Annotated in this window: 45 protein-coding genes and 2 tRNA genes (1 of these 47 cut by a window edge); 36 read left to right on the plus strand and 11 right to left on the minus strand. The window is 45.3% G+C overall.

Going from position 1 to position 57,671, the window contains the following annotated elements; genetic code table 11:
* Positions 1-83 precede the first annotated feature (83 nt).
* Complete coding sequence (locus NQ542_RS03205) at positions 84-1,418, plus strand: TolC family protein (RefSeq protein WP_005639014.1); 1,335 nt, start codon at positions 84-86, stop codon at positions 1,416-1,418.
* A gap of 35 nt (positions 1,419-1,453) precedes the next feature.
* Complete coding sequence (locus NQ542_RS03210; protein WP_005639016.1) at positions 1,454-2,704, plus strand: efflux RND transporter periplasmic adaptor subunit; 1,251 nt, start codon at positions 1,454-1,456, stop codon at positions 2,702-2,704.
* A 118-nt stretch (positions 2,705-2,822) separates the two neighbouring features.
* Here the strand turns inward: NQ542_RS03210 and NQ542_RS03215 are convergent, their stop codons facing one another.
* The gene (locus tag NQ542_RS03215) at positions 2,823-3,764 is read right to left on the minus strand and encodes an NAD(P)H-dependent flavin oxidoreductase (protein WP_005639018.1); all 942 of its coding nucleotides are present in this window, start codon (positions 3,762-3,764) and stop codon (positions 2,823-2,825) included.
* Between the two features lie 581 nt (positions 3,765-4,345).
* Between NQ542_RS03215 and NQ542_RS03220 the strand changes: the two genes are divergently transcribed.
* Positions 4,346-6,466 (plus strand): M3 family metallopeptidase, encoded by a 2,121-nt coding sequence (locus NQ542_RS03220; protein WP_005639023.1) that lies wholly within the window; start codon positions 4,346-4,348, stop codon positions 6,464-6,466.
* Positions 6,467-6,488: 22 nt separating this feature from the next.
* Positions 6,489-6,869, plus strand: a complete 381-nt coding sequence (locus NQ542_RS03225; RefSeq protein ID WP_005639024.1) for an L-rhamnose mutarotase — start codon at positions 6,489-6,491, stop codon at positions 6,867-6,869.
* Between the two features lie 103 nt (positions 6,870-6,972).
* Here NQ542_RS03225 and NQ542_RS03230 read toward each other — a convergent pair whose 3' ends face one another.
* Positions 6,973-8,181, minus strand: coding sequence for a DUF4861 domain-containing protein (locus NQ542_RS03230; RefSeq protein ID WP_005639025.1), 1,209 nt, complete (start codon positions 8,179-8,181; stop codon positions 6,973-6,975).
* Between the two features lie 47 nt (positions 8,182-8,228).
* A complete protein-coding gene (locus tag NQ542_RS03235; protein ID WP_005639026.1) occupies positions 8,229-8,843 on the minus strand; it encodes a glycoside hydrolase family 20 zincin-like fold domain-containing protein in 615 nt (204 codons plus the stop codon).
* Positions 8,844-9,016: 173 nt separating this feature from the next.
* Between NQ542_RS03235 and NQ542_RS03240 the strand changes: the two genes are divergently transcribed.
* The 8 genes from NQ542_RS03240 (at position 9,017) to NQ542_RS03275 (ending at position 16,568) form a co-directional block, all read left to right on the plus strand.
* Positions 9,017-10,348, plus strand: a complete 1,332-nt coding sequence (locus NQ542_RS03240) for a PhoH family protein (protein ID WP_005639028.1) — start codon at positions 9,017-9,019, stop codon at positions 10,346-10,348.
* 101 nt (positions 10,349-10,449) lie between these two features.
* Positions 10,450-10,788: a DUF3795 domain-containing protein gene (locus tag NQ542_RS03245; protein ID WP_005639029.1), complete on the plus strand. Its 339-nt coding sequence runs from the start codon at positions 10,450-10,452 to the stop codon at positions 10,786-10,788.
* Between the two features lie 170 nt (positions 10,789-10,958).
* On the plus strand, positions 10,959-11,435 hold the full coding sequence (locus tag NQ542_RS03250; RefSeq protein WP_005639030.1) for a DUF456 domain-containing protein: 477 nt from the start codon (positions 10,959-10,961) through the stop codon (positions 11,433-11,435).
* A 67-nt stretch (positions 11,436-11,502) separates the two neighbouring features.
* The gene (locus tag NQ542_RS03255; protein WP_005639031.1) at positions 11,503-11,976 is read left to right on the plus strand and encodes a PaaI family thioesterase; all 474 of its coding nucleotides are present in this window, start codon (positions 11,503-11,505) and stop codon (positions 11,974-11,976) included.
* Positions 11,977-11,998: 22 nt separating this feature from the next.
* Complete coding sequence (gene nfo, locus NQ542_RS03260; protein WP_005639032.1) at positions 11,999-12,835, plus strand: deoxyribonuclease IV; 837 nt, start codon at positions 11,999-12,001, stop codon at positions 12,833-12,835.
* A 135-nt stretch (positions 12,836-12,970) separates the two neighbouring features.
* Positions 12,971-14,380 carry a sodium:proton antiporter NhaD gene (gene nhaD / locus NQ542_RS03265; protein ID WP_005639034.1) on the plus strand — a complete coding sequence of 470 codons (1,410 nt, stop codon included), beginning with the start codon at positions 12,971-12,973 and terminating at the stop codon, positions 14,378-14,380.
* An 11-nt stretch (positions 14,381-14,391) separates the two neighbouring features.
* Positions 14,392-16,032: a dipeptidase gene (locus NQ542_RS03270; protein WP_005639036.1), complete on the plus strand. Its 1,641-nt coding sequence runs from the start codon at positions 14,392-14,394 to the stop codon at positions 16,030-16,032.
* 65 nt (positions 16,033-16,097) lie between these two features.
* Positions 16,098-16,568: an outer membrane beta-barrel protein gene (locus NQ542_RS03275; RefSeq protein ID WP_039850098.1), complete on the plus strand. Its 471-nt coding sequence runs from the start codon at positions 16,098-16,100 to the stop codon at positions 16,566-16,568.
* Between the two features lie 67 nt (positions 16,569-16,635).
* On the opposite strand, the gene NQ542_RS03280 is transcribed toward NQ542_RS03275, so the two are convergent.
* Complete coding sequence (locus tag NQ542_RS03280; protein ID WP_039850114.1) at positions 16,636-17,280, minus strand: HAD family hydrolase; 645 nt, start codon at positions 17,278-17,280, stop codon at positions 16,636-16,638.
* A 383-nt stretch (positions 17,281-17,663) separates the two neighbouring features.
* Here NQ542_RS03280 and NQ542_RS03285 point away from each other — a divergent pair, with 383 nt between their 5' ends.
* Positions 17,664-19,043, plus strand: coding sequence for a 3-keto-disaccharide hydrolase (locus NQ542_RS03285; protein WP_005639043.1), 1,380 nt, complete (start codon positions 17,664-17,666; stop codon positions 19,041-19,043).
* A gap of 20 nt (positions 19,044-19,063) precedes the next feature.
* Positions 19,064-20,404, plus strand: a complete 1,341-nt coding sequence (locus NQ542_RS03290; protein WP_005639045.1) for a Gfo/Idh/MocA family oxidoreductase — start codon at positions 19,064-19,066, stop codon at positions 20,402-20,404.
* Here NQ542_RS03290 and NQ542_RS03295 read toward each other — a convergent pair whose 3' ends face one another.
* The 4 genes from NQ542_RS03295 to NQ542_RS03310 form a co-directional block, all read right to left on the minus strand.
* A complete protein-coding gene (locus tag NQ542_RS03295) occupies positions 20,405-22,171 on the minus strand; it encodes an ArnT family glycosyltransferase (protein WP_005639047.1) in 1,767 nt (588 codons plus the stop codon).
* A gap of 100 nt (positions 22,172-22,271) precedes the next feature.
* On the minus strand, positions 22,272-23,831 hold the full coding sequence (locus NQ542_RS03300; RefSeq protein ID WP_005639049.1) for a DUF4435 domain-containing protein: 1,560 nt from the start codon (positions 23,829-23,831) through the stop codon (positions 22,272-22,274).
* A 128-nt stretch (positions 23,832-23,959) separates the two neighbouring features.
* On the minus strand, positions 23,960-25,441 hold the full coding sequence (gene proS / locus NQ542_RS03305; RefSeq protein ID WP_005639051.1) for a proline--tRNA ligase: 1,482 nt from the start codon (positions 25,439-25,441) through the stop codon (positions 23,960-23,962).
* A 185-nt stretch (positions 25,442-25,626) separates the two neighbouring features.
* The gene (locus NQ542_RS03310; RefSeq protein ID WP_005642635.1) at positions 25,627-26,898 is read right to left on the minus strand and encodes a phosphoglycerate kinase; all 1,272 of its coding nucleotides are present in this window, start codon (positions 26,896-26,898) and stop codon (positions 25,627-25,629) included.
* Between the two features lie 264 nt (positions 26,899-27,162).
* On the opposite strand from NQ542_RS03310, the gene NQ542_RS03315 reads away from it, so the two are divergent.
* Genes NQ542_RS03315 through NQ542_RS03325 form a run of 3 tightly spaced genes read left to right on the plus strand, consistent with a single transcriptional unit; the run spans position 27,163 to position 30,001 of the window.
* Positions 27,163-28,308 carry a COG1470 family protein gene (locus NQ542_RS03315; RefSeq protein ID WP_039850099.1) on the plus strand — a complete coding sequence of 382 codons (1,146 nt, stop codon included), beginning with the start codon at positions 27,163-27,165 and terminating at the stop codon, positions 28,306-28,308.
* A 3-nt stretch (positions 28,309-28,311) separates the two neighbouring features.
* Entirely contained in the window at positions 28,312-29,052 is a 741-nt protein-coding gene (locus NQ542_RS03320; RefSeq protein WP_005639058.1) for an ABC transporter ATP-binding protein, read from the plus strand.
* Complete coding sequence (locus NQ542_RS03325; RefSeq protein WP_005639060.1) at positions 29,045-30,001, plus strand: ABC transporter permease; 957 nt, start codon at positions 29,045-29,047, stop codon at positions 29,999-30,001. Before NQ542_RS03320 ends, NQ542_RS03325 begins: the two co-directional genes overlap by 8 nt.
* An 85-nt stretch (positions 30,002-30,086) precedes the next feature.
* On the opposite strand, the gene NQ542_RS03330 is transcribed toward NQ542_RS03325, so the two are convergent.
* Entirely contained in the window at positions 30,087-30,554 is a 468-nt protein-coding gene (locus NQ542_RS03330) for an alanyl-tRNA editing protein (protein WP_005639062.1), read from the minus strand.
* Positions 30,533-31,624, minus strand: a complete 1,092-nt coding sequence (locus NQ542_RS03335; RefSeq protein ID WP_005639064.1) for a GNAT family N-acetyltransferase — start codon at positions 31,622-31,624, stop codon at positions 30,533-30,535. The genes NQ542_RS03330 and NQ542_RS03335 overlap by 22 nt, the downstream gene beginning before the upstream one ends.
* Before the next feature lie 318 nt (positions 31,625-31,942).
* Between NQ542_RS03335 and NQ542_RS17815 the strand changes: the two genes are divergently transcribed.
* The 6 genes from NQ542_RS17815 (at position 31,943) to NQ542_RS03360 (ending at position 36,457) form a co-directional block, all read left to right on the plus strand.
* Positions 31,943-32,212 (plus strand): hypothetical protein, encoded by a 270-nt coding sequence (locus NQ542_RS17815; protein WP_005639066.1) that lies wholly within the window; start codon positions 31,943-31,945, stop codon positions 32,210-32,212.
* Between the two features lie 113 nt (positions 32,213-32,325).
* Positions 32,326-33,903, plus strand: a complete 1,578-nt coding sequence (locus tag NQ542_RS03340) for a carboxylase (protein ID WP_005639068.1) — start codon at positions 32,326-32,328, stop codon at positions 33,901-33,903.
* A gap of 103 nt (positions 33,904-34,006) precedes the next feature.
* Positions 34,007-35,650 carry a DUF6377 domain-containing protein gene (locus NQ542_RS03345; protein WP_005639072.1) on the plus strand — a complete coding sequence of 548 codons (1,644 nt, stop codon included), beginning with the start codon at positions 34,007-34,009 and terminating at the stop codon, positions 35,648-35,650.
* Between the two features lie 182 nt (positions 35,651-35,832).
* On the plus strand, positions 35,833-36,000 hold the full coding sequence (locus NQ542_RS03350; RefSeq protein ID WP_005639074.1) for a hypothetical protein: 168 nt from the start codon (positions 35,833-35,835) through the stop codon (positions 35,998-36,000).
* A 210-nt stretch (positions 36,001-36,210) separates the two neighbouring features.
* Positions 36,211-36,295: transfer RNA gene (locus NQ542_RS03355), tRNA-Ser, on the plus strand.
* A 74-nt stretch (positions 36,296-36,369) separates the two neighbouring features.
* Positions 36,370-36,457 (plus strand) — tRNA-Ser (locus tag NQ542_RS03360).
* Positions 36,458-36,654: 197 nt separating this feature from the next.
* Here the strand turns inward: NQ542_RS03360 and NQ542_RS03365 are convergent.
* Positions 36,655-36,843 carry a hypothetical protein gene (locus NQ542_RS03365; protein WP_172676521.1) on the minus strand — a complete coding sequence of 63 codons (189 nt, stop codon included), beginning with the start codon at positions 36,841-36,843 and terminating at the stop codon, positions 36,655-36,657.
* Between the two features lie 247 nt (positions 36,844-37,090).
* Here NQ542_RS03365 and NQ542_RS03370 point away from each other — a divergent pair, with 247 nt between their 5' ends.
* The 13 genes from NQ542_RS03370 to NQ542_RS03430 all read left to right on the plus strand — a co-directional run.
* Positions 37,091-38,254: an efflux RND transporter periplasmic adaptor subunit gene (locus NQ542_RS03370; protein WP_005639081.1), complete on the plus strand. Its 1,164-nt coding sequence runs from the start codon at positions 37,091-37,093 to the stop codon at positions 38,252-38,254.
* A 5-nt stretch (positions 38,255-38,259) separates the two neighbouring features.
* Positions 38,260-41,412: an efflux RND transporter permease subunit gene (locus NQ542_RS03375; protein WP_005639083.1), complete on the plus strand. Its 3,153-nt coding sequence runs from the start codon at positions 38,260-38,262 to the stop codon at positions 41,410-41,412.
* On the plus strand, positions 41,390-42,835 hold the full coding sequence (locus tag NQ542_RS03380) for a TolC family protein (protein ID WP_005639085.1): 1,446 nt from the start codon (positions 41,390-41,392) through the stop codon (positions 42,833-42,835). Before NQ542_RS03375 ends, NQ542_RS03380 begins: the two co-directional genes overlap by 23 nt.
* A gap of 125 nt (positions 42,836-42,960) precedes the next feature.
* On the plus strand, positions 42,961-44,493 hold the full coding sequence (locus NQ542_RS03385; RefSeq protein ID WP_005639087.1) for a carbon-nitrogen hydrolase family protein: 1,533 nt from the start codon (positions 42,961-42,963) through the stop codon (positions 44,491-44,493).
* Between the two features lie 168 nt (positions 44,494-44,661).
* Positions 44,662-46,773, plus strand: coding sequence for a KamA family radical SAM protein (locus NQ542_RS03390; RefSeq protein WP_005639088.1), 2,112 nt, complete (start codon positions 44,662-44,664; stop codon positions 46,771-46,773).
* 42 nt (positions 46,774-46,815) lie between these two features.
* On the plus strand, positions 46,816-47,349 hold the full coding sequence (locus NQ542_RS03395; protein ID WP_005639089.1) for a ferredoxin domain-containing protein: 534 nt from the start codon (positions 46,816-46,818) through the stop codon (positions 47,347-47,349).
* A 3-nt stretch (positions 47,350-47,352) separates the two neighbouring features.
* Positions 47,353-48,309: a hypothetical protein gene (locus NQ542_RS03400; RefSeq protein WP_005639090.1), complete on the plus strand. Its 957-nt coding sequence runs from the start codon at positions 47,353-47,355 to the stop codon at positions 48,307-48,309.
* Positions 48,310-48,408: 99 nt separating this feature from the next.
* The gene (gene radA, locus NQ542_RS03405) at positions 48,409-49,779 is read left to right on the plus strand and encodes a DNA repair protein RadA (protein ID WP_005639091.1); all 1,371 of its coding nucleotides are present in this window, start codon (positions 48,409-48,411) and stop codon (positions 49,777-49,779) included.
* A gap of 12 nt (positions 49,780-49,791) precedes the next feature.
* Complete coding sequence (locus NQ542_RS03410) at positions 49,792-50,775, plus strand: hypothetical protein (protein WP_005650050.1); 984 nt, start codon at positions 49,792-49,794, stop codon at positions 50,773-50,775.
* Positions 50,772-51,482 carry a hypothetical protein gene (locus tag NQ542_RS03415; protein ID WP_005639093.1) on the plus strand — a complete coding sequence of 237 codons (711 nt, stop codon included), beginning with the start codon at positions 50,772-50,774 and terminating at the stop codon, positions 51,480-51,482. Before NQ542_RS03410 ends, NQ542_RS03415 begins: the two co-directional genes overlap by 4 nt.
* A 2-nt stretch (positions 51,483-51,484) precedes the next feature.
* Positions 51,485-53,071 (plus strand): NAD(P)/FAD-dependent oxidoreductase, encoded by a 1,587-nt coding sequence (locus NQ542_RS03420; RefSeq protein ID WP_005650049.1) that lies wholly within the window; start codon positions 51,485-51,487, stop codon positions 53,069-53,071.
* A 177-nt stretch (positions 53,072-53,248) separates the two neighbouring features.
* Positions 53,249-57,382, plus strand: coding sequence for a hybrid sensor histidine kinase/response regulator transcription factor (locus tag NQ542_RS03425; RefSeq protein WP_005650047.1), 4,134 nt, complete (start codon positions 53,249-53,251; stop codon positions 57,380-57,382).
* On the plus strand, positions 57,375-57,671 hold the beginning of the coding sequence (locus NQ542_RS03430; RefSeq protein ID WP_005639096.1) for an alginate lyase family protein. Its footprint extends 861 nt past the window's final position; the window shows 297 of its 1,158 coding nt (coding positions 1-297); it begins with the start codon at positions 57,375-57,377; its stop codon lies beyond the right edge, outside the window. The genes NQ542_RS03425 and NQ542_RS03430 overlap by 8 nt, the downstream gene beginning before the upstream one ends.

The following is a 57,671-nucleotide window of genomic DNA, read 5'->3' on the forward strand; positions in this document are numbered from 1 at the left end:
GAATTTGTTAACATGTTGTGATATAATGTTTTGACTGTTTTGGCACGCTCTTTGCATTTTATCAGGTAGAAAATAATATAGCAATGAAAAGAATTATATTTACAACAGTACTTTCTTTTGCTCTGGCAGCCTCGATAATGGCGCAGAATAAAATATGGAGTTTGGACGATTGCATGCGCTATGCAGTGGAGAACAGTCCGAAGGTAAAGCAGCAGCTTTATACCAATAATACATACAAGGCTGAACATCAGTCCGCCATAGCCTCTTTTTTGCCTTCGATAAGTACACAAGTAGACGCTCAGTACCGATTCGGACGCTCTGTAGACCCGGAAACGAATACCTATGTAAACACTTCCACCTTTAATAACGGTTATGGGGTATACGCTTCTTTGCCGCTTTTCAGAGGTGGGCAGTTGATTAACCAATGGCGGTTGGCAAATGTGAATCGCTATATGGGGAGAAATGATTTGCAGAAGCAGAAAGATGATTTGGCAATCAGCATTATGGATGCGTTTATTACGGTTGTCTATTATCAGGGATTGGTGAAAATGTGTTCTGAAAAGTTGGAAGACAGCCAGCGTCTTTTATACAAAACGCGTCGCCAGGAAGAATTGGGTTTGAAAGGGAAGGCAGACGTTGCCCAGATCGAATCGCAGGTAGCTGGTGACGATTACAATCTGACGCATCAGCAGAACCTTTATAATACGGCGATGATGACCTTGAAGAACGCGATGAACTATCCGTCGGATTTGGCACTTGATGTCGATACGGTTGTTCCTCCCGTACAGGATATGTTGACCGAGGAATCTGTCAGTGCCATTCAAGATTATGCTATGGCAAATAATCCGACTGCTTTGCAGGCCGCTTTTCAATTGAAAGCTAGTAAAATGAATTACTTGATAACAAAAGGAAAATTACTTCCGACTCTTTCCGTCGAAGCTGGAATCAGTACCAGTTATTTTGAAAATCTGAAATCGGAAAACGCTCCCGTTGCTTTTAAAAACCAGTTTAAAAATAACCGTGGGGAATATATTTATTTTAGTTTTAGTTTTCCTTTTTTTGACGGCTTGTCTCGGATTACCAATATGCGCCGTGCCCGCAACAATGTCCGGATTGCTTATGAAAAGCAAACCGAAACACTTCGTCAGTTGCAGAAAGATGTAGAGCAAGCCGTTCTCGATCGGGAGGGCTATGCTAAAGAAACGATCCAAATGGAGAAGAAAGTAAAGGCCGATGCTTTGGCTTATCAGATAACCCTGCGTAAATTTGAGGAAGGACTGATGAGTCCACTCGATGTGCAGACAAATGCGACGATTTTGTTGAACTCAAAGGCTGATCTTTTACAGAGGCGTTTGCTGTACATAATGAAGTGCCGTCAGGTTGATTACTATAAAGGACAACCGTTGATTGGGAATTAAAAATCAAGAATTAAAAAATAAAAAAACATACAGTCATGGATATACAATTAGAAAAAAAGAAAGGTTTTCAAAAGAAGCATATTCCTTATGTAGCAGGTGGTGCTTTTTTCTTGATTTTGGTGGGATGGATTGTTTTCGGTGATCACGCTTCGACATTGAAAGTGGATGCCCGCGGTGTCAATATAGGGAATGTAACGAAAGAGCAATTTAACGATTTCGTTCGTGTGAACGGTCAGGTACAGCCCATTACGGTTGTGCAGCTCAGCCCGGAAGAAGGTGGTATCGTGCAGGAAAAAGTAGTGGAAGAAGGGGCACAGGTGAAGAAAGGGGATGTGATTATTCGTCTTTCCAATTCAAATCTCGACCTGCAGATCTTGGATGCTGAGGCACAGTTGGCGGAAAAGCAGAACTTTCTTCGTAATACACAGGTGACGATGGAACAGGACAAATTGAACAATCAATTGGAAAAAGCACAGCTGGATGTCGACATGACACGCTACCGTCGTGCTTATAACCAGCAGAAAAAGTTGTATGAAGAAAACTTGATTGCAAAGGAAGAATTCCTGAAAGCAAAAGAAGATTTTGAGTTGGCAAGTAAGAAATATGACTTGGTTGTGGAACGTTTGCGTCAGGATTCGATCTCTCGTACGATCCAGATGGACGAAATGGAAACTAGTTTGTCTAATATGCGTAAAAATATTGCTTTGGTTCATGAACGCAAGGAACATTTGAATGTCCGCTCGCAGATTGACGGTGAATTGGGATTGTTGGATGTCGTGTTGGGCCAAAATGTTTCGGCCGGACAGAAGATCGGACAAATAAACGATTTGTCGGACTACAAGATCGAAGCTTTGATCGATGAACATTATATCGACCGCGTGAAAAAGGGATTGTCCGCAACATTCGAACGTCAGGGGTCGGATTTTGAATTGAACGTACGCAAAGTCTATCCGGAAGTGCGAGACGGTAAGTTCCGTACGGATTTCGTCTTTACCGGTGAACGCCCAGATAATATCCGTAGCGGACAGACCTATTACATTAATCTGGAACTTGGACAGCCGACAGAAAGTATCATCATCCCGCGTGGAACCTTTTTTCAGAGCACAGGAGGTAGCTGGATATTCGTTCTTGACAAAGACGGCAAGAAAGCATATCGCCGCAAGATCAAGATTGGTCGCCAGAACCCGCAATATTACGAAGTCATCGATGGCCTTGAAGCGGGTGAAAAGGTAATAGTTTCCAGCTATGAAAGCTATAAGGACAACGAGGTGCTGGTACTTGAATAGTGGTTACCGAATGAACCGATTGTAACCGAACATGAGCGAGAAATCAATGACAAATGGAACAGTCACTTCTGCAGATGATAGAGCAGAAGTGACGTTGAAAAAACTTTTGTGTCCTGACCTATAACGCCAGTTGTATCTTTTCCATTCCTTTGCGGAAGTCTTCCATGATTTCTTTCATGACTTCGGACACGGTCTGCATTTCACGGAATAAGGATGCGACTTGTCCGATTTCCAGTTCGCCTTCTTGAAGATTTCCTTCGAAAATACCTTTCTTGGAACGGCCTTTTCCTAACAGTTCTTTCATTTCCTCGGCGGAAGCCCCACGGGCTTCGGCTTCTTCGACAGCTGTAGTGAATTCTCCTTTCACCAAACGGGTGGGGGAAAGTTTTTTCAACAAGAGCTTCGTGTCACCTTCGTTCAGGTTGAGACACAATTGTTTAAAGTTTTCATGTGCGGAACTTTCTTCTGTCAGGGCAAAACGGGTACCGATCTGAACCCCTTCGGCTCCGAGAGCGAAAGTTGCCAGCATGGCGTTACCTGTTCCGATACCGCCGGCAGCAATTAATGGGAGAGTCGTGGCACGGCGTACAGCAGGTATCAGGCAAAGAGTCGTTGTCTCTTCTCGCCCGTTATGCCCGCCAGCTTCAAAACCTTCAGCAACGATAGCATCGACACCGGCTTGTTCACATTTGACAGCAAATTTGGAGCTGCTGACGACATGGGCGACTTTTATCCCGTGTCCTTTTAGAAAGCCTGTCCAAGTTTTAGGATTGCCGGCTGAAGTGAAAACAATCTTCACACCTTCTTCCACCAATATATTCATCAAAGCGTCGATTTCCGGATACATCAAGGGTACGTTCACTCCGAAAGGTTTGTCGGTGGTTGACTGGCATTTACGGATATGTTCGCGTAAAACCTCAGGGTGCATGGAGCCGGCTCCTATCAGGCCGAGACCACCTGCGTTGCTGACTGCCGAGGCCAGCCGCCATCCGCTGCACCAAACCATTCCGCCTTGAATAACAGGGTATTGAATACCGAAAAGTTGGCAAATTCTATTCATATTTATCTTTTATTTAGTACATATAGACTGCAATATTAATAAAATATGTAGCTTATTCTTATCATCTATAGCTATATTTGTAACTTGTCGCAAGTTTTAAGTAAAAGCTATTGAGGATGTTTTTCTGTAGGAGATACCGTCTTTTTTGTTGAAATACGTGACTTATTTTGCTTCAAACAGGCAGAAAAAGTGCCGAAGATTCCCGTTTACAGGCTTTTTACACCCGGATGTGAACGGTCTTGACACCCGAGTGTGAATGATATCGAGACCCGGGTGTCAATGGTCTTATCTTATTATGTTATTGAAAATAAGTCATATGAAGAAAAATATCGGACAGGCAGTTAATGATAGTATGATAGATGGAATCGGCATCCATCATACCTACTATCATTGCTTGTGTCTATTGATATTCAATTGATAAAAGGAAATTAGTGATAGTATGACAGTTGTTTTTCAAATTAATCCTAGTAATAGGATAAAGCTGGCTGATGAAGGCTATGCAAAATTTATTTCGGGGAAATTTAAACAGGCTCTTAGTTTAATTCATACCTTTACACCAAGAACAAATAATAATTACAAATATGAATAAAACACTTATGGCTGCTGGACTTGCAGTTGTTTTAGGGGCATGCAACTCATCAAAGAAGAGTGATGGAGTTGATACTTCCGCCGTGAATCCATTCTTTACCGAGTACACGACACCGTTCGGCGTTCCTCCTTTTGAACAAATCAAAGTTGAACATTACAAACCTGCTTTCCTAAAAGGAATGGAGGAACAAACAGCAGAAGTAGAGGCGATCGTAAACAATCCGGACAAAGCTACTTTTGAGAATACGATTGTTGCACTGGACCGTAGTGGAGAATTGCTTATGAAGGTCGCTTATGCCTTCAGCGGTCAGGCGAGTGTCAACACAAACGACGAGATTCAGGCTCTTGAACAGGAACTTTCACCATTGCTCTCCAAACATAGTGACGATATCAGCCTGAATCCGAAACTTTTTGCCCGTGTGAAGTCTGTATATGAGAATCAGGCGAAGTTGAACTTGGATAAGGAGCAGAAGAAACTGCTTGAAGAAACTTATAAAGGGTTTGTCCGGGGCGGTGCTAACTTAGATGCCGACGAACAGGCGGAGCTTCGTAAACTGAACGAACAGATTTCTATGTTAGAACTGACTTTCGGACAAAATTCGTTAAAGGAGACGAATGCTTTCCAGCTCGTGGTCGATAAGAAAGAAGACTTGTCCGGTCTGCCTGAAACATTGATTGCCGCCGCCGCTACTACAGCTAAAGAGGCCGGACTGGATGGAAAGTGGGTTTTCACATTGCATAATCCGAGTGTGATGCCTTTCCTGCAATATGCCGACAATCGTGCTTTGCGTGAGAAAATCTATAAAGCCTATGTTTGTCGTGGCAATAACAATAATGCAAACGATAACAAGGATGTAATCAAGAAGTTGGTTGTCGCCCGTTTGGAAAAAGCCAAATTATTGGGCTATGAAGACTTTGCCGCATACGTGTTGGAAGAAAACATGGCGAAGAATGAAAAGAATGTATACGATTTGTTGAACAAGATCTGGATTCCCGCTCTTGTAAAAGCGAAGGAAGAGCTGGCGGATATCAATGCCGAGATTAAGAAAGAAGGTGGTAACTTCGAAGCGGAAGCCTGGGATTGGCGTTATTATTTCGAAAAAGCCAAGAAAGCGAAATTTGACTTGGACGAAAACGAAGTTCGTCCATACTTGGAGCTTAACAATGTCCGGGAAGGTGCTTTCTATGTGGCGAACAAACTGTATGGCATCACTTTTACTTCGTTGCAGGACATGCCGCTTCCCGATCCGGATGCCCAGGTTTTCGAATGTAAGGACAAGGATGGTACATCTTTAGGTGTACTTTATATGGACTTCTTTACTCGTCCGGGAAAGAGTGGTGGAGCATGGTGTGGTGGTTATCGCGACCAAACGTATAAGGATGGTAAGCGCATAACTCCGGTAGTGACGACTGTGTTTAATTTCTGTAAACCGGCAGATGGACAGCCTGCCTTGTTGAGTGTTGACGAGGCTGAAACTGTTTTCCACGAGTTCGGACATGCTTTGAATGGACTTTTTGCTGATGTCCATTATAATGGAGTGGCTGGTGTTCCCCGTGATTTCGTTGAACTTCCTTCGCAGGTAATGGAGCATTGGGTGTTCGAACCGGAAGTCTTGAAAGTTTATGCCAAGCATCATGAAACAGGCGAAGTGATCCCGCAGGCTATTGTCGATAAAATAGTGAAGAGTGGTAGATATGGACAAGGTTTTGCAACAACTGAATATGTGGCTTCTTCTTTGTTGGATATGGACTATCATGTTCTGAAAGAGGTTCCGGTGGATTTGAATATAGAAAAGTTTGAATTAGATGCTATGTATGGTCGAGGTTTGTTGAAGCAGATTGCTCCTCGTTATTGGGGCACATATTTCGGTCATACGATGGAAGGTGGTTATACAGCTGGCTACTACAGCTACATTTGGGCGGAAGTGCTGGATTGTGATGCTTTCGAGGCGTTTAAAGAAACGGGGGACATCTTCAGTCCCGAAGTGGCCGCCAAATTTCGTACATACGTTTTGTCTCCGGGCGGTATTGATGAAGGTATGGATATGTACAAAAATTTTCGAGGTAAGGAACCGGACACGGAGCCTTTATTGAAGAACAGAGGTCTTAAATAATCTTATAATCAGATATTAGAAGATGAAACAGACAGGATATAAGATGAAAGAATATGGTATACCAACAAAGCGGTATTGCCAGACATTGGATCTGAAAGATGATCCCGAACTGATCTCTGAATATCGGAAACGGCATACGGAGAACGAAGCATGGCCGGAGATTCTGCAAGGTATACGGAGTGTCGGTATTTTAGAAATGGAGATTTATATCTTGGATAACCGTCTTTTTATGATCGTGGAGACTCCGTTCGATTTTGATTGGGACGAGGCTTTTGCACGGTTGGCTACTTTGCCTCGCCAGGAGGAGTGGGAAACGTATATGTCCATCTTTCAGGTTGCCCGCCCGGGTGCAACATCTGCCGAGAAATGGCGGATGATGGAGCGGATATTTCATTTATATTGATCCCGAAATAGCTGATCTGGCTTAAGAAAATATAGGCGAAATAAAAGAAAAGGGGGCACTTCAATTTTGATGTCCCCTTTTACTTTTTTATTTGGATTTGAATTTATTTTATTGTTACAGTCAGTGGCTCTTTCAGATTTTGCGCGAATTTCTGTACATAATCGAACCATTTGCTGGAGTTTTCAAATCCCCATTTGCTCCAACCGGCACCACTATAATATGTATAGCTACAACCAGGGGTGTAGGTGCTGTAAGCCAAAACATGGCCGTCTGCGCCTCGTTCAGCCTTTTCTTTGTCGGAGAATGTGATAGCTTTAGCTTCGTTAACCTTCTCCGGGAATACGGCTGCTACATAAATTTGTCCGTTTACGGGATCAGCAGGATCGGCATAGGCAATGTAACCTTTTGCTGTATCGGCCTGATAGTCTTTGCTCGGCTCGTGCAAAACGATACCGGTTACAACCGGGGTCGCTTCGGTCAGATTATCGTAAGTGATTGTGAACTTATTCATTTGGGAACCTGCATCGAGAGAAATTATGCGGTTTTCGATCACATTATTGTTCCCTTTCACAGTCAGAGGATTGTAAACCAGCTTTACAGTGAAACGTAACGGACCGTTGTCTAAAATTTGGTAGTCTTTGTAGCAATACGGATAGACGATAGAGTCGTTTGCTAATAGAGCGGAAGTTCCGGCTCCCAATGTTGGGCCTACCTTATAGTAATCCAATCCGTTACCATGATCGATATGATAGGAAACAGATTCGGACAATTGCTGTGCTGCTTTCGGGTCGGTCTTGCGCAGTTCTGCAATCTTAGCTCTTGTTTCCGGATCTAGTTCGGTTTTGTAACGCATGTCGACAATCGGTTCGGATACACATTTTACCCAAATATCGCAACCATAAGCTTTCTCGCCGGTAGCTTGCAAGGCCGGACCGTAGGTACGGAAGGCGATACGGTCGTTTTCCCAGGCAATATCGTCCACTCGTTCGGGATATTGTTTACCGCAGGCAATTGTTTTGAACGCTTCAGGTGTTCCTGGGGTGATCTTGTAGGTCACGTTTTCACCCCCCTTGACGGAAACAGGAAAAATAATCTTGTTGTCATACGTTATCTGATAGGGAACTTGCGAGCCTGTATTGTCAGAAATGATGAATGTCTCACCCTTCAGTTTGGTGATGGCGTCCGAAGTGATTTCGGTGATTTCGTTTGTGCGGTCTGTGGTAGACGGATTACTGATGGTTATCTCGACCACCTTCTCTTGCGTGCACGCAAACGCGGAGGCCGCTAACAATAAGCTGAAAATCTTTTTCATAAATTTGTTATGTGTTTAATTTTAATGTATTTGTTGATATTGGTTTCTCAAAATCCGGTTGTAAAAGTAGGAATATTCATTAAGTTTTCAAAAGTAAGCATCAGTTTGTTGAGCCGATTTCGGAAATTATCCGCCTGGGTGAAGAAATTTGTTCCAGAAACAAGAATCTTTTCCTCACTCATCAATGAACGGTAACTGAAACGGGGTTGATCGTCGATTTCGATTGGTGCAATCTTTCCCGATAGAGTCCGGCATACATCTCCTAACAGAATCTGATCTAAGGTCATAAGTCCGTACAGAATGGAACCCTGTGTTGCCCCTTTTATGGAAACTGTTTTCTCGGATACGGATAACAGGTAATGTCCATCTCCTTTGGCTGAAGGATCCAGTATGAGGCGAATGACGGAACTGCCGGATCCGGAAGAGGATAGAGTTGGTGTTTTCCCTGTTCTTTGTCGCAAGATGTCTTTTAACTCTGCAATGCAAAAAGCATCCTCCGGCAGATTCGTTTGTATGGTCGTCTTTCCGCTTATGATGAAATCTTTCTTACTTTCGATTTGTTTGACTTGGTTCGGCATAGGAAGCAATGCTGACAAATTATCTTGCGCCGACAAGTATCCGGCAAACAGCAACATGTATGTGATAAGTTTGTATTTTTTCATGAATTTAATTTTGACATTTCACCTGCAAAAATACGTAAATAAAGCGGGGCGTGATCTTTGGTTTTTGTAAAAAAGTGGAATTAATTGGTCTATTTGATATATTCTTGGCTTTCGAGGGATAATATCTCGGAAATATTTCTATCTTAGAGGCATAATCATTAAATCGAAAGATCATGGGAGCAAAGAAGAATTTTGTGCTTGACACGAATGTCATATTGCACGACTACAAGTGTATTGAGAACTTTCAGGAGAATGATATTTATCTTCCGATTGTCGTGTTGGAAGAGTTGGATAAGTTTAAAAAGGGGAGCGACCAGATCAACTACAATGCCCGTGAGTTTGTACGCGAGTTAGATACGTTGACCAGCAATGACCTCTTTTTGAAAGGAGCTTCACTGGGACCTGGCAAAGGCACTTTGCATGTGGTGACCGGGGACAAGTATCAGGAGAAAATTTACCAGTCGTTTCCGGAAAAAACCGCAGATCATCGTATTCTGTCGTGTACGCTGTCGGTTGCTGAGTCTGAAAAAGACCGGAAGGTGAAAACCATTCTGGTGACAAAGGATGTGAACCTGCGTATGAAGGCGCGTTCGTTGGGTATCGAAGTGGAAGATTATATAACCGACAAGGTCATTAATGTCGATATTTTCAAACGTGCACAAGACATTTACGAGAATATAGATCCGGATTTGATTGATAAGATGTATGCATCTCCTGATGGCATCGATGCTGATCTGTTCGATATAAAGTCGAAGCTGGAGCCGAACGAATGTTTTATTTTAAAGAGTGTGCGTAATTCTGTCCTGGCCCGTTATAATCCGTTCACCAATAAATTCAAAAAAGTGGAAAAAGCCAGCAATTATGGTATTCAGCCCCGCAATGCGGAGCAGAGTTTTGCTTTTGAGGTGCTGAATGATCCGGATGTAAAACTTATCGGGTTGACAGGAAAGGCCGGAACCGGTAAAACCTTGCTGGCTTTGGCTTCTGCATTAAAACAGGCGAATGTTTATAAACAGATTCTGCTGGCACGTCCTATTGTTGCTTTGGCAAATAAGGATTTAGGATTCTTGCCTGGCGATGAGAAGCAGAAGGTGGCTCCTTATATGCAGCCCTTGTTTGATAATCTGAATGTTATTAAGGGACAGTTTGCACCCGGTGGATCAGATGCTCGTAAAATAGATGATTTGCAAAAGAACGGGCAACTTGTGATTGAAGCATTGGCTTTCATCCGCGGTCGAAGTCTTTCGGAAACGTTCTGTATTATCGATGAGGCGCAGAACCTGACTCCGCATGAGATTAAAACGATTATCACCCGTGCAGGAGAGGGAACGAAAATGGTATTTACCGGGGATATCCAGCAGATAGACTCTCCTTATCTGGATGCACAGAGTAATGGTCTCGCTTATATGGTTGATAAAATGAAAGGGCAAGAATTGTTTGCTCACATCAATCTGATCAAAGGAGAACGTAGTCAATTGTCCGAATTAGCTTCTGACTTACTCTGATAAAAGAAATATTGAAAAGGAGGTGTGCCATATTATGAATTTTGTCACACCTCCTTTATTATAGTAGTGTTTTTGGAATGGTTAAAGGATTATAACAGACGATGAAACAATTAATTGCATGTTGCGGGTTGGATTGTGAAGGTTGTGATGCTCGCATAGCCACAGTCGGAAATGACAATGAATTAAGAGAAAAGACTGCCCGGAAGTGGAGTGAGATGAACAACGCACCCGAGATTACGGCTGCAACCATAAATTGTATGGGATGTCGGGCAGACGGTGCTAAATTTGCCTATTGTAGCGATTATTGCGAAATCCGTAAATGCGTAAATAAAAAAGGATTGAATACTTGTGGCGACTGTAAAGAGTTGAATAGTTGCCCGATAGTTGGTGCCGTTTTCCTGCATGCCCCTGATGCAAAAGAAAATCTTCTCTTTCGTTAGATACGGATAATGCGACCGTTAAAAAGGATGAAGTGTTCACCGCCAACCTGTTCCTGTTTATGGTGGGTGAGGCAGCACTGAGAGGAAAACGATTTGGATTTATATTTTACTGTTTTCGTGTTTTTTCGTATTATTGCATATGAATACTTATACAGCTAAAATATAACTATATGGATATCTTTCTTATTATTTTGGGGGTACTTTGTTTGCTGGCCGGGTTGGCAGGTTGTTTTTTGCCTGTATTACCCGGTCCGCCTGTTTCTTATGTGGGTTTGTTGCTTTTGCACTTTACGGACAAAATCCATTTCAGTACTACACATTTGATTTTATGGGCTTTTTTGGTCATTATTGTCCAGGTGATGGATTATGTGACGCCCATGTTGGGCACAAAATACAGTGGAGGCGGTAAATGGGGGAATCGGGGATGTATGATCGGGACGATCGCCGGTCTTTTCGTCTTTCCACCCTGGGGTGTGTTGATCGGTCCGTTTGCAGGAGCCGTAATTGGCGAGTTGTTTGGAGGGAAGAAGTCTGCCGAGGCTTTTAAAGCCGGGTTAGGGGCTTTTGTCGGTTTTCTGTTCAGTGTGGTGGTGAAAGTGTCGGTTTGCGGCTATTTTATTTACAGCTTTGTTGCGGCGCTATTTTAATAAACCTTATTTCTGCTTTTTTTGTTACCTTTGTAAATTAATAGGGCTGTGGCAAAAATTATCAAATATGAAAAAGATTATTAATCCCTGGGAAGGATTGGATGGATATATGTGTTTTGGCTGTGCCCCGAGCAATCCGATGGGACTTCATATGGAGTTTTATGAGGATGGCGACGATATTGTAGCTTATTGGGAGCCGGAAGCTCATTATCAGGGGTGGTTGAATACGTTGCATGGTGGAATCCTGACAACATTGATGGACGAATTGGCAGGTTGGGTAGTGCTTAGGAAGTTACAGACTTCAGGAATGACCTCACGCTTGGATGCCCGCTTTCTGAAAAGTCTTTCTACTTGTGAGCCCAGGCTGACAATCAGGGGGCGTATCAAAGACCGTAAACGAAATGCAATCTTTATTGAAACGGAGATCTATAATTCACAAGATGAGTTATGTACGCGTGCCGACTTGGTCTATTTTATAGTTACACAAGAACAGGCGACAGAAAAATTTCATTTTGCAGGATGCAAAGCAGAAGGTGAATAAACAATAAAACATAAATAACATAATGAAGTATATTGGAGCACATGTGTCGGCATCGGGTGGAGTTGAGAATGCTCCAGTGAATGCGAATGCGATTGGGGCGAAGGCATTTGCTTTGTTTACCCGTAATCAGCGTCAATGGAAATCTTCTCCGCTGACAAAAAAGAGTATTTCTCTTTTCAGAGAGCGTTGTGAGGAATTTGGTTATGCGGCAGAATATATTCTGCCGCATGACAGTTATCTGATCAATCTGGGACATCCGGAAGCAGAAGGTTTGCAGAAGTCACGGGATGCTTTCTTGGATGAAATGCAACGTTGTGAGCAACTGGGATTGAATCGTTTGAATTTCCATCCTGGAAGTCATTTGAACCAGATGGAGGTGGAGGACTGTCTGACGCGCATAGCTAATTCGGTTAACTGGGCATTGGATCAGACTTCGGGTGTATGTGCCGTATTAGAAAATACAGCCGGACAGGGAACCAATCTGGGATATACTTTTGAGCAACTTGCTTACATTATCGATAAAGTGGAAGATAAATCCCGTGTCGGAGTTTGTATAGATACTGCTCATACATTGGCTGCAGGTTATGATATCAAGACTGTCGAAGGTTTTACGGAGACATTCCGACATTTTGACGAGGTAATAGGTTTTTCTTATTTGCGTGGCATGCATATAAACGATTCCAAAAAAGATCTGGCTACCCGTGTGGATCGCCATGATAGTATTGGGAAAGGAGTGATGGGATTGACTACATTTAAGATGCTGATGGATGATCCCCGGTTTGATAACATTCCTTTAATTCTGGAAACACCGGATGAGTCTATTTGGTCGGAAGAAATAGAATATCTGTATTCTATATAATAAAAACGAAAGGAGGGGGCTTTTCAGACTATTCTTTTGTTTAACTAAAATTTATAATGCTTTTTGGTATGCAAGAGCTTGGAATGAAAAATTCTTTCTTTTGTGATTTGATAATAAATTTAAATATATTGTACTATGTTTATTTTAATGCCTGTCATCTTTGTTTTAGGGATTCTTGCAATCGCGCTGGAAGATAAGATAAAGATAAATAAAGCTGCGATAGCTTTGTTTATGGCAATATCACTATGGATGATATTGATGTTTGACGCCTATGATATTTTTGTCGAACGCTCCAGTCCTTTGTTTCAGGAGTTTCTGACCCAAAACCCGGAAATGGCAAATGCTCCTCTGAAAGATCAGTTTATTACATTTATTACAAACCGTTCGATTGTTTATCATTTAGGGAATGTATCCGAAACGCTTTTCTTTGTCATGTGCTCCATGCTGATTGTCGATATCGTGGATAAGCATGGTGGTTTCCGGGCTGTTACCGGATATATCCGTACTGCCAATAAAAGGAAATTATTGTGGTATATAAGTTTTGCCGCTTTTTTCTTTTCTGCTTTGTTGGATAACTTGGCTGCTGCTATCGTGATTATGGCCGTGTTACGGAAACTGGTTCCGGACCGGACAGATCGTTTGAAATATGCTTGTATGGTGATTATTGCTGCGAATGCAGGTGGTTCATGGTCTCCGATTGGTGACGTGACGACCATTTTGCTTTGGGTGGGCAAGAACGTCACGGCTATGCACCAGATTTCGCATGTATTCTTTCCGGCATTGATAAACTTGCTTGTGCCTCTGACGATTGCTAATTTTTGGTTGTTTAAGAAAGATGCGACTTTACGTGTGATGAGCGAGGAAGAAATGGCAGACGAATATGCACCGGAAATACCGAATCATTCGCGTCGGGTGATCTTTGTGATTGGTGTACTTTCGTTGGCTTTGGTTCCGGTCTTTCAGATGGTGACAGACCTTCCACCTTTCTTAGGTGTTTTGTTGGGCTTGGTGGTCCTGTGGTTTTATACGGATATCATGTATAGCAAACTGCATATGCACGAATCTAATAAGTTACGTATTTCTCAGTTACTTCCGAACATCGACCTAGCGACGATCTTTTTCTTTTTGGGTATCCTGATGGCGGTAGGGGCTTTGGAAACCTCCGGCCAGTTAGGGTTGATGTCTGCTTTTCTGGATAAGCATGTACATGAACCTTATCTGATCAGCTTTGTGATCGGTGTTTTGTCTTCCTGTGTGGACAACGTAGCTTTGGTTGCGGCAACAATGGGTATGTATCCGATTGTACCGGATGCGGCCAATCTGACTCCTTATGCTCAGTTCTTTGTATCGGACGGAGGTTTCTGGACATTCCTTGCCTACTGTGCCGTGACTGGCGGTAGTATCTTGATTATCGGTTCTGCAACAGGTGTAACGGTAATGGGATTGGAAAAGATTGATTTTATGTATTATACCAAACGATTTTCAATTTTGGCGTTGATCGGCTATTGCTGCGGTGCCGGCGTATATATGTTATTATTTGCATAAACTTTATTTATATGGGAAAAACATGGATTTTGATGGTAACCTGTGCTATTATGCTTTCCGGAATGGAAGCCTTTGCATGTACAGGTCTACTGGTGGGAAAGAAAGCCTCGGTTGACGGCTCTGTTATGATCAGTTATGCGGCAGATTCGCATACGTTATATGGTGAACTGTATCGCTGGCCGGCTGCGACTTGGCCGAAAGGGGCGATGCTGGATATCATCGAGTGGGACACCCATAAACCGTTAGGACAGATTCCGCAGGTTGAACAGACCTATTCTGTAGTTGGTAATATGAATGAACATCAAGTTGCGATTACGGAAAGCACTTTCGGGGGGCGTCCCGAACTAGTTGACACGACCGGTATCATGGATTACGGCAGTCTGATTTATGTCACTTTGCAACGTTCCAAGACGGCGCGGGAGGCTATTCGGATTATGACTGACCTGGTGAAGGATTATGGCTACTATAGCAGTGGGGAAACGTTCTCTATTGCTGATAAGAACGAAGCTTGGGTGATGGAAATGATCGGTAAAGGTCCGGGTAATAAAGGAGCAGTCTGGGTTGCTATTCGCATTCCGGACGATTGTATTTCGGCTCATGCCAATCAATCTCGTATTCAGCAGATCCCGTTTGATGATAAGGAGAACTGCATTTATTCACCGGATGTTGTCTCTTTTGCTCGTGAAAAGGGATATTTCAGTGGCAGGGATAAGGATTTTAGTTTCCAGAAAGCCTATTGCCCGTATGATTTCAGTGCTCTGCGTGGTTGTGAAGCCCGTGTGTGGTCTTTCTTTCGCAAATATGATAAATCGATGGATCAATATATGGATCTGATTAAGGGTGATGCAATGAAGAAGCCTATGCCTTTGTATGTAAAGCCTGATCGTTTGTTATCCGTTCGGGATGTGCAGAACGGTATGCGCGACCATTTCGAAGGAACTGATTTAGATATGACGAAGGATGCCGGTGCAGGTCCTTACAAAGTTCCGTATCGTTGGCGTCCGATGACTTTCGAAGTGGACGGTCAGGAATATACGAACGAGCGTGCGATTGCTACGCAGCAGACCGGTTTTGTGATTGTTCCTCAGATGCGTAATTGGCTACCGGATGCCGTCGGTGGTATTCTTTGGTTCGGTGTGGATGATGCAGACATGGCTGTCTTTACGCCGATCTATTGTTCGGTGACAGCTTCTCCCGAATGTTATCGTGTCGGAAACGGTGATATGATGAATTTTTCTTGGACATCCGCTTTCTGGATTCATAACTGGGTGGCTAATATGGCGTATGGCAAATATAGTTATATGATTCAGGATATCCGTCTTGTTCAGCAGGAGTTGGAGAACAGCTATCAACAGACAATTCCGGCTGTCGATAAGGCTGCATCGGAACTGTATGCCAAGAATCCGGCGGAAGCGGTCAAGTTCCTGACCTGGTTTAGTTCTACTACTGCCGACCAGGCAACAGCCCGTTGGAAGAAATTAGGAGAATACTTGTTAGTCAAATATATGGATGGTAACGTGAAGAAGGAAGAAAACGGACATTTTAAGCAGAATGGTTACGGATTATCCGAATATCCGGATTTCCCTGGCTATGATGAAGACTATTATCGTAGCATTGTAAAAAGTGCAGGTGATAAATTAAAAGTAAAGTAATATACTTTTGTTAAGGAAAAATACTATATTTGGCGATAGATATTGTTGTACTAAATAAGAAAAGTATGAAAAAATTAATTGTTATGTTGATGTTGACGCTGTTTAGTATAGGTGCATATGCACAGACGCAGCAAGGTCAATCCTCGTTTGGCTTCAACTTGGGTTATAATTTTAATGATGTCGGCAATGCTACTATCGGCATCGATTATCGTTATTGTGTAACGGATGCGTTTCGTTTGACCCCGTCTATTACTCATTTAGTAAAGAATGATGGGTTAAGTGCATGGGCAATTGATATGAATGCTCATTATGTATTTAAATTGAGTGAGATGTTCGGTTTTTATCCGTTGGCAGGCTTAAGCCTTTCGTTTTGGAAAGCAGGTCCTTGGGATGCAACTCGTTTTGGAGCCAATATCGGCTTAGGAGGTGAAGTGTATGCGACAGATCGGATTTCTGTCGGCTTGGAAGCCAAGTATAATATCATAAAGGATTTGGATGCCGCAGCGTTGGCTGTCCGTGTCGGATATAATTTTTAAGTAATCGGATTTTTGTACAATAAGAAGGGGAGTGGCGGCACATCCCCTTTTTATTTTTATGTCCGTTCTACCACTGTTTGTATTCTTCGAACGTAATGTTTTGGAAGTCGGGTATGACCTGATAAACTTTGTCTTTTAAAGACTCTTCGGAATTGGTCGTGCTAAGTCCGATAACCCGCATACCCGCATTGGTCCCGGCCTGTATTCCGGCAAAAGAGTCTTCAAATACCAGACTGTCGGAAGGTGATACATGCAGGTCGGAGGCGGCAAGCAAATAACACATTGGATCGGGTTTCCCTTTTGTGATCCGGTCGGCACTCACGACCGTATCGAACAGATTGTCGAGTTTCAAAAGGCGGAAAGCCCGTTTTAGCTTGGCATCATCGGAGCTGGTGACCAAACCGACTTTTACATCTTTACTTTTCAGAAGATGGATAAACTCCATCGCACCCGGAACCGGTGGAAAAGGCATCTGCTGTTCGAATTCCATTGATTCGCGGATTACCTTTTCCTTAAATTCTTCAGATCGGTCGGAAAAATACTTCTCCAATATATAAGGTAATGTCGTCCCTTTGATGTGGGATGCGAAATTGGGGATTCCCGTCTGATAGCGTTTTCCTGCTTCATTCCAGTAAATATCGTAAATAGGTTCTGTGTCTACAACCACACCGTCGAAATCAAAAAAGGCAGTCTTCATAAACTGTTGTTTCATAAAAATCAATTCGTTTATAATAAGGTCATTTGTCTGCAAATATACTTCTTATTGGGATACAGGAGAACAAATTTGTAAATCTTATTTACTTTATTCTTTTATTGCGTAATAAAAAATGGCCTTACTGCCATATTATTCTTAAATCAATGGCAGCGACTATGTAATTGGCTGCAGTGATTATATAATCGCCGACTCTGATTTTAAAATAATAGCAGGGAGAGTGGGAAATAGACGGCTTGTAAAGAGCTATTTTAGTGTAGTTATTCTAACTTTTTTGAGATTTAATGCAATGATAGTGCAAAAACTTATATCTTTGTGCACGTACACATGTTTGTTAACTAAAGGAAATTAATTGTCTAACTAATTATAGTATCAGAAAGCAAATGAAAGCGTATTTGAAATTAGCAGCTTTGTCTCTGACTTTGCTGTGTGGTGCCTGCCAACCTAACGACGGATGGCAGCAATTGTTTAATGGTAAGGATTTTACTGGCTTCAAGCAGTTGAATGGTAAGGCTCCCTATCGTGTAGAGAATGGATGTATGGTCGGCCAGACTGTGGATAAAGAACCGAACAGTTTTATGGCAACAGAACAAACGTATGGTGATTTTATTCTGGAGTTTGAAGTGAAATGTCATCCAGACTTGAATTCCGGGGTGCAGTTTCGAAGCGAAAGTAAGCCGGATTACAATAATGGACGTGTGCATGGCTATCAGTGCGAAATTGACCCGTCCGACCGTGCTTGGAGTGGTGGGCTTTATGATGAGGCGCGACGCGGTTGGCTGGCTCCTTTAACGAATAACGAAGCTGGACGAGCCGCCTATAAGAAAGATGATTGGAACAAGTATCGAATTGAAGCTATCGGCAACAGTATCCGCATCTGGCTGAATGGTGTGAACACTTCGAATGTAGTAGATGATATGACACCGGAAGGTTTTATCGCTTTCCAGGTACATGGCATTTTCGGGAAAACGGAGAATGTCGGCAAGGAAATTTGGTGGCGTAATATCCGTATTAAGACGGAAAATCTGGAGGCAGAGCGTATGCAAGGCCCGTTAGCTCCGGAAGTGAACTGTATTCCGAATACGCTGACAGAAGCAGAAAAAGCGGCTGGTTGGAAACTGTTGTTTGACGGTAAGACTTCTAACGGATGGCGGGGTGCCGGACAGGAAACATTCCCTGAAAACGGATGGAAGATTGAAAATGGTGAATTGACTGTTATGAAGAATGGCGGTCCGGAAGGTAAAAGAGGTGGTGATATCCTGACAGTCGATGAGTTTGGCGCCTTCGAGCTGAGCTTTGAGTTCAAGTTGACGGAAGGTGCAAATAGCGGTATGAAATATCTGATTCAGGAAAGCAAGAAGAATAAAGGCTTTGTGATCGGTCCGGAATACCAGGTTCTGGATGACAAGCAACATCCGGATGCCAAACTGTACACGACTTATCCTGGTAGCCGTACGGTTTCCAGCTTGTACGATATTATCCCTGCGAAAAACAAACGCTTCAATGGTGTCGGACAGTGGAATAAGGGAGTTATCAAAGTATTCCCTAACAAACATGTCGAACATTGGATGAACGGCTTTAAGACCGTTGAGTATGATTGGGCTTCGGATGCATTCTTGGAAGTCGTGAAGGGAAGCAAATTCGCGAAGAAGGAATATGCCGAATTTGGACCTTTCGGTACTGCTGAAAAAGGTCATATCCTTTTGCAGGATCACTGGGACGAAGTTTCTTTCCGGAATATCAAGATTAGAGAACTTAAATAGTTAACTAAAAAATAGGAACCATGACAACACGTAGAGATTTCCTTAAACACAGCGCCTTAGGTGCAGCAGGTCTGACTATTGGCGGACTGGGATTCAGTACAGAGAGTTTCGCTAACATAATGGGCGCAAACGAGAAGATTCGTGTGGGTATCGTCGGCTTTTCAGACCGTGCCCGCCATTCTTTGATTCCTGCTTTTATGGCCTGTGCCGATGAGTTAGGCTTTGAAATCGTCGCTATTTCCGACATTTGGAAACGGCGTAGAGAAGAAGGTGTTGCTTTCTTCCAGGAGAAATATGGAAAGAAAGTGAAAGCATTCCGTAACAACGAAGAACTGTATGACGCAAAAATGTGTGATGCCGTGATCGTTGCCACATCCGATTTCCAGCATGCTTTGCACTGTATCGAAGCGGTTAAAGCCGGATGCGATGCCTATGTAGAGAAACCTTTTGCTGAAACGATGGAAGATGCTCGTGCTGCCCGCAAAGCTGTGTTGGAAAGTGGAAAGATCGTGCAGATTGGTTCCCAACGCCGCTCGGCCCCAAACTATCATGCTGCCAACGACTTTATCCGTTCTGGTAAGTTTGGCAAGATCACGATGGTGGAAATGTGTTGGAACGTTAACCAGCCCGGACGCTGGCGTCGTCCGGCTTTGGTCGCACAATGTTTTGAGAGGGATACTGATTGGAAGCGTTTCCTGCTGAATCGCCCGTACGAAGAATGGGACCCGCGTAAGTATTTGGAATATCGCCTGTTCTGGCCGTATTCTTCCGGCATTCCCGGCCAGTGGATGTCACATCAGATCGATACGGTACACTGGTTTACTGGTTGCAACCACCCGAATAGTGTCGCAGCCAATGGTGGAATCTATCAATGGAATGACGGGCGCCGCAGTTATGATACGATGACGGCTGTGTTCGATTATGGAAAAGCAGGCGAGAATTTCCAGGTCGTATATTCTTCCCGTATGCATAACTCGGCAGGCGGAACAAAAGAATTGTACTTCTCCAATGGCGGTACGTTGAACCTGGATACAAATAAAGTGACATCGGAAGGTGGTTTGACCAAACGTTTCGCGGATGAAATGGGAATGCAACCGAACCTGTTGGAAGAATTCAAATTGCCTTCTATCAAGGTGGAAACGGGTTCCAATACAGGAGCCGATCCAATGACAAACCTGCATATGCGTAATTGGATGGAATGCGTGAAAAGCCGCAAGCAACCGAATGCTCCGGTAGATGCCGGCTATAATCATTCTATTGCCAACATCATGTGTACGGCTTCTCTTCGGACAGGAGAAAAAGCTACATTCGATGAAGCAAGACAGGAAGTGCTTGCCGGTGGCAAAGTCTTTAAATATTGATTATTCGTTTCGTAAGAAGCTGCATAGTACGATTCTTTGACGTACGTCGGCAATAACATTCTTTGTGGAGGTAAGTAGACTGAATGTGTACTTATCTCCATAATTTTTTTGTACAGTTTCCAAGTCTTTCACGGTACAGAAAAAGAAGCCGCTTACCGGCTGTTCCTGCCCGAAATTATGGAACTTGTTGCCCAAATAGAAATTCAGCCCGTAAAGATTAGCATATGTCTTCAGATCATTCATTACATACATATTCATGTCATCCAACGGATATTCTTTCTGAACCTGCTTGGCAAACGGACGGGCGGAGCTTCCCTGGCGTATGCCGCGCATGACAACCCCGTCGATCAATAAGTTAATGGCAAAGGCCAATGCAATCGTGGCATACAGGATCTTGATGTTGATCTTCTTGAACATCTGATAATAGACAGTCGCCAGAATAGCCAAAAGGACTATCAGGATGCAAATTGTCAGTCCGCAGGGATATGCGAACATATTCGATACCAACTCGACCATTTCCAGTGTCGATTGGTGGCTTGTGTACTGACTCGCAATCTTGACAGGATCGATTGCTCCGGCCATTGTCAGAGCGACAGCAATCATGACGACGGCAGTAATGGAGGCCATGAAAGCGGCAAATACTCGGGTTACCTTCGTCCGGTATTCCGTAATGTATAATGTATATTGAGCCAAGAAAATAGCAATAAACGGATATGCCGGCATCAAGTATACGCTTCGTTTGCTGGAAGGTATCGAATAGAAGAAAATTATACAAACCAATGCAACTAAGCTGAACAGTTTCTCTTTTTCCATCGATCGAATATTATTCCAAGTGCTAGCCAGTATCTCTTTCACCGACTTTTCTGGTTTGTGCAGTTTTAATCCGAATAAAGAGAAAAAGAAGAAGATCGTCCAGGGAACAAATCCCGCAGCCAGTGTCATGAAATTATACCAGACTCCGTTTTCATGCCCTAAATTGTAATGGATATCAGGCGTGCTGAGGTGGAAGAAACGACCGAAATTCTCTGCTAACATTACATTCAGGAACGTATCGCCTCCCTGTTTCCAGGCAGCGACATACCACAATAGAGGCAGGAATATCGAAGAAATACCAGCATAAAGAAGTGCTTTGAATATCACTAAATAAGAGTATTTACGAAGCATCAGCAAATAGACACCGAAAACAAATAGCGGCAGAATAATACCTACAGGTCCTTTTGTCAGTACGGCACATCCCAATAAGGCCGGAATAGCGATCGGCACCCCTTTTAACTCCAGTTTGTCTTCCCACCTGTATAGCTGATAAAGCCCGATCACTATAAAGGTTGTCAGCAGCATGTCCACACGCGTGGTCATAGCAGCCCGGTGTATCTCGATACAGGTGATGAGCAATAGCGTGGCGATGAATGCCTGCTGGAACCGCAACCGCTTGCCAAAGAAAACCAGTGTGAAACCGATCAGTATAATAAAAGCCAACGCAGACGGCAGGCGGGAGGTGAACTCTGAAACATATCCCTGCGGCAGGGAAGCGGCTGCCATCAGCCAATGCGCCAACGGTGGTTTGTAGGCAAATTCGTTCGCATAGACCTGTGGCAAAACCCAGTTGCCGGTTTCGAGCATGGAAACGGCAACCGCCGCTTCGCGAGGTTCTCCCTTAGTCGAAAAATCTCCCAGCCCGATCCAGGGAAGGACTGAGATTATGCAAATGACAATAACCATCGTTATCGGCTTTTGCAGATAAAGATATTGAAGAGTAGGTGTGCGCATAGTTTAAATTGGTAAGGAGCTTCCGCCCCGTTGCATATATTTTTCTAAGTTACAAAAGAACGACTTTTTACGGACTTTTTGTTCATTTCGGGAAACTTTTTTATGTCCCTAAACATTCTTTGATGGAAGTCCGGATGACAATCGCATCTTCTTTATTCTCTTTCAGAATGGAAAGGACGAGGTTTAAATAACTCTCCTTATTGCTGATACCACAATATTTGCAGAGTTGGGACTGAGGCAACATCCCTTTCTGATTGTAAACGCGAAGGATGTTTTTGTAATCTCCGGTTTCGGCAAACCGAATGAATTTCTCCTTGATTCCCGCATATATTTCGTCTACATGTACGGTGTTGTGGATGCTTTCCACATGTTCGGTCAGTTCATCCACCGTACTCATCTTCCGGTTCAGAGCCGTTTCCAGCTTTTTCTGTACGCGATGGCGGGCATGAAGCAAAACCTGGCTTTCGAGATCTTTTAGGAAAAGCTTGATGACGTTTTCTTTGACCTGGCTGAAGACCTGTTCCGGATCTTTCATCAGACGGGCGGCAACGGTCTTGATAACAGGCTCCAGCATCAGCAGGTTTTCCACTTCGGCAACGTTAGGAACATAGATATGCTGTTCGCGCAGGTAAGCTATTTCTCCTTCCGTGCGACGGTCACGGTCAACGATCCCTTTGGAATCCAGCGTATGGAAATCTTTCAACTGGGCGAATGCCTTTGTTGTTTCGATTACTTTCTGGCAACCTCCCATCGGTTTTACCTTGTAGTCGGGAAAGATAAGCGGGTAGAGGCGGCTGTCTATGCTGTTGGAGTCGGTCCCTTCGATGAATAAGATCGGTTTGCGGCTGCCTAAGATCTCCATATAGACCTCTTCCGGGAAGCTGTCATTGTTTTCGATCAGTTCGTAGTCCCATATCCGGGCGTCTCCATTGTAAGAACGTATCCAGAGGCGCTTGCTGTTGTCGCGGGAGGCGGCGAAGTCGATGTCGTGCGTCAGATACACGTATGTGCAGTCCGGGCGCATGGCTTCTATCTCGTCCCACAAAGGATTTTTGATGGAGTCGTGGAGCAGGACTTCCGGCTCTTCAATGATTAACAACGCATTGTCGGGAGCACAGAGCACGGCGCCTATCAGATAGAACACCAGCTTTTCACCGTCGCTCATCCGGCCGGCCGTATAAGAGTCTCCGTCGATGCTGGTGGAGGCCAGTTCAATAAAACCCGATTTGCGTACCAGGCGGTTATGCGGGAACATCTTCTCCCAAATCGTCTGGATACGGTCTATCTTGGTAACCGGCGGTAATAGATCGGGTGTCAGCTTGCTTTCTTCCTTATACTGGACGGCAGCTTCAAATTCTTCTGTTTGCAGGTGCAGGATCAACTTTTCATATTCTGACATACGTGGTATGAAAAGTCGCTCCGCAATCATGGACTGAAGCCGTGTCAGCTCGTTGCCGTTGACAGGAGTCTTGTTCTCTTCGCTGCTAAGGAAGAGGGAATGCATTCCGGATATCCATACGCTTTGCCCGGCGTAGCGTTGGTGTAAGTTTCTGCCGAAGGAGCTTTTACCGGCTCCGTTAGCCCCGATTACGACCAGCACTTTCGTGTCAAGGGTAACGGGGGCTGAAGTATTTTGATTGGTAGGAAGAATTAAATCCATAACAGGTTTCTAATTAGTTTCCCCAAAGGTAAATAAAAATTTCATTGGTAGGAAACAAAAATTCCATAAGCATGGAACAAGAGTTTCGTGCTTATGGAACTTTATTTTCTTTTGTATGTACGGACGGTTTAGTAAGCCCGTGCGAACAATACGCGCTGTGCGGAAGGTCTGCCGGTCACCATGCATTTGCCCGGAGTCTTGTCGCCTTCCAGTGGAATACAGCGGATCGTGGCTTTCGTTTCGTTCTTCACCTGCTCTTCCGTTTCGGGCGTTCCGTCCCAGTGAGCCATGATGAAGTAGCCCTCTTCGATCTTTTCCTTGAACTCTTCGTAGGTGTCGACTGTAATAGTCTTTTCCGTGCGGTGGTCGAGTGCTTTTTGGAAGATGTTCTTCTGGATTTCTTCCAACAGGTTCTGAACATATGTTTCGATGTTGTCGCAAGTTACGGTTTCTTTCTCCAGTGTATCACGACGCATCACTTCGATCGTATTGTTTTCCAAGTCGCGTCCGCCCATAGCCAGACGTACGGGAACGCCTTTCAGTTCGTATTCGGCAAACTTCCATCCCGGCTTCTTGTTGTCGGCATTGTCGAATTTGACCGAGATGCCTAACGCTTTCAGCTTGGCAACGATGCCGTTTACCTTTTCGCTGATCTGCGCCAACTGCTCTTCGCTGCGGTAGATCGGGATGATTACCACCTGGATAGGAGCGAGGTGAGGCGGCAATACCAGACCGTTATCGTCGGAGTGGGACATGATCAGGGCGCCGATCAGACGGGTTGAAACCCCCCATGAAGTCGCCCAGGCGTAGTCGCTCTTTCCGTTCTTGTCGATAAAGGTAACGTCGAACGCCTTGCCGAAATTCTGTCCCAAGAAGTGGGAAGTTCCAGCTTGCAGCGCTTTTCCGTCCTGCATCATCGCTTCGATCGTGTAGGTGTCCAATGCACCTGCGAAACGTTCGCTTGCAGATTTGACACCTTTGATGACCGGCATCGCCATATAGTTTTCGGCAAAGTCGGCATAGACTCCCTGCATCTTCTTTGCTTCGATTTCGGCTTCTTCGCGTGTCGCGTGAGCAGTATGTCCTTCCTGCCACAGGAATTCTGCGGTACGGAGGAAGAGGCGGGTACGCATTTCCCAACGCATCACGTTTGCCCATTGGTTGCAAAGAATAGGCAGGTCGCGGTAAGACTGGATCCAATTACGATAGGTGTTCCAGATAATTGTCTCGGATGTCGGACGGATAATCAGTTCTTCTTCCAGCTTGGCGGCCGGGTCGACCACGACACCTGTACCGTCATGATTTGTTTTTAGACGATAATGTGTTACAACGGCACATTCTTTGGCGAAGCCTTCTACATGTTCGGCTTCCTTGCTCAGGAATGATTTCGGGATCAGCAAGGGGAAGTAAGCGTTTACGTGGCCTGTTTCCTTGAACATATCGTCGAGGATACGTTGCATCTTTTCCCAAATTGCATATCCGTAAGGCTTGATCACCATACAGCCGCGTACTGCAGAATTCTCTGCCAGATCCGCTTTGATTACCAGATCCTGGTACCACTGCGAGTAGTTCACACTTCTCGGAGTCAGTTCTTTCAGCTCTTTTGCCATTTCCTTATAATTCTATATGTTTTTCTATTAATTCCAAAATATAACGCGCAAAGGTACAAAATTGGATTGACAATTGATAATTGACAATTGACAATTCATGCAATTCAATACGTCGTTTTGATAAAAAGCAATAAAAAAGGCCACTCCGTGAGAAGTAGCCTTTTATTTATGGATAAGGATTATTCTTATTTGTATGCTTCGCCCTTAACGGCAGCGATGCCCGGAAGAACTTTGCCTTCGATGGCTTCCAGCAGAGCGCCACCACCTGTAGAAACGTAAGAAACGCCACTTGCCAGGCCGAACTTGTTGACACAAGCTACAGAGTCGCCGCCACCAACTAATGAGAATGCACCGTTCTTGGTTGCTTCAACGATAGCTTCGCCAACTGCGCGGGAACCGTCTGTAAAGTTTTCGAATTCGAATACGCCGGTAGGACCGTTCCACAGGATCGTCTTGGAGTTCTTGATAACCTCGGCATAAAGAGCGATTGTCTTCGGACCGATATCAAGGCCTTCCCATCCGTCGGGAATTTCGTTTACGTCAGCATAAGCAGTCTTGGCATCGTTGCTGAAATCGTCAGCGATCTTAGCGTCGATGGCCAATACCAAGTTTACACCTTTTTCTTTTGCTTTCTTCATAAGGTCGAGCGCCAGATCCAACTTATCATCTTCGCAGATTGATTTACCGATCTTGCCACCCATAGCCTTCGTGAAAGTGTAAGTCATACCGCCGGTGATGATCAGGTTGTCTACCTTGTTTAACAGGTTCTCGATGATTTCGATCTTGGAAGAAACTTTGGAACCACCCATGATTGCAGTAAACGGACGAGTGATGTCGTTCAATACCTTTTCAACAGCTTTTACTTCTTTTTCCATCAGGTAGCCGAACATCTTGTGGTCAGTGTCGAAGTAATCGGCGATCAATGCCGTAGAAGCGTGAGCGCGATGAGCTGTACCGAATGCGTCATTTACATAGCAGTCGGCATAAGATGCCAATCTCTTTGTAAATTCTTTCTGGCTTTCCTTAACGGCTTTCTTGGCAGCTTTCTTTTCTTCGTCCGTAGCATCTTCAGCCAAACCTCTCGGCTTGCCTTCTTCTTCTGCATAGAAACGAAGGTTTTCAAGCAACAATGCTTCGCCCGGTTGCAGGGCGGCAGCCTTGGCGCCGGCTTCTTCGCCGATACAATCGTTAGCAAACTGAACATCAACACCCAACAGTTCGGAAACGTGTTTCAGGATGTGTTTCAGTGAATATTTGTCAGTAACGCCTTTCGGACGTCCTAGGTGAGAACCGATAATTACACTGCCGCCGTCTGCCAAAATCTTTTTCAAAGTAGGAAGGGCGGCACGGATACGAGTGTCGTCTGTGATGTTGAAGTTTTCGTCCAGAGGAACGTTGAAGTCAACTCTTACAAATGCCTTTTTGCCGGCAAAATTGAAATTGTCAATTGATTGCATAACTCTTATATTTAAGTTCTGTATTAAAATATCACGCTTAGCGGACGCAAACTTACATAAAAATATTTTATTTCGTTGTTTCATATTCTATAATTATTGGCTTGAATGTAAAACTTCCTTACGCTTCGGTCAAAACATATGGGGAAGTGGGGGAGCAGGGGGTGTAATTTTTTTTTAATACTTTTAATAGACAGTAATAAAGAAGACTTCTATATTTGTCGCCAGCTATTGATAAACAATTTTGTACTAAAATTTTTTATAGTAATGCGAACGAATCATCTTAATCTATTACTTGTACTCGTACTTGTATTATTTCCGATGAGTACACGCGCATATGGCGCTGATGAATGTGTGATGTTGTATACTCCCTACACTAAGATTGCGGTTCCGCCGGGAGAGTCTATCAATTACAGTGTTGACGTCATTAATAATTGTGACGAAGTGAAGAATGCCTCTATTTCCGTCTTAGGAATGCCGCGAGGTTGGAAGTATGAGATGAAAGCCGGAGGTTGGACAGTCGATCAGGTATCCGTTCTGCCGGGTGAAAAGAAGAATTTCTCTTTCAAGGTGGATGTCCCGTTTAAAGTAAATAAAGGAACGTACCATTTTACGCTGACTGCCCCTGGCGTGGCGGAATTGCCGTTGACTGTGACTGTCTCCGAACAGGGAACTTATCAAACTGAATTTGTGACAAAGCAACCCAATATGCAAGGCAATTCGAAATCAACCTTCAATTTTAACACGACGTTGAAAAATCAGACAGCAGACCAGCAGCTATATGCATTGATGGCAGACGTTCCGAGAGGATGGAATGTCACTTTCCGGGTAGCGGGCAAGCAAGCCACTTCTGCACAAGTGGAAGCCAATGCGACGGAAAATATCAGTATCGATATTAATCCGGCGGCTAATGTGCAGGCGGGCACTTATAAGATTCCGGTCCGTGCGACAACTAGTTCGACCTCTGCCGATATCGAGTTGGAGGTGGTTGTCACTGGTTCCTATGATATCGAGCTGACGACTCCGAGGGGATTGTTGAGCGCGGAGATTACGGCAGGAGATATGAAACGCATTGATCTGCTCGTACGCAACAATGGGTCTGCCGAACTGAAAGATGTCCAGTTGACAGCCTCTAAGCCGGTTGACTGGGAAGTTACCTTTGAACCTTCTAAAATAGAGAAACTGACGGCCGGTGGCACGACGAATGTTACTGCGACGATAAAAGCATCCGGAAAGGCCCTTCCGGGCGATTATGTGACGAAGATGACGGCCAAGACGCCTGAAGTCAATACGACTGCGGAGTTCCGCATATCCGTTCATACTCCCATGGTTTACGGTTGGTTGGGGATTTTGATTATTATGCTCGTGTTGGGCGGTGTGTATTATCTGTTCCGTAAATATGGAAGGAGGTAAATCATGTGCCAGTATGTGATCGAACTTACCGGTTTGACGAAAAAGTATGGAGACTTTACTGCCGTGAACGACTTGAACTTGCAGATTCGCAAAGGTGAGATATTCGGGTTGCTGGGGCCGAACGGGGCAGGGAAATCGACGACCATACTGATGATGCTGGGCCTGACCGAACCGACAACTGGTTCCGTAAAGGTATGTGATATCGACTCCACCACTCATCCGATAGAAGTGAAGCGCAAAGTAGGATATCTGCCGGAGGATGTGGGTTTCTACGAGGATATGACAGGAATCGAGAACCTTGTTTATACAGCCGCCCTTAATGGTATCCGGAGGAAAGAAGCGCGTGCGAAAGCAGAGCGGTTGCTTGATCGGATAGGATTGGTGAAGGAAGCGGATAAAAAGGCCGGTAAATATTCCAAAGGGATGCGTCAACGCCTCGGATTGGCTGATGTGCTGATAAAAAGCCCTGAAGTAATTATTCTGGATGAACCGACTTCCGGGATAGATCCGGCCGGTGTGCAGGAATTTATGGATCTGATCCGGCAGTTGAGCCGGGAAGAGGGATTGACCGTCCTGTTTTCTTCCCATCATCTGAACCAGGTCCAGCAAGTTTGCGACCGGGTAGGATTGTTTGGAGGGGGAAAGTTGCTGGCGGAGGTCGAACTGACAGATTTGCATAAGACTGAGCATGGGCTTGACCATATCTATAATCAATATTTCGGGGGAGGACGCGGCCATGAGTAATACGAATCATCCTTTTTGGGTTATTGTCAATAAAGAAATCTCCGATTATGTGAGAAGCTGGCGTTTTATTATCCTGATCGCTATCATTGCACTGACATGTATGGGTTCGTTGTATACGGCTCTGACAAATATCCGTGAAGCGATAAAGCCGAATGATCCTGATGGAGCGTTCCTTTTTCTGAAACTGTTTACGGTTTCGGACGGGACGTTGCCTTCTTTTGCTGTGTTTATCAGTTTTTTAGGGCCATTGTTAGGAATTTCATTAGGGTTCGATGCCATTAATTCGGAACAAAATAAAGGGACGTTGAGCCGTATATTGTCTCAGCCGATTCACCGGGATTATTTGATTAATGCGAAGTTTGTGGCGGCTTTGGCTGTAATTGGCATCATGCTGTTCATGTTGGGATTCTTGGTTATGGGATTCGGACTGATTGCGATCGGAATCCCGCCTACGGCTGAAGAGTTTATGCGTGTCGTCTTCTTTCTGTTCGTAAGCCTCTTTTATGTGGCATTCTGGTTGAACTTGTCGATATTCTTTTCAATCCGTTTTAAACAAGCGGCGACTTCGGCATTGGCTTGTGTGGCTATATGGTTGTTTTTCAGCGTGTTCTATAATATGATTATCAACCTTGTCGGAAAGGCATTGAGTCCTTCGGCTTGGGCTTCTGACTATCAGGTGATCGCTTACCAGCGGTTTATGTTGAATTTGCTGCGTTTTGCACCGAGTGAGTTGTTTAATGAAGCGACGATGACATTGCTGATGCCTTCCGTGAGGAGTTTGGGGCCGCTGACGATGGAGCAGGTGCATGGCGCGATTCCAAGCCCGTTGCCTTTAGGCCAGAGCCTTTTGGTCGTTTGGCCGCAACTGACCGGATTGATTGCTGCGACAGTTGTATGTTTTGCTTTGTCGTATGTCTCTTTTATGAGGAAAGAAGTACGGTCAAGGTAAATAATATGCCAATTCGTAAAATGTGCCGATGAATAGGAAACTCCTGTTGATCGGCACATTTTACGAATTGGCATATTCTCATTATTTATCGTTCTGTTAATTTGAAACGCAGGCGTAGCCGTCCGTCGGTGTAATCGTATGTGAGCATTTTGAAATGTCCGATTTCTGACGTGTTATTGACATGTGCTCCGATACACGCGCAAGTGTCATAGTCTCCGATGCGGACAATGCGCAATGTCTCGCTTGCGTCTTCCGGCAACTTGCTGAGATCGACGATCTTTCCGGCTTCCGCTTTCGGCACAAATTCGATTGTAACCGGCAGATGCCGGTCGATCACCTCATTTATCCGACGTTCTACTTCTTCCATCATTTCGGCGGTCGGTTCTTCCTGCAATTCGTAGTCGCATTTGCTCTTTTTCCGTTCTATATGTGCATTCTTCGAACGGGGACAACCGAACATGCGAACCATTGTCTGGTTCAATATATGTTCAGCCGTATGCATAGGAGGATATTCCTGTTTGTTGTGCTCGTTTAATTGGATTTCCTGTTCCATTGTTCTATTTCCTTCTTTAATATACTATATACATTAACATTCACGTATTCACCGGAAGTCAGCAATTCGCCTTCCCGTTCTGTACCTTCCAGTGTGAATCCCAATCGCTTCGGGACAGCGTTGCTCGGAATGTTGCCGACGGCGCACCGGATTTGGATGCGGTTCATGTTCCGTTCGCGCACGGCCCATTGGCAGAGATAACGGACGGTATTCGTGACGATCCCTTTTCCCCGGTAGGCGGGAAGCAGCCAGTAGCCTATTTCCGTTCGCCGGTTAGGGGCATCGGAGAAGTGGAACCCGGCCAGCCCGCAAATAGCTTCTCCTTGTTCCAAAATGTAGACCGGATCGCGCTGTTCGTAAGGGACAGCCAATACGGATTGCAGGAATCCTTGTTCATCTGCAACACTCTTGAGCCCGTCGATAAAAGGCAGCCAGATGCGCAGATCTTCCCGGTTTTTATCAATCGCTTCGAAAATCAGGGTTGCATCTTCAAAAGTTGCTTCCCGAATCGTATAATCGGAAATGCCTATCGGGTGGGAGTAAGGGCGGATTGTCTTTTCGAAAGCTTTCCTTGCACTGTTGTTCCGGTAATACACTTCGCCACAGTATTTGAATCCCAACGTGTCGATCAGGCGAAGCATATAAGCATTGTCATATTTCGTATCTACGCGGAAATTGTAGACACCTTTCTTTCGGCTTACTTCTTCCGCTTGCAACATAAACTGTTTTGCCATGCCCTGCCGTTTCATCTCGTCGGCAATGGCCAGGCGGTGGACGATGACATAAGGCAGATCGTTCGACCATTTGCCTTCTATATCTTTATAGACAGGTTCACCATCGAATGAAATGACTCCGTATGCAACAACCCGGTCTTCCCGGCAAATGACGTATCCGTTTCCGTCTTGTATGTCTTGACGGATATGTTCGATTGCAGGGTAGTTCTCGTCCCATTGTTGACTTCCAAGGCGTTGCATTTGGGCTTTTGCTTGTCCGATGATTTGCCAGATTCGTTCGATATCTGTCTCTTCTGCTTTTCGGAATATGTCAGATGGTATACTTGAGATTGCCATTTGTCTTTTGATTTTATTGTAATGAATCCTCAAAGATAGTTTTTATTTTATTATTCCAAATAGAGGCAATCAGTCCTTGTCTTTACACGGGCATTTCTATATAAAGTCTTTAGCAAAACAACTATCATACTATCATAATTGAGTTTATGTGATTGTAAAACAGTATGTTATTCTATGATAGTTCTTGTTTTTAACTATCATTCATCTATCATAACCATCATGGGTGAAAAGCAATAAAGCATTATATATCAATATTTTATCAAATGAAGGATATGTTCTGAAGCTGATACAAAATAGATTAAAGAGGCTCGTTTTTTCATGAAGACAAGCTACTTTTTAGGCAAAAACAACTTGAAAAGTTTCTTCAGACCCGGGTGGAAGGGCATGGGAGATCCGGGTGTGGAGGAGGTGGAGACCCGGATCTACGTGAAACCGGAACGGGGATGTGGAGCTGTTTATCTGCCTTGTTTGAGGAGATTTTATGCACTGTTTCTGATTATAATCCAGTGGATTACCTTGTGTATCCTCCCATGGCATGATCGCTTCCTTCTTTATTGGAAAGAGAATGTTAAAAAGATAAGTCGGTAAGGTCGTTTTCATAAACATTTGCTATTCTTAACCTGGTAATTCCAATCAAAACAGTTTAATTTTTGTTATAAAGATAGATTTAAGTCTGAAACGGTCTAAACAAATTATTAGGTATGATACGAAAACTTTTGATTCGGGATCTGACTCTCCGGGATGGTCAGCAATCTGCTTTTGCGACGCGAATGTCACAAAAACAGATAGACAAAGTGCTTCCTTTTTATAGGGAAGCCGGTTTTTATGCGATGGAAATATGGGGGGGTGCCGTGCCCGATTCTATCATGCGATATTTGGGAGAAGATCCCTGGGAGCGGTTGGAGAAAATAAAAGCTTCGGTAGGGAATACCTCTAAGTTGACGGCCCTTTCACGCGGGCGTAACTTGTTTGGTTACAATCCTTATCCCGATAAGATTATTAAAGGCTTCTGTCGCAATTCTATAGAATCCGGATTGGATATCATGCGCATATTTGATGCGCTGAATGATGTGGAGAATATAAAATCGACAGTCAAATATGTAAAACGCTTCGGAGGAATGGCTGATTGTGCCGTCTGTTACACGATTGATCCGTATCACTCGGCTGTTGAAAGAATTGTCGCAGCTTTACACGGGCATCCGTTGCATAAGCCTGTTTTTACAAATGAATACTTCTTGGATAAAGCGCTTCAAATGGAGGCTTTAGGAGCCGATATGATCACGATTAAGGATATGAGTGGCCTGATTCCACCGGGAAGAAGCGCTGAAATAGTACGTTTGTTCAAAAAACATCTCAAAGTTCCGGTAGATTTTCATACTCATTGTACGCCAGGATATGGTCTGGCTTCGGTTTTGGCCGCTATTGTCAACGGGGTGGATGTTGTCGATACCAATATCTGGTATTTCGCTGGTGGAACGGCTGCTCCGGCAATCGAACTGGTGTATGTGTTTTGTAAGAAAATGGGGATCGAGCTGGATATCAATATGGAGGCGATCGCGAAAATCAATGCTCATCTGTTGGATATCCGCAAAGAGTTGTCTGTTTTCGATATGGCAAAACAACTACCTAAGCCATTTAACCCTTTGACAGACAGAATACCGACTGAGATCGACCGTTTTTTTAACGATGCGATCGACGCAGCCCGGAAAGACAAAGAGGAAGATTTGCTTATCTTCTGCCGTGCCATAGAAGAATATTTTGGTTTCCCCGAACCGAATGAACTGGTGAAGAAGGCCCAGATACCGGGAGGTATGTATACGAATATGGTAGCTCAGTTGAAGCAATTAGGACAGTTGGACTTGTTGGAAAAAGCAATGTCGTTGATCCCCCAGGTGCGTATGGATGCAGGTTTGCCGCCTTTGGTAACGCCGACAAGCCAGATCATCGGGGCTCAAGCAGTATCGTGCGCGTTGGATCAACTGAAAGGACGTCCGATGTACAGTAATCCGTCCAACCAATTCGTCGCTCTGGTAAAAGGAGAGTATGGAAAGACGCCGGTTCCGATTGATCCGGAATTTCGTTTGAAGATTACGGGTTCGCGGGATGAGGTCCCCTATGATCCTTCCGATTATGAAATGCAGGAGAATCCCGTAATAGAAGAAGTTGGTGTCCAATTGGCTGAGAACGAAAAAGAGGTCTTGCTTCTGGAGCTTTTTCCGATGATGGCACATAATTTCCTAGCGAAGAAGAAGCAGAAACAAGCACATGTTGCCACATGATATCAGATTGTTTTTATGTATTTAAGAGCTTTTCCCCGGCTATTTGTCCGGAGGAAAGCTTTTTTGTTTTACATTTGTCTGCCGGAAATAAGCTGGAGTCGAAATGGGAAAGAGGTACAGGATAATTCTGTTTTTGTTTTTTACTGCAAATATGGTTTTTGCGGAAAGTAACCTCGACTCTTTATTAGTCAATTTGGATCAAACGATTCTCCAGCATGAGATTTATAAAGACAGGAGAGAAGCCCGGATCCGTGAATTGAAAGGAAAAGCAACCAAGACAGCTCCGAACTCTATTGCCGCTTACCAGCTCAACGATAGCATTTATCGGGAATATAAATCTTATATGTGCGATTCGGCTGTCCTCTATCTGACCAAAAATATCAGGATCGCCCGTAATTTGCGTGATCAGGAGCGGGAGTACAAAAGTAAATTGCTGTTAGCCTCCCTGCATGCTGCAACTGGCATGTATCAAGAAGCGATCGATGTATTGGAGGAAGTCCGCCGTGAAGATTTGCCAGCTTCTCTTACCCGTGATTATTACGCCTGCAAAGAGCAGGTATACAGGGAGATCTCCGGTAATTCCCGTGATCCGCAAAGTATACGCCGCTATGAAGATAAATCTTTCGTCTATCGGGATTCTTTAGCGATGATGTTGCCGGAAGGTGCCGGCAAGCGGGTTGAGTTGCAGGAACTGGCTTTGAGGGCTGACGGACATACTGATGAAGCCCTTCGGATCAATGATACACGTTTGGCAAAAATTCCGTTCGGAACTCCTGAATATGCACTTACTTCTTATCAGCGTGCGATGATCTACCGCCAGAAAAAAGATCGGGAAAAAGAAAAGTATTATTTGGCCCTTTCTTCCTTGTCGGATATTCAGTCGGCTATCACAGATCATGCTTCCTTGTGGATGTTGGCTGATTTATTGCTTAAAGATGGCGATATCGAGCGTGCTTATCATTATATCCGTTTTTCTTGGGATGAGACGAACCGGTTTCGTGCCCGCTCAAGAAGTTGGCAGAGTGCGGATATCCTTTCGTTGATCGATAAGAACTACCAGGCTACGATAGAAGGGAAGAACCGGATACTGGTCGCATATCTGACGCTGATCAGTGTACTTACCTTGTTATTGATCTCTGCCATCGTCTATATATATCGGCAGATGAAGCGACTGGCGGAGGCCCGCAATCATTTGCAGGAGACAAACGAGCAGTTGAAGGTGCTGAACGGCGAATTGTATCAGATGAACGATCGTTTGCAGTCCGCCAACCTCGAACTGTCTGAATCCAACCGGATCAAGGAGGAATATATCGGGCGTTTCATGAGTCTGTGTTCTTCTTATATCGATAAACTCGACGGTTATCGCCGTATGGTTTATAAAATGGTTTCTTCCGGACAGATCGGGGAACTGGTTAAAGTTACCCGATCGTCAAAGGGTTTGGAGGCGGAGCTGAATGCACTTTATAAAAATTTTGATACTGCATTTCTCCATCTGTTCCCGAATTTTGTGACACAATTTAATTCACTTTTGCTTGAAGATGAGCAGGTGGTACTGAAAAGGGACGAGTTGCTGAATACGGAACTTCGTATTTTTGCGTTGATCCGTTTGGGGATAAACGACAGTTCTCAGATAGCCGAATTCCTTCGCTATTCGGTGAATACCATCTATAATTATCGGGCAAAAGTAAAGAACAAGGCATGCGTTTCCAGGGATGATTTCGAGAATTTAGTCCGGGAAATTCATTAATCCTTTTATATTTGATCCACTTTTTTAGTAATATAAAAGATTTGTATCTTGTTGTTAGATAAATATTTGAGTGTTTTGTCTGTCCACTTATTTATTCACCGTCTCCCTTAGCTTTCCTTTTCTTCTTAATTTTGAATCACACATTTCAGGTCAGCAGATTATTCATTAAAAAAGTAATACGCATGGAAAAGAACATAGGGGAGTATCTTTCCCGCAAAAGTACGGAAGTGATTGCTATAGTGGCTTGTATCGGTTTGATCATAACTATTATTCTGGCTGCCGGGTCAATCAGGACTGAGCAGGAGAAGGCTCATATGGTCTTGCATTCAAGCTGTCTGCAAACGAAATAGGCAGATGCTTGTTTTCTAAAAAGAGTGTTTTAATTTCTCTATATATAATTTATATCCGGTTCCTGTGCATAGTAGTAGGAATCGGATTTTTTTTATGTGTCTGATAATCAGAAATGGAGGAATGAAATACGAAAAAAGTAAAAAGAAATGAAATGAAAAACTTGCATAATTCAAATAAACCATCTACTTTTGCACCCGTCTTAGAGACAAGGAGAGATGGCAGAGTGGTCGATTGCGGCGGTCTTGAAAACCGTTGAACTGAGAGGTTCCGGGGGTTCGAATCCCTCTTTCTCCGCTGAAAGCAGCAAAAGCTGCTTTTTACGTTTTATGGAGGCAGGTTGCTTCTTGATATACATAATCAACCGAAAAGGAGAGATGCTCGAGTGGTTGAAGAGGCACGCCTGGAAAGCGTGTAAACCCCTAAAGGGTTTCGCGGGTTCGAATCCCGCTTTCTCCGCAAAGTCCTGATGATTTATTATCGTCGGGACTTTTTCTTTATGGGATTAATTAACGGTATTTTGAAATAAGATATGGATTCTTTATCTTTGCAAAAAGTTTTTTAGGGAAGGAATGTTAGTAACTACCGTGGATAAAAAGATAAAGTTTTACCAGCGTGTGATTTTGATGATCATGTTGGTCTTTATGCCGTTTTATTCAGTTGGCAGCGATTTCTTTCTGGAAGGTTTCCCAAGTTCTTCCATCGAGGTGGTAGAGAATGGAGTGCATGATGTACTTGATTTTGACGATAATGCCTCGTTGCGTACTGTCCGGCAGGAACAGATTCAAATCCAACAGTTTGTTGCAGACTTTATAGCCGACTGGCTGACTATAATAAATGTGCATGAGCTGATTCATTCTCTTGAATTGCAGCAATGTGCATTCTTACCTATATTTTATCAACTTCATAAAACCCAGAGTTTTGTCTGGTTTTGTTCCTATCTGATTTAGGTCTTATCCGATTCTTTTTATTTTTCAGAGCGTGTATGGGTATGTTGTGCCGGTATGCGGAAGGTTTTGTCGTATCCCTGATATTGCACGCTTTATCATGTTTATAATTATAACCTAAAAATAAACTAATCAGAAACGATTTATGACGAGAAGATTATTTTTTAACTATTTACCTTTTTTGTTTTTAATAGCCAGCTTTTTTACCTCTTGTAACCGGAGCCATGAAAAAAAATCCGGAAGTAAAGACAATACGCTGGTGGTGAAGCTGGTAGCTACGAGTATCGAAGTGGCTCAATCGTATGTAGCCGATGTGCAGGCTGTCCAGTTTGTGGAGGTTAAACCGAAAGTGGAAGGGTTCGTTGAAGATGTCTTGGTTGACGAAGGAGAGCACGTGAAGAAGGGACAGGTCTTGTTCAAGCTTTCCTCTGCCGAACTGTATGAAGAGGTCAAAGAGGCGCAGGCCAATTATAAGCAAGTGCAGGCCGAGTTGAAAATGGCGGAAGTCGAAGCGGACCGTGTAAAGCGCTTGGTGGAAAAGGACATCATTTCGCCGATCCGCTTGGAACAGGCATTGGCGGAAGCCGATGTCGCCCGTTTGCGGGTACAGCAGGCCAAATCGCGTTTGCTTCGTGCGGAAACGAATTATTCCTATACGACCATCACGTCTCCTTTCGAAGGGTATGTGGACCGTATACCGTTTAAGGTCGGTAGCTTGGTCACGCCGTCCAGCTTGTTGACCTCCCTGACGGATGTTTCGGAAATGTTTGCCTATTTCAAGATCAACGAGAAAGAATATCTTGAATATAAACGTACGCAGTTGAGCGGAGTGGAACAGCCGGAGTATAACAACCTGGAGTTGATCCTGTCGGATCAGACAACCTATCCGTACAAAGGAACGGTCGAAACCGTAGAAGGTGATTTTGAACGTGGTACGGGTTCCATTGCTTTTCGTGCGCGTTTTGCCAATCCGGACCGCCTGTTGCGACATGGTGTTTCGGGTAAAATCCGTATGCTGACAGAAATGGAAGACGTGATACTGGTCCCGCAACGTTCGACATTCGAGATTCAGGATTTTACTTACGTGTATACTGTTGATGAAGAAGGCAAAGTGAGTGTCCGCAGTTTCGAACCACTCTCTCGTCACGGTGCCTATTATGTAACGAAAGACCTGCCTGACAATACGCTGATCGTTTATGAAGGAGTCCAGCAAGTGAGTGACGGGATGGTTATTACGCCTGAGATTGTGGATGCCGAAACGGTCCGTAAACAATTGGAATTGTCTGATGAAGTCGAAAATAATAAGTAAGCCGTATGTTTGAAATATTCATCAGACGCCCGATTCTGTCCGGTGTCATTTCTGTTGTGATTGTTTTTCTGGGTTTGCTGGCTATTACCTCTTTGCCGATTACCCAGTTTCCCGATATTGTTCCGCCTTCCGTTACGGTGACGGCCCGTTATACGGGAGCCAATGCCGATGTGATGGCTAAAACTGTGGCGACTCCCTTGGAACGTGCTATCAATGGTGTGCCCGGAATGACCTATATGACGACCGTTTGTACGAACGACGGTATGTCGCTGACGACGATCTATTTTAAGGTAGGAACCGATCCGGATGTCGCCTCCGTGAATGTGCAGAACCGTGTGACGACAGTCCTCGATGAACTTCCCGAAGAAGTGATCCGTGCCGGTGTGATTACCGAGAAAGAGGTAAACAGTATGTTGATGTATCTGAACATCATGAGCACGGACAGTTCGCATACCGAGAAGTTTGTGTACAATTTTGCCGATATCAATATCCTGCGTGAGCTGAAGCGAATCGATGGGGTCGGTTTTGTCGAGATCATGGGAAGCCGCGATTATGCGATGCGCGTGTGGCTGAACCCCAACCGGCTGGCAGCCTATAATATGTCACCGCAGGAGGTGACCGCCGCTATCCGTTCGCAAAATATCGAAGCTGCTCCTGGGAAGACCGGTATCAGTTCGGATAAGATTCCGCAGCAGTTGCAATATGTATTGCAATATAGCGGGAAGTTCAGCACTCCCGAAGAATATGGCGAGATCGTGTTGAAGGCGTTGCCGGACGGTTCGGTTCTCCGGTTGAAGGATGTGGCGACGATTGAGTTCGATTCGGAAGACTATAATATGATTTCCATGACCGACGGCAAGCCTTCCGCCTCTATCATGATCAAGCAGCGTCCGGGTTCGAATGCCCGTGAGGTGATTCAGAATATCAAAGCCAAGATGGAGGAAATCAAGGAAAGCAGTTTTGCCCCCGGAATGGATTATAATATATCGTACGATGTTTCGCGATTTCTGGATGCTTCGATTTCGGTTGTGCTCCGGACACTGTTGGAAGCCTTTTTGCTGGTGTTTATCGTGGTATATTTGTTCCTGCAGGATTTCCGTTCGACGTTGATTCCGGCGATAGCCGTTCCTGTTTCGCTTGTCGGGACTTTCTTCTTTATGCAGATGTTGGGCTTCTCCATCAATATGCTGACACTGTTCGCACTGGTGCTGGCAATCGGTATCGTGGTCGATAATGCTATTGTCGTGGTGGAGGCGGTACATGTGAAGATGCACAACGAAAAACTTCCACCGGCAAAAGCCACCGAAGCCGCCATTCGTGAAATCGGCGGGGCGATTATTGCCATTACTTTGGTGATGTCTGCCGTGTTCGTTCCGGTAGGTTTTATGTCCGGTACGGTCGGTATTTTCTATCGGCAGTTCTCGTTGACATTGGCGGTGGCGATTGTTATTTCGGGCGTGAATGCCTTGACGCTGTCTCCCGCACTCTGCGCCTTGATGCTGAAGCCTGTCTCGCATGACAAAAAGGTGAAGAAAAGTTTGTTGGCGCGTTTCTTCGACGGATTCAATAAGCGCTACGATCATCTGGAACGCCGTTATAAGATCAATCTGCGTTTGTTCCTGAACAGGCGTTTCCTGACCTATGCGTCGTTGATTATTTTCTGTCTGGCAACATGGGGTATGACGTTTGTGTTGCCTTCGGGTTTTATCCCTAATGAAGACCAGGGAATGATCTATGTGAATGTCGATGCGCCTCCCGGAGCGACTCTCGAACGTTCGGAAGCTGCTTTGAGCAAAGTGCAGGCCGCTCTGTTGCCGTTGGAAGAAGTGGAAACGGTTTCCACATTGGCAGGCTACAGCTTGATGACGGAAACGGAAGGAGCCAGTTTTGGCATGGGGATGATCAACTTGAAGCCTTGGAACGAACGCGAGCAGACGGCCGAGGAACTGATGCGCGTCTATGCTGACCGCGTGTCGCATATCAAGGATGCGGATATCCAGTTCTTCCTTCCACCGACGGTTCCCGGTTTCGGTAATGCCAGCGGTTTCGAACTTCGTTTGCAGGATAAGACTGCCGGGACATTTGCCGAGTTGGACGAAGTGGCCAAATCGTTTGTGGCCAAGCTGAATGCCGATCCTCGTTTGTCGGGTGTCACATCCGGTTTCAATCCGAACTTCCCGCAATATCTGTTGCGGGTCGATCTGGCCAAAGCGGCAAAACTGGGAATTGATGTGAACGAGTCGATGGAAACTTTGCAATCCTATGTCGGGAGTTTCTATTCTTCCAACTTCGTCCGTTTCGGGCAAATGTACAAGGTGATGTTGCAGGCTGCTCCCGAATATCGTATGAATCCGGAGGATCTGTTCGGTTTGTATGCTAAAAATAAAGAGGGGAACATGGTTCCGTATTCCAACTTCATGACAATGGAGCGCGTGTATGGTCCGAGTCAGATTACCCGTTATAACCTGTTTACTTCGGCCATGATTACCGGTGAACAAGCACCGGGAGTCAGCTCGGGTGAAGCCTTGGAAGCCGTAGAGGAGATTGCTGCCGAAGTGTTGCCGAGAGGCTACGATATAGAATGGTCCGGCGTTGCCCGTGAGGAGAAAGAATCCGGTGGACAATCCTTGGTTATTTTCGCGATCTGTCTGGTCTTTGTCTATCTTCTTCTGGCGGCCCAGTATGAAAGCCTTTTGCTGCCGCTTCCGGTTATCCTCTCGCTTCCGGCAGGTGTGTTCGGATCATTCCTTTTACTATATGCGGTGGGACTGGAGAATAATATTTATGCTCAGGTGGCACTCGTGATGCTGATCGGCCTCTTAGGTAAGAATGCGATCCTGATTATCGAGGTGGCGAACCAGTGCCGCAAGGAAGGCGTCAGCATTATGGGAGCGGCCATCCAAGGGGCAACCAGCCGTTTGCGTCCGATTCTGATGACTTCTTTTGCTTTTATCAGCGGTTTGATCCCGTTGGCGGTAGCCAGTGGCGCTGGTGCTTTGGGCAATCGTTCCATCGGGACGGCGGCGGCCGGAGGTATGCTGATCGGTACGTTCGTGGGGATCTTCCTGATACCGGGGCTTTATGTGATATTTGAATCGTTGGCAACTTACTTAAAGGAAAAGAAACAAAAAGCAAATGAAGAAGAATATGAGTTTTAAGATAATTGCTACAGTTGGCTTGTGGGCCGCGATCGGCCTTACAGCTTGCAAGGCTCCGCAGCTCTCTCCGGATGGGGAACGTGCCGTACTGCCAGAAGGAGATGGGCATACCTATGACACTGCATTTGTAAAGCCGTTGGAGTGGAATGTGTTTTTCCAGGATTCCATCTTACAAGGATATGTGGAGGTCGCTTTGCAGAATAACTATTCGTTCAAGCAAAGCATGGAACGGGTGACAATGAGCCGGGCCAACCTGCAACGGGCAAAAGGCTTGCTATTGCCTGAAGTTAGCCTCGGCATCGGGACTTCGGTCAACCGTTTCGGCGAATATACGATGGACGGAGTGGGGAATAGCGAGACTAATGTTCCTTCCTTGGCGAAAGACAAACATATCCCGGACCCTTACCGTGATTTCGGACTTTTCCTGAATTTCCAGTGGGAAGCGGATATATGGGGGAAGCTGACACGTAAGAAACAGGCGGCTGTAGCTCGTTGGATGGCTTCGGTTGAGGCAACCCGTTTTGCGCAGTCGGTCCTGATATCCGAATTGGCTGTCCACTATTATGAACTGATCGGTTTGGATAAACGTCGGGATGTCTTGGAAGAAGCCCATATCAGTTCCAAACGTTCGTATGAGCTAACTCGCCAGCTGAAGAAGGAGGGGGCCGAGACGCAGTTGGCTGTCGACCAGTTTCATGCCCGTATGCTACTGATAGAAAGCAAACTGTTGGAAAATGACCAACTGATCGGGGAGAAAGAGCGTGCGATAGCCTGCCTGTTAGGTGTCTTTCCGTTTGAAATCAGGCGTATGAGTTTTGAAGAGCTGCGTCAGATCCCTTTCCCGCTATCAGACGGTGTTCCGGCGAACATGCTGACCTTACGTCCCGACGTACGGGCCGCCGAGATGGAATTGCTGGCTTCAAAGGCGGATGTAATGGCGGCTAAAGCAGCCTTCTATCCTTCGTTGGTGTTGGGTGCGGGAGGCGGCTTCAATAGCTTTGATCTTGGCAAATGGTTCACAGCGCCTGCTTCGCTGGTTTACGATTTGGCAGCAGGAATTACTGCACCAGTCTTCCAGCGGAACCAGATTCGTTCGATGTGGAACGAGGCGCGTGCTTCGCAACGGATTGCCTTGTCGCAATATCACGAAACGGCCTTGAAGGCCTATACGGAAGTATTGGATTTGTATTGTGCCGGTCTAAACCAAGTGGAGCGTGTCCGCCTGAAAGAAGTGGAGACCGTAGCTCACCAACGTTCGGTCACCAATGCCAATGAACTTTTCAAATTGAATTATGTCGGCTTCCTCGAAGTGCTCTCTGCCAATGAACGTTATCTGGATAGCGAATTGGAACGTATCGACATCATCACCGACCTTTGCCGGAAAAAGATCCTTCTCTACCGGGCGTTGGGCGGTGGTTGCTAAAGCTTTTAGACGAAAAGACGGATGTAGAAGGTTTGCATCCGTCTTTTTGGCTATCATGGAATTTTTGTTTCATCCAGATGAAACTTTTTATACTTTTGCATCGTTCTTAAAAACTGAAATGAGAAATGGAACATGCTCCTAAGATTAACAAAGTAGAGGTCCGTACTTTGCAGATGGCGGACTACCGACAATTATCTCAATCTTTTACAAGAGTTTATTCAGACGGCTCGGATGTGTTTTGGACACGTGAGCAAATCAAGAAGTTAATCACTATTTTCCCGGAAGGGCAGGTGGTTACGGTCGTGGATGATAAGATCGTGGGGTGCGCCTTGTCTATCATTGTCGATTACGACAAGGTAAAGAACGACCATACTTACGCCTTTGTTACTGGAAACGAAACCTTTAATACGCATAATCCAAAAGGCAATATCCTGTATGGAATAGAGGTCTTTATCCATCCCGATTACCGGGGCCTGCGTTTGGCACGGCGTATGTATGATTATCGGAAGGAATTGTGTGAAAGCCTGAACTTGAAAGCGATTATGTTCGGCGGACGTATCCCGAATTATCATAAATATGCGGATACGATGCGCCCGAAGGAATATATTGATAAGGTCCGTAAAAGAGAAATTTATGATCCGGTGCTGACTTTTCAAATATCGAATGATTTCCATGTTCGTAAAGTGATGACGAATTATTTGCCGAACGATGAGGAATCCAAACATTATGCGACTCTGTTGCAATGGGACAACATTTATTATCAGCCGACTCCAGAAATAGTTTCGACCAAGACGACCGTTCGCGTCGGCCTTGTCCAGTGGCAGATGCGGCCTTACAAGGGGCTCGATGATGTGTTTGAACAGGTGGAATTTTTCGTGGATGCCGTATCTGATTACAAGAGCGATTTCATACTTTTCCCCGAATACTTCAATGCCCCTTTGATGGCTAAGTTCAACCATATGAGCGAGTCGGAAGCGATCCGTGAGCTGGCGAAATACACGGACGAGATGCTGAATCGTTTCATCAACTTGGCGATCAGCTACAACATCAATATCATTACCGGGAGCATGCCGTTGATCAAAGACGACGGGTTGTATAACGTCGGTTTTCTCTGTCGCCGTGACGGTAGCTATGAGACATATGAGAAAGTTCATATTACGCCTGATGAAGCGAAGAGCTGGGGACTTTCCGGAGGTAAGATGGTGCGGACTTTCGAAACGGACTGTGCCAAGATTGGTGTCCTAATCTGTTACGATGTCGAATTTCCGGAATTGTCGCGTATCATGGCGGACCAGGGAATGCAGATCCTGTTTGTACCCTTCTTGACCGATACGCAAAACGCCTATTCGCGTGTCCGTGTTTGCGCGCAGGCACGTGCGATCGAAAACGAATGTTTTGTCGTCATAGCCGGTAGTGTCGGCAACTTGCCCCGTGTCCATAATATGGATATTCAGTATGCACAGTCAGGTGTCTTCACTCCGTGCGATTTTGCTTTTCCGACAGACGGTAAAAGAGCTGAGGCGACTCCGAATACGGAAATGATCCTGGTGTCGGATGTGGATCTCGATTTGCTGAATGAATTGCACACGTACGGAAGTGTTCGCAATTTGAAAGATCGCCGGCACGACCTGTATGAAGTGAAGATGAAGCGGAAGTAGCAGAAAGGTGGCGAATAGGTCCCTTGTTTTGTCATTTTGTTGTGATTTGTAAGACTTTTAAGATGTTTTATAAGTAACATGCTTTTGATGGTTAGAGAAAAATGTTATATTTGTAGACAAATGACTTCAAAATAACATTCAATAATCCTTCCTCAAAAGTATTTGCTTATGATTAAAAGAAGATTACTTTCGTATGACATTTCGCAATTGACAAAAGCATTTAAAAAAGATTTTCCCCAACTGGTAACGATGGCGGAAGAAAGTGAGAGCGCAGCGCTTTTTAAAGAAGCCTTGCGCTCTTTTGTTTCTTCCCGTATTGACAGGACGGTTGGCGGGAGCAATATGGGAAATGCCGTGGCGAAGCGTATTCTTCTGTTGATCGAACATGACGGTATGATGGTCTCCGAGCTTTCAACAGGTGAGGAGATACCGGTATGGACGATTACCTGCCTGTGGCAGTTCCTGGCCGGGAAGCTGGAGGAAGATGTTTCGCCGGACTTCTTTATCGACCTGTACCGGCAATTCGAATTGCTGGAGAAGCCGGAGGAAATCGTTCCGGACCGTTCGCTTGTCAAACGGCAGATGAACCGTTGGCCGACCGGACTGGACGAGGAGGTGATGGCGATCCGTCACTCCAACAAAGAGCGAATCATTGCCGGGTTGATACGTAAGATCGAACGGCGTCATGCCCCGACCTCTCGGTTCCAGTTTACGGAAGGGATGAGCTATGCCGAGAAATACGTCAAAGTGCAGGAATGGTGGAATACCGGCCGTTTCCATCTTGCGATGGCTTTCAAAAGCCCGACGGAACTGAACTATTTCCTTGGCGGTTCCCTGTCGGCTGGAACGATGGACCTGTTGGCACGTGCTCGTAAGAAAGGCATGCCGTTTTTTGTGACTCCTTATTACCTTTCCCTGCTGAACACGAATACAAGCGGATATGACGATGCAACTATCCGCTCTTATATCCTTTATTCGGAAGAGCTGGTCGATACATACGGCCGGATCAAGGCGTGGGAGAAAGAAGACATTGTCGTGTCCGGACAGCCAAATGCTGCAGGATGGTTGTTGCCGGAAGGACACAACATACACCGTCGTTATCCGGAAGTAGCGATCTTAATCCCCGATTCGATGGGGCGTGCCTGTGGCGGGCTGTGCGCTTCCTGCCAGCGGATGTATGATTTCCAGAGCGAGCGCTTGAATTTTGATTTCGAATCTTTGAAACCAAAGGAAACATGGGATAAGAAACTGCGTCGGTTGATGCGCTATTTTGAAGAGGATGCGCAGCTTAGGGATATCTTGATTACTGGAGGCGACGCGTTGATGAGTCAGAACGCGACGCTCCGCAACATACTTGATGCTGTCTATAAGATGGCGGTCCGGAAACGAAAAGCCAACGAGAGTCGTCCCGAAGGGGAGAAGTACGCTGAGTTACAACGGGTCCGCTTGGGTTCTCGCCTGCTTGCCTACTTGCCTCTCAGAATCACGGACGAACTAGTCGGCATCTTGAGGAGTTTCAAAGATAAAGCCTCACGTGTCGGTGTTACGCAGTTTATTATCCAGACACATTTTCAATCCCCGTTGGAGGTCACGCCGGAAGCAAAAAAGGCGATCGAGGCGATTCTCTCCGCCGGTTGGATCATCACTAACCAGTTGGTCTACACCGTTGCCGCTTCTCGGCGTGGGCATACGGCAAAACTTCGTCAGACGTTGAATGCGATGGGGGTGGTGTGCTATTACACTTTTTCGGTTAAGGGTTTTCACGAGAACTATGCCGTGTTCGCTCCTAATAGCCGTTCTTTACAGGAACAGCAAGAAGAGAAAGTTTTCGGCCTTATCCCCAAAGAGAAGCAGAAGGAACTGTATCGGCTGATCCGCTATGAGCGACCCTTAGGAAAGAAATTGTCCGGTTTTTTGAAAGAGAACCATCTTCTTTTTGCTGCCACCGACCGCAGTGTGTTGAATCTTCCAGCCATCGGCAAAAGCATGACTTTTCGGACGGTCGGTTTGACAGCAGAGGAAAAGCGTATCCTGAAATTCGACCACGACACCGGACGCCGTCACAGCCCGATTATCGATCGGATAGGAGAAGTCTACATCGTCGAGAACAAGTCCGTCGCCGCCTACCTGCGCCAATTACAGGATATGGGTGAAGATGTGCGGGAGTATATCAGTATTTGGAATTATTCCGAGGGGGGGACTGAACCTCGTTTCAGTATTTACGAATACCCCGACTATCCATTTGATGTTACAGAAAAGATGACAAATCTTGAGCTATAAAACGAGTAATTATTATCTTTGTTCGTGCTAAACCAATATAAAATGATACAGAACGAAAGAGAAATACGACACGAGTATGTGTTACAGGCTGTTCGTCAGATGATGACAGCCGCTCGGACAGCTCCGAAAGGGAAAGGCATCGATATTATTGAAGTGGCGATGGTGACGGATGAAGATATCAAACGCCTTTCCGAAGAGCTTGTCATCATGTCCGGCGAAACCGGTTTAAAATTCTTTTTGCGTGATGCTGACAATATTCTTCAGGCTGAAGCCATCATGATTGCTGGTACGCGCCAGCAGGTTCAGGGTTTGAATTGCGCGCACTGCGGGTTTCCGACTTGTGTGGAGAAGCCGGAAGCCGTCCCTTGTGCGATTAATTCGGTGGACTTGGGCATTGCGGTCGGTTCGGCTTGTGCCACGGCGTCGGATTTGCGCCTGGATACACGTGTGATGTTCAGTGCCGGTATGGCTGCACAGCGTTTGGGAATGTTGGGCGACTGCAAATGTGTGATGGCGATTCCGGTAAGTGCGTCCTCGAAAAACCCGTTCTTCGATCGAAAACCCAAAACAGAGTAAGTTATGATAAAGTTTGATAACAAACTCGAACTGCGGTACTACTTCAATGATAAGTCAAACTACATGGATGCCATGATCAAACATCGTTCAGAAAAGGAGGTACTCTCGCTTGTTCGGACGTTAGCAGACATGTTGGATATCAAAATGACTGTCTATTGCGAGTCTTTTGCCCAACAGGAGGGCTTTCGCGAAATCTGGTCGGTGGCAGGTGAAAACAGCCGCCTGATCTCTGTTCTCCTTAACTTGTTCATGCAGGTATGGACGCGTCCGTCCCTTTTGGTCGGTGGACAACCGGTTGTGGACCGTTCGGTGGCCGACGAGGAAAAGATGCAGCGCGAAATTGCCTTATTGCGTAGTAATTTGAGAAAAAAAATACCCGGTATTACCGTGACGCGCGAGTTGGTGGAACTGCTCAGTGCATCGCCGCGTTTTTGTAAATGCAAATCGAACTTTTACGAAGCTGTACGCGGTTATCCGAAGGTGACAAAGTTCACTTTACGCGAACTGAACGAAAATAACCGCAGCCGTTCGGGATCGTTGGAGGTCAAACGCGAACAGTTTGACTATTACATCCTCCGTTCCGACGAATTGCCTCCTGTTAAAGACAACAAAGCAACGATAGAAATCATCTCACCTGTGCTGAAAGATGCCCGTTACCGTTGGAAAGGCATCTACAACAAGGGCGGCGAGACAATCGACTTTTACATGTGCGACGAAGATTTCAAGAAAGATATGTTCGATGAAAAGATTGCCTTCAAGAGCGGTATGTGTATAGATTGTGTGCTAGAGATACAACGGAAGATGAGTGAATTAGGTGAAGTGGTTAACATCAGCTACACGGTCGAGACGGTGATCCGTACCCGCTTCGATAAGATGGAAATCATTACGCCGCAAGGGAAACGCCACCTCAGGAAGCTCGAAGCTGAGAAAAAGCAGTTGACGCTTGATCTTTTCGGATAATAAACCGTCTTTTCGTCCGTGAATTGACAGTTTTATAATCTTAAAAAATGGAATGTTTTTTATGTCTCCAAAGCGTCCATGTAATTAATAAATAAGAGAATGGTAAAAGCAAAAACGGTATATGTTTGCTCCAACTGTGGGGCTGACTCTCCGAAATGGATCGGGAAATGTCCTTCCTGCGGGGAGTGGAACACGTATGTTGAGGAGATCGTGGTAAAGGAACCGGTCGGAAAGCGGGCACTTTATGGCGTTTCGGATGGTGGCAAAGTGCGTCCCGTCCTGCTTCGAGATATTACTTCTGAAGAGGAGACGCGTGTCGACCTCGGAGACCGGGAGTTGAACCGTGTTCTTGGCGGCGGTCTGGTAAAAGGATCACTGGTCTTGATCGGCGGGGAACCGGGTATCGGGAAATCGACCCTCGTCCTGCAAACCGTTTTGGGGTTGAAGGGACTCCGCACGCTTTACGTCTCCGGCGAGGAGAGCAGTCGCCAGTTGAAACTCCGTGCCGACCGCATCGCGCACGAGAATCCAGATTGTTTCATTCTCTGTGAGACCAATCTCGAACAGATATTCGTACAGACCAAGAACGTTCAACCCGACCTCTTGATTATCGACTCGATACAAACCATTTATACGGAGGTGGTCGAATCTTCTCCCGGAAGTGTTTCGCAGGTACGCGAGTGCAGTGCGGCTATTCTGAAATATGCGAAGGAGAGCGGCACACCTGTCCTTCTGATCGGCCATATCAATAAGGAAGGGAGTATTGCCGGGCCGAAGGTGTTGGAACATATCGTTGACACCGTACTTCAATTTGAGGGTGACCAGCATTATATGTATCGTATCCTCCGCAGCATCAAGAACCGTTTCGGAAGCACGGCGGAATTAGGTATTTACGAGATGCGCCAGGATGGTCTTCGCGAAGTCAGTAACCCTTCAGAACTACTCCTAACGCAGAATCATGAGGGATTGAGCGGCGTGGCGATCGCGGCTGCGATCGAGGGGATCCGTCCCTTCCTGATCGAAACACAGGCGTTGGTGAGTTCTGCTGTCTATGGGACGCCTCAGCGTAGCGCGACAGGATTCGATCTTAGGCGTATGAACATGTTGCTCGCGGTGCTCGAAAAGCGTGCCGGATTTAAGCTGGTTCAGAAAGATGTCTTTTTGAATATTGCTGGTGGGCTGAAGGTGAATGATCCGGCGATCGACTTGGCGGTGATCAGTGCAATTCTTTCTTCTAGCCTCGACATTTCGATCGAGCCGGGTATCTCGATGTGTGGCGAGGTGGGGCTTTCGGGAGAGATCCGTCCGGTGAACCGTATCGAGCAGCGCATCCTAGAAGCGGAAAAATTGGGTTTCTCGCGCATTATCATCCCGCACAATAACCTGAAAGGTTTCGACACATCCAAATGCAAGATGCAAATCGTGCAAGTGCGCAAGGTGGAAGAGGCTTTCCGGCAATTGTTCGGATAAGTTTATATGTATATGAATAAAAGTGTTGTTTATCTATTTGTAAGTGTTTTCTTCTTGTTTACAAGCTGCGAGTATCGGCTGGGGGAGAATTTTATGGATTTTGAAAAGTGGCAGGCTGATTCGGTTGCGATGAGTGTGGACTTCTATGGTCCGTTTATCCATGATTTGGAAAACAAAATCTTTGTGGTGGAACATAGTGGTAATGCTGCTTGCCAAATCAGTCCGTTGCTCGGATTTGAGGTTGAGAAGCAGATCGTCCGCATTGGAGAGATGGAATGGGAAAGCGATGGGACACGATGTGATTTCATGCTGGATGTGGATCTGATTCCGAATGGCTCTTATGAGTTGTCGTGTGAGGTTTTCGCCCGGACGAATAATGGGACGGTTGCCGGACAGGTCGGGGCCGAGCGATATGTGGAAAAGCGTAGTTGGCCTCTCAAGATAAACGCGCGTACCGAGTCGGAGTTCTCTTTGCGGCATCGTGTGAATGAAGAAGGACTGATCGAAATATTTTGGGAGGTAGACGGGGCACTCCGTGCCGGATTCGACCATTACCAGATAGAGTTCAGTACGATTGACGAGAATGCTCATTCAACCTATATCACGCAAAGGTCGGATTTCGACAAATGTTTTTATGCCGATAAGCGATATGCTGGGGAGAAGGGGGTATATAAGGTCTATATTTATTTCAAGTCGGAAGCCGACCGTCCCCGTTCGCTTGGATCGCTTGATTTGGAGCAAGCTGAACCAGAGGTGCAGGTAGAATATATGAAGGAAGATCGCATACGCTTGTCCTGGACATATCCTTACCATTCGGCAGTCGATGTCGTCTATGGTGGTGAAATCGTGGCGGAGAAGGTGACGGACGGCATTGCGGAATTTTCTCTTGCCGGGCAGGAAGTGCGTGTGGTTGAATTGCGTTTTTCTCCCGTCGGTGACTGGGGTTATAAGAATGCGAATTATTCGTTTAACCTCGAAAACTGTCCGAATATATGAAAAAGGTATTGTTATTTATAGCCATTCTGTTCTTTTTCGACCGTTTCGGGCAGGCTCAGTCGTTGACAATCGAATATAATATCGGTCACGGTTCGTATCAGATGTCCGATATGAAAGATATATTGAAAAATCAGATGCTTCCTGTTACCAATGTACAGGTTACAGATAATTTCCCCGGTTATGTGACGCAGGATGCCCGTGTCGGAGTCGAATGGCGGCGCCATCATGTGGGAGTTCTTTTTAACTATATGAATACGGCGGGCAAGAATGGAGTAACGGATTATTCCGGCTCTTGCGACTACGAGCTGCGTAACAAAGGATATAAGCTCGGTGCTTTTTACCACTTCTGTCTGGTGAAGGAAAAAGTCAGTATCTTTACATTCGAGCCGTATGTGGGGCTCTCGACTGGTTTTGTGCTGAACAAGGTGAACGAGATAAACCGCCTGTTCGTCGAGTCCGACCCGGAAGTTGGATACCGGAAGGATAATACTTTTTCCGGCAGGAATTTCTTTGTGGAGCCTACTTTTGGCATCAAGTTTAGCCTATGCCGCTATGTTGCATTAAACATGAGTATCGCTTATGAATGGGATGCTGTGATGCAGGAGCATCAGAGTCGGAATCCAGATTTTCCATCGACTTTCAAAGTGGATTGGAGCGGATACAGGGCGCAAGCCGGTTTGATTTTTTGTTTGAATTTAAAGAAGTAACAATGATACAAGAATTACAACTCCGTATATTGCCTGAAGAAGCAGTCAGCGAACAGTCGCTGAAGCAGGTGGTGGCTCGCGAGACGGGAATATCTGTCCCGTACATCCACACCGTTCGGGTACTAAAACGTTCTATCGATGCACGTCAGCGTACGATCTATGTGAATGTAAAACTGCGTGCTTTTATCAATGAGCAGCCAGATGAACCAGAATTTCAATTGGTGGAATATAAAGACGTATCAGCAGGGAAGCCTGTCGTGGTGGTAGGAGCGGGGCCGGGTGGTTTGTTTGCCGCTCTTCGTCTGATTGAGCTCGGCCTACGTCCGATCGTGATCGAACGTGGAAAGAACGTGCGCGAACGTAAAAAGGATATCGCTCTGATCAGCCGTGAGCATAAGGTGGACGGAGAGTCCAACTATAGTTTCGGTGAAGGGGGAGCCGGTGCCTATTCTGACGGCAAACTTTACACCCGCAGCAAGAAACGAGGTTCGGTCGACAAGATTCTGAATGTCTTTTGCCAGTTCGGGGCGAGCACTTCGATTTTGGCGGACGCCCATCCGCATATCGGTACGGACAAGTTGCCGCGCGTGATCGAGAATATCCGCGAACAGATTATCCGCTGTGGTGGGGAGGTCCATTTCGAGACACGAATGGATGCCTTGGTCATCCGGAACGGGGAAGTCGTAGGTGTCGAAACGAATACGGGCGAGAACTTTCTGGGACCGGTCATCCTGGCAACCGGTCATTCCGCCCGGGATGTGTATCGCTACCTCCATGACCGGCAAATCCCTATCGAAGCCAAAGGCATTGCTGTCGGCGTCCGTTTGGAACATCCGCAGATGCTGATCGACCAGATACAATATCATCGTAAGGAGGGCAGAGGAAACTATCTGCCGGCAGCCGAATATAGTTTTGTGGCGCAAGTCGGCGGACGGGGAGTCTATTCTTTTTGTATGTGTCCAGGTGGTTTCGTCGTCCCGGCGGCAAGTAGTTCCCGCCAGGTGGTAGTCAATGGAATGTCTCCTTCCAATCGTGGTTCCCGCTGGGCGAATTCCGGCATGGTGGTGGAGATACGCCCGGAAGACTATTCCGAATTGATGAAACACGAAGAAATGGCGGTCAGCAAGGATTCGCCGCTCGCTTTGATGGCTTTCCAAGAACGTTTGGAAGAACTTTGCTGGCTGAACGGCGGGATGAAGCAAACCGCCCCTGCACAGCGGATGGTTGATTTCGTGAATAAGAAAAACTCTTTCGATCTTCCCGAATCCTCTTATACGCCCGGTCTGCTGGCTTCCCCGTTGCATTTCTGGATGCCGGAGTTCGTCACCGGCCGCTTACGTGAGGGCTTCCGCCATTTCGGTAAAGTATCCAGAGGCTTCCTGACCAATGACGCGGTGATGATCGGGGTGGAAACCCGGACCTCTTCGCCCGTCCGTATCTTGCGCGACAAGGAAAGCTACCAGCATATAACCTTGAAAGGTCTTTTTCCTTGTGGAGAAGGCGCCGGCTATGCAGGCGGAATCGTCTCTGCTGCTATTGATGGTGAACGGTGTGCGGAAGGGGTTGCCGGATATTTATCCCTTGTTTAAAGCATATATGTTAATAAGTAAACAATTGATTCCATTCAAATGTTATTTTGCATAATGAAAACAGTGGGATAAATACGTTGGTTTTGCAGGATCCGAGGACGGAATACGTTTTCTGTTTGTGACAGGACTGGGCATTTGATCTGTTTTTGTATCTTTGTAGCGTAATGCTTTTACGTTATGAGGAAAACATATTTGATCACTCTTTTGCTTTGTTGCTTTAGTGCCTTGCTGAATGGGGCTGTTTCACCTTTTTCTTTTTCTTCTTTAAAAATGGAAGAAGGTTTGTCGCAGCTTTCCGTCTTGAAAATACATCAGGATAAGAGCGGTTTCATGTGGTTTGCCACGCGTAACGGCTTGAATCGTTATGACGGTAATTCTTTTGTCGTGTATAAACATAGTAATGGCGACTCATTAAGCTTGTCCAGTAATCATGTGACAGCATTGGCTGAAGATGACCGTGGAAACTTGTGGGTAGGCACGATGAACGGTCTGAACCGGATGGATTTGAGGGTGGATCGTGTATATTCTCTCAACGATATGGCTGCTTATAAGCAGTCTCCCCTTTATCATACGTGGATTTCAAGCTTGTATGTGGATAGACAAAAGCGTTTTTGGGTTGGAACAAATAAAGGTCTATACTTGTATGATTATGAGAATGATTCGTTTATCTTGAACGACTTGGAGGGAGAACTGCCACGTGACCAGATTATGGTTATCAACGAAGACCATGATGGCAATCTGTTAGTCGGAACTTTACAAAACGGACTTTATATCTGTGACAGTAAGTTGAATCTCTTGTCTCATTATTTTAAAAATACGACTCCCTTTTCATTAACGGATAATAATATATCTGCTATCCATGAAGACAGCGAAGGACGTCTGTGGGTGGGAACCCGTTCGGGTGGATTGAACCGGATCGACACGGAGACAAATGCTGTTACGCATTATACTGCTTGGAACGGCAGACTGGGAAATAATTCGGTTCGTACAATCAATACTTATAATGGTCAACTAGTGGTCGGAACTTTTAACGGATTAAGTCTTTTGAACTTGGTGGACGGTTCATGTACGACCTATACGAATTTTGACGAACAAAAAGGAGGCCTTAGTCATTTTTCCGTCTTTTCTGCTTTCGTAGATAATGCGAATACGTTATGGATTGGCACATACGCTGGAGGTGTCAGTTACAGTAATCCTTTGAACAGCCGTTTTACTTTTTACGATTTGCAGGGTGGTTCAGACAAGCTGTTTGGAATCTTTGCCACGATGGCCTATCAGCCGGACCATACTTTGTGGATTGCTTCGGAAGGGCGAGGCCTACTTTCACTGGATTTGAATACAGATATGTTTGAACGTTTTCTGCTGGATGCTCGGCCGAATGCTCTGAATGATCGGAATATTATCAAATCTCTGTTTGTGGAGGGCGATTTCGTTTGGTGCGGAACGCAGAAAGGCACTTTATACCGATTCGATACCCGGACAAAGAAATTCTCTCTTTTTTATACTTTTCATAAGGAGGTTAGTATTTATACGATCACGCGTTGCAGTGATGGTGCATTGTGGTTGGGAACGACAGACAACACGGGAATTGTCCGTGTGTTTCCGGACGGCAGGATCGCTCCGTCGGATTCTGTTTTCGCCTTGTTGCCAAGTGTACGCAGTTTCCTGGAGATACGGGACGGTGTTTATTTGGTAGGTATGCATACCGGCGGACTGGCGCTCTACGATTCCCATACGCATAAGTTGATAAAATATAATACTCGTGAGGAAGGTTCCCGGAAGTTATACAACGACCAGGTAAGTAATATCGTAAAGGATAGGGAGGGGCGAATCTGGATCGGTACTTTCGGTGGAGGTTTTTGTCGCTTTGACGAAGAAAAAGGCATTATGGAGTGGTTGACGGCCGTCGAGGGGCTGAGCGACGATAATATCAATTCGATAATTCCCGGAGACGACGGGAAACTTTGGATCAGTACCGGTAACGGTATTTCTGCCTACGATCCTGAATCGCGCCAGTTTACCAATTATATGGGTAGAAGCGAGATCCCAGTTAATGAATTCAGCATGAAAGGCGGCATCAAATTGCCCGGTGACCGAATCTATTTCAGCGGAAGCAACGGCCTTGTCTCCTTTTACCCTGAACGGTTGATAGAAAACCGTTTTATACCTCCGGTCGTACTGACCTCTTTTACGGTTAACAATAAACCGGTTGTTCCCGGCGACCCTTCGGGGTTGCTCGATAAAGTTCTTGATTATACGCAGGCGATAGATCTTGATTATAATCAGAATAACTTCTCTGTTGGGTATGCCGCTTTAAACTATCTTTATCCGAATCAGAATAAATATGCTTATATGCTAGAAGGGTATGATACGGACTGGAATGATGCTGGTTCTCGAAAGGAGGCTTTCTATACGAACTTGAAACCGGGAGATTATGTTTTTCGTGTTCGCGCCTCCAATAACGACGGTCTTTGGAACGATGAAGGGCGGTCGTTGTCGATTCATATTCGGACTCCATTCTGGCAGACCTGGTATGCCTATATGTTGTATCTGTTGATTATAGGTGGCATCTTTTATGTGGTCTGGTATTATCTGCATATGAAACGTAAGCTGGAACAGGACCTGGTCGAAAAGCAGAAGGAGCAGCAGCGGCAGGAGGAGTTCCATCAGTCCAAAATACGCATGTTTACCAATTTTTCGCATGAATTGCGTACACCGTTGATGTTGATCCTGTCTCCTTTGGAAGAGGTGTTGCAACGGGTAGATATGAACCCGAACCTGAAAGGTTCGTTGCGTCTAGTCTATGGAAATGCCCAGCGTCTTTTGTTGCTGGTGAACCAGTTAATGGATCTGAGGAAGAACCAGAGTGGTAACCTGCAACTACGTGTTTCGCATAATGATCTGTATCTGTTTACGCAGGAGATATATATTGCCTTTAATCAGATTGCGGTCAAGGAACGGATTATCTTTCGTTTGGAATCCGATGAGTCGGGAATAGATGCGTGGTTCGACCGTGTTTTATTGGAGAAGGTATTTTTCAATCTTTTGTCGAACGCTTTCAAACATACGGCTCCGGATGAGTCGATAACCATTCGTTTGCAATTGTTCTCAGTTGCCGGATTGCAGGAGCAATTTCCCGGCAGGATAAGTGGGGAAGTTCGGGGGACTTCTCGATATGTTTGTCTGTCTGTAGAAGACACAGGGAAAGGGATAGACGATTCCGACAAGTTTCATATATTTTCCCCTTTTTACCAGGGAACGGATGAAAGTGAGTCGAATACGGCTGGAACTGGTATAGGGTTGAGTCTGGTACTCTCTATCGTGAAATTGCATAAAGGGGTTGTATGGGTAGAAGACAACAAACCAAAAGGGGCTGTATTCCGTGTCTTGATTCCGGTAAACCGCGAAGTATATGCTCATGAGCAATTTGCAGAAGATGACTCTTCTGCGAGGAATCCCTATGGAGGAATTGAAGTAGCTGAGGATGAATCCAAAGTCCCTGACAATATGCAGGAACAGCTGCCTGTTTCCGGTCAGCGTTATACCTTGTTATTGGCCGAAGATAATCCGGATGTCCGTCGGTATATCTGCAAACATCTCGAACCTTATTTCGATGTGCTTGAAGCGGAGAACGGGGTAGATGCTTTCAATAAAATTGCAGAAACCTTGCCGGATCTGGTGGTAAGCGATATTATGATGCCGAAAAAAGACGGCTTGCAACTTTGTTCGGAGATCAAGCAGGATTTGCGGACCGGACATATCCCGGTTATCATCATTACGGCGAAATCGATGGTGATGCATATCAAAGAGGGATTTCAGTGTGGTGCGGACGATTATATCGTGAAGCCTTTCAATATGGAGGTCCTGCTGTGTCGTATTCGGAATATCTTGGCTTCTCGTGAACGGTTGAAGGAATTGTATGGGAAAAAATTTTCGTTGGAGTCATTGGGTTTCGAGACGACATCGGCGGACGATACATTTATGCAAAAATTGTTCGGGGTGATTGAGCAGAATCTTTCCAATCCGGGGTTGAATGTGGAGATTCTATGTAAAGGAGTCGGTATGGGACGTGCCAACTTCTATAGGAAGCTGAAAGCGATAACCGACCTTTCGCCGGTGGATTTGATCCGTAACAAACGTCTTGAGATTGCTGCAAGAATGCTGCTGGAAACGGATATGAACATATCTGAAGTTTCTGCCAATATCGGTTTCAATTCCCATGCTTATTTTGCTACTTGTTTCAAAGCGATGTACGGCATGTCGCCGACCGAATATGTGCAACAAAATAAAAAAAATCTATATCATGTATAAATTATTACTTTATGTTATTTTTTTGTTATTTTGCCAATGCAAGAGAGATCATTCTTTAAAGGAAGAAGTGACGGATTTACTCCGAACTGAAATTGTTATTCGTGGAGATAAAGCCTTGGCAGAAGAACCTGTGACCATTACTGCATATAGAGCGGAAAGGAGTGCCGGAGGGATTCATGATTTCTACTCCGAAGGCGATTATTGGTGGCCCAATCCGATAAATCCGGATAGTGCCTATATACGTCGGGATGGGCAGACAAATCCCGATAACTTTGTTGCTCACCGTCAT

Source organism: Parabacteroides merdae ATCC 43184 (assembly GCF_025151215.1).
GTDB lineage: Bacteria > Bacteroidota > Bacteroidia > Bacteroidales > Tannerellaceae > Parabacteroides > Parabacteroides merdae.

What these genes read in the sequence shown, in the direction of transcription:
- NQ542_RS03225 (WP_005639024.1), top strand. Translation starts at nt 6,489, where the DNA reads ATGAAACAGACAGGATATAAGATGAAAGAATATGGTATACCAACAAAG.
- NQ542_RS03205 (WP_005639014.1), top strand. Translation starts at nt 84, where the DNA reads ATGAAAAGAATTATATTTACAACAGTACTTTCTTTTGCTCTGGCAGCC.
- NQ542_RS03280 (WP_039850114.1), bottom strand. Translation starts at nt 17,280, where the DNA reads ATGAAACAACAGTTTATGAAGACTGCCTTTTTTGATTTCGACGGTGTG.
- NQ542_RS03300 (WP_005639049.1), bottom strand. Translation starts at nt 23,831, where the DNA reads ATGGATTTAATTCTTCCTACCAATCAAAATACTTCAGCCCCCGTTACC.
- nfo (WP_005639032.1), top strand. Translation starts at nt 11,999, where the DNA reads ATGAAGTATATTGGAGCACATGTGTCGGCATCGGGTGGAGTTGAGAAT.
- NQ542_RS03230 (WP_005639025.1), bottom strand. Translation starts at nt 8,181, where the DNA reads ATGAAAAAGATTTTCAGCTTATTGTTAGCGGCCTCCGCGTTTGCGTGC.
- NQ542_RS03240 (WP_005639028.1), top strand. Translation starts at nt 9,017, where the DNA reads ATGGGAGCAAAGAAGAATTTTGTGCTTGACACGAATGTCATATTGCAC.
- NQ542_RS03285 (WP_005639043.1), top strand. Translation starts at nt 17,664, where the DNA reads ATGAAAGCGTATTTGAAATTAGCAGCTTTGTCTCTGACTTTGCTGTGT.
- NQ542_RS03345 (WP_005639072.1), top strand. Translation starts at nt 34,007, where the DNA reads ATGGGAAAGAGGTACAGGATAATTCTGTTTTTGTTTTTTACTGCAAAT.
- NQ542_RS03250 (WP_005639030.1), top strand. Translation starts at nt 10,959, where the DNA reads ATGGATATCTTTCTTATTATTTTGGGGGTACTTTGTTTGCTGGCCGGG.
- NQ542_RS03220 (WP_005639023.1), top strand. Translation starts at nt 4,346, where the DNA reads ATGAATAAAACACTTATGGCTGCTGGACTTGCAGTTGTTTTAGGGGCA.
- NQ542_RS03270 (WP_005639036.1), top strand. Translation starts at nt 14,392, where the DNA reads ATGGGAAAAACATGGATTTTGATGGTAACCTGTGCTATTATGCTTTCC.
- NQ542_RS03390 (WP_005639088.1), top strand. Translation starts at nt 44,662, where the DNA reads ATGATTAAAAGAAGATTACTTTCGTATGACATTTCGCAATTGACAAAA.
- NQ542_RS03255 (WP_005639031.1), top strand. Translation starts at nt 11,503, where the DNA reads ATGAAAAAGATTATTAATCCCTGGGAAGGATTGGATGGATATATGTGT.
- NQ542_RS03370 (WP_005639081.1), top strand. Translation starts at nt 37,091, where the DNA reads ATGACGAGAAGATTATTTTTTAACTATTTACCTTTTTTGTTTTTAATA.
- NQ542_RS03350 (WP_005639074.1), top strand. Translation starts at nt 35,833, where the DNA reads ATGGAAAAGAACATAGGGGAGTATCTTTCCCGCAAAAGTACGGAAGTG.
- NQ542_RS03425 (WP_005650047.1), top strand. Translation starts at nt 53,249, where the DNA reads ATGAGGAAAACATATTTGATCACTCTTTTGCTTTGTTGCTTTAGTGCC.
- NQ542_RS03310 (WP_005642635.1), bottom strand. Translation starts at nt 26,898, where the DNA reads ATGCAATCAATTGACAATTTCAATTTTGCCGGCAAAAAGGCATTTGTA.
- NQ542_RS03320 (WP_005639058.1), top strand. Translation starts at nt 28,312, where the DNA reads ATGTGCCAGTATGTGATCGAACTTACCGGTTTGACGAAAAAGTATGGA.
- NQ542_RS03365 (WP_172676521.1), bottom strand. Translation starts at nt 36,843, where the DNA reads ATGCACATTTATTATAGTCAGCCAGTCGGCTATAAAGTCTGCAACAAA.
- NQ542_RS03295 (WP_005639047.1), bottom strand. Translation starts at nt 22,171, where the DNA reads ATGCGCACACCTACTCTTCAATATCTTTATCTGCAAAAGCCGATAACG.
- NQ542_RS03335 (WP_005639064.1), bottom strand. Translation starts at nt 31,624, where the DNA reads ATGGCAATCTCAAGTATACCATCTGACATATTCCGAAAAGCAGAAGAG.
- NQ542_RS03215 (WP_005639018.1), bottom strand. Translation starts at nt 3,764, where the DNA reads ATGAATAGAATTTGCCAACTTTTCGGTATTCAATACCCTGTTATTCAA.
- nhaD (WP_005639034.1), top strand. Translation starts at nt 12,971, where the DNA reads ATGTTTATTTTAATGCCTGTCATCTTTGTTTTAGGGATTCTTGCAATC.
- NQ542_RS03325 (WP_005639060.1), top strand. Translation starts at nt 29,045, where the DNA reads ATGAGTAATACGAATCATCCTTTTTGGGTTATTGTCAATAAAGAAATC.
- NQ542_RS03400 (WP_005639090.1), top strand. Translation starts at nt 47,353, where the DNA reads ATGATAAAGTTTGATAACAAACTCGAACTGCGGTACTACTTCAATGAT.
- proS (WP_005639051.1), bottom strand. Translation starts at nt 25,441, where the DNA reads ATGGCAAAAGAGCTGAAAGAACTGACTCCGAGAAGTGTGAACTACTCG.
- NQ542_RS03375 (WP_005639083.1), top strand. Translation starts at nt 38,260, where the DNA reads ATGTTTGAAATATTCATCAGACGCCCGATTCTGTCCGGTGTCATTTCT.
- NQ542_RS03235 (WP_005639026.1), bottom strand. Translation starts at nt 8,843, where the DNA reads ATGAAAAAATACAAACTTATCACATACATGTTGCTGTTTGCCGGATAC.
- NQ542_RS03385 (WP_005639087.1), top strand. Translation starts at nt 42,961, where the DNA reads ATGGAACATGCTCCTAAGATTAACAAAGTAGAGGTCCGTACTTTGCAG.
- radA (WP_005639091.1), top strand. Translation starts at nt 48,409, where the DNA reads ATGGTAAAAGCAAAAACGGTATATGTTTGCTCCAACTGTGGGGCTGAC.
- NQ542_RS03210 (WP_005639016.1), top strand. Translation starts at nt 1,454, where the DNA reads ATGGATATACAATTAGAAAAAAAGAAAGGTTTTCAAAAGAAGCATATT.
- NQ542_RS03415 (WP_005639093.1), top strand. Translation starts at nt 50,772, where the DNA reads ATGAAAAAGGTATTGTTATTTATAGCCATTCTGTTCTTTTTCGACCGT.
- NQ542_RS03340 (WP_005639068.1), top strand. Translation starts at nt 32,326, where the DNA reads ATGATACGAAAACTTTTGATTCGGGATCTGACTCTCCGGGATGGTCAG.
- NQ542_RS03245 (WP_005639029.1), top strand. Translation starts at nt 10,450, where the DNA reads ATGAAACAATTAATTGCATGTTGCGGGTTGGATTGTGAAGGTTGTGAT.
- NQ542_RS03410 (WP_005650050.1), top strand. Translation starts at nt 49,792, where the DNA reads ATGAATAAAAGTGTTGTTTATCTATTTGTAAGTGTTTTCTTCTTGTTT.
- NQ542_RS03315 (WP_039850099.1), top strand. Translation starts at nt 27,163, where the DNA reads ATGCGAACGAATCATCTTAATCTATTACTTGTACTCGTACTTGTATTA.
- NQ542_RS03420 (WP_005650049.1), top strand. Translation starts at nt 51,485, where the DNA reads ATGATACAAGAATTACAACTCCGTATATTGCCTGAAGAAGCAGTCAGC.
- NQ542_RS03275 (WP_039850098.1), top strand. Translation starts at nt 16,098, where the DNA reads ATGAAAAAATTAATTGTTATGTTGATGTTGACGCTGTTTAGTATAGGT.
- NQ542_RS03395 (WP_005639089.1), top strand. Translation starts at nt 46,816, where the DNA reads ATGATACAGAACGAAAGAGAAATACGACACGAGTATGTGTTACAGGCT.
- NQ542_RS03330 (WP_005639062.1), bottom strand. Translation starts at nt 30,554, where the DNA reads ATGGAACAGGAAATCCAATTAAACGAGCACAACAAACAGGAATATCCT.
- NQ542_RS03380 (WP_005639085.1), top strand. Translation starts at nt 41,390, where the DNA reads ATGAAGAAGAATATGAGTTTTAAGATAATTGCTACAGTTGGCTTGTGG.
- NQ542_RS03290 (WP_005639045.1), top strand. Translation starts at nt 19,064, where the DNA reads ATGACAACACGTAGAGATTTCCTTAAACACAGCGCCTTAGGTGCAGCA.
- NQ542_RS17815 (WP_005639066.1), top strand. Translation starts at nt 31,943, where the DNA reads ATGAAGACAAGCTACTTTTTAGGCAAAAACAACTTGAAAAGTTTCTTC.